The organism is Pseudomonas sp. LAMO17WK12:I10, assembly GCF_900215185.1.
GTDB classification, from domain to species: domain Bacteria; phylum Pseudomonadota; class Gammaproteobacteria; order Pseudomonadales; family Pseudomonadaceae; genus Aquipseudomonas; species Aquipseudomonas chlororaphis.
Map to the genome: position 1 here is coordinate 56,023 of NZ_OBDX01000024.1, position 56,174 is coordinate 112,196.

The 56,174-nt window shown below is 55.0% G+C and carries 61 protein-coding genes, 4 tRNA genes and 2 pseudogenes (2 of these 67 only partly in view); 7 read left to right on the plus strand and 60 right to left on the minus strand.

The features are described from left to right. From CRO75_RS23540 to CRO75_RS23550, 3 genes and pseudogenes are all read right to left on the minus strand, one after another. A pseudogene (locus tag CRO75_RS23540) lies at positions 1–263 on the minus strand (integrase core domain-containing protein) (its annotated part extends 42 nt beyond the left edge of the window); the annotation flags it as partial. Positions 264–645: 382 nt separating this feature from the next. Further along, on the minus strand, positions 646–2,274 hold the full coding sequence (locus tag CRO75_RS23545) for an ATP-dependent helicase (RefSeq protein ID WP_097138587.1): 1,629 nt from the start codon (positions 2,272–2,274) through the stop codon (positions 646–648). Positions 2,275–2,276: 2 nt separating this feature from the next. Continuing rightward, positions 2,277–3,995 carry an AAA family ATPase gene (locus CRO75_RS23550; RefSeq protein ID WP_097138589.1) on the minus strand — a complete coding sequence of 573 codons (1,719 nt, stop codon included), beginning with the start codon at positions 3,993–3,995 and terminating at the stop codon, positions 2,277–2,279. A gap of 346 nt (positions 3,996–4,341) precedes the next feature. On the opposite strand from CRO75_RS23550, the gene CRO75_RS23555 reads away from it, so the two are divergent. The 3 genes from CRO75_RS23555 to CRO75_RS23560 all read left to right on the plus strand — a co-directional run bounded on the left by CRO75_RS23555 (position 4,342) and on the right by CRO75_RS23560 (position 6,599). Next, complete coding sequence (locus CRO75_RS23555; RefSeq protein ID WP_097138591.1) at positions 4,342–4,977, plus strand: hypothetical protein; 636 nt, start codon at positions 4,342–4,344, stop codon at positions 4,975–4,977. A gap of 334 nt (positions 4,978–5,311) precedes the next feature. Next, positions 5,312–5,473, plus strand: a complete 162-nt coding sequence (locus CRO75_RS32895) for a hypothetical protein (protein WP_158539507.1) — start codon at positions 5,312–5,314, stop codon at positions 5,471–5,473. A 103-nt stretch (positions 5,474–5,576) separates the two neighbouring features. Continuing rightward, positions 5,577–6,599 carry an MBL fold metallo-hydrolase gene (locus CRO75_RS23560; protein WP_097138593.1) on the plus strand — a complete coding sequence of 341 codons (1,023 nt, stop codon included), beginning with the start codon at positions 5,577–5,579 and terminating at the stop codon, positions 6,597–6,599. A gap of 363 nt (positions 6,600–6,962) precedes the next feature. Here the strand turns inward: CRO75_RS23560 and CRO75_RS23565 are convergent, their stop codons facing one another. Further along, positions 6,963–8,297, minus strand: a complete 1,335-nt coding sequence (locus CRO75_RS23565; protein ID WP_097138595.1) for an alkaline phosphatase D family protein — start codon at positions 8,295–8,297, stop codon at positions 6,963–6,965. 581 nt (positions 8,298–8,878) lie between these two features. On the opposite strand from CRO75_RS23565, the pseudogene CRO75_RS23570 reads away from it, so the two are divergent. Together CRO75_RS23570 and CRO75_RS23575 are read left to right on the plus strand one after the other, a co-directional pair. Continuing rightward, a pseudogene (locus CRO75_RS23570) lies at positions 8,879–9,171 on the plus strand (type VI secretion system tip protein VgrG); the annotation flags it as partial. A gap of 323 nt (positions 9,172–9,494) precedes the next feature. After that, positions 9,495–9,854, plus strand: coding sequence for a helix-turn-helix transcriptional regulator (locus tag CRO75_RS23575; RefSeq protein WP_097138597.1), 360 nt, complete (start codon positions 9,495–9,497; stop codon positions 9,852–9,854). 125 nt (positions 9,855–9,979) lie between these two features. Here CRO75_RS23575 and CRO75_RS32640 read toward each other — a convergent pair whose 3' ends face one another. Further along, the gene (locus CRO75_RS32640; protein WP_143504028.1) at positions 9,980–10,420 is read right to left on the minus strand and encodes a hypothetical protein; all 441 of its coding nucleotides are present in this window, start codon (positions 10,418–10,420) and stop codon (positions 9,980–9,982) included. An 84-nt stretch (positions 10,421–10,504) separates the two neighbouring features. Here CRO75_RS32640 and CRO75_RS23580 point away from each other — a divergent pair, with 84 nt between their 5' ends. Beyond that, positions 10,505–10,780 (plus strand): helix-turn-helix transcriptional regulator, encoded by a 276-nt coding sequence (locus CRO75_RS23580; protein WP_097138599.1) that lies wholly within the window; start codon positions 10,505–10,507, stop codon positions 10,778–10,780. Positions 10,781–10,815: 35 nt separating this feature from the next. Here CRO75_RS23580 and CRO75_RS23585 read toward each other — a convergent pair whose 3' ends face one another. From CRO75_RS23585 to CRO75_RS23610, 6 genes are all read right to left on the minus strand, one after another. Continuing rightward, positions 10,816–11,208 carry a hypothetical protein gene (locus CRO75_RS23585; RefSeq protein WP_097138601.1) on the minus strand — a complete coding sequence of 131 codons (393 nt, stop codon included), beginning with the start codon at positions 11,206–11,208 and terminating at the stop codon, positions 10,816–10,818. Further along, positions 11,201–13,210: an integrase gene (locus CRO75_RS23590; protein ID WP_097138603.1), complete on the minus strand. Its 2,010-nt coding sequence runs from the start codon at positions 13,208–13,210 to the stop codon at positions 11,201–11,203. Before CRO75_RS23590 ends, CRO75_RS23585 begins: the two co-directional genes overlap by 8 nt. Then, the gene (locus tag CRO75_RS23595; protein ID WP_097138604.1) at positions 13,203–14,717 is read right to left on the minus strand and encodes a site-specific integrase; all 1,515 of its coding nucleotides are present in this window, start codon (positions 14,715–14,717) and stop codon (positions 13,203–13,205) included. The genes CRO75_RS23590 and CRO75_RS23595 overlap by 8 nt, the downstream gene beginning before the upstream one ends. After that, complete coding sequence (locus CRO75_RS23600) at positions 14,714–15,931, minus strand: site-specific integrase (RefSeq protein ID WP_097138606.1); 1,218 nt, start codon at positions 15,929–15,931, stop codon at positions 14,714–14,716. Before CRO75_RS23600 ends, CRO75_RS23595 begins: the two co-directional genes overlap by 4 nt. Positions 15,932–16,073: 142 nt before the next feature. Then, positions 16,074–16,586 (minus strand): single-stranded DNA-binding protein, encoded by a 513-nt coding sequence (locus CRO75_RS23605; protein ID WP_009045846.1) that lies wholly within the window; start codon positions 16,584–16,586, stop codon positions 16,074–16,076. 9 nt (positions 16,587–16,595) lie between these two features. Further along, entirely contained in the window at positions 16,596–17,990 is a 1,395-nt protein-coding gene (locus tag CRO75_RS23610) for an MFS transporter (protein ID WP_038575385.1), read from the minus strand. A gap of 180 nt (positions 17,991–18,170) precedes the next feature. On the opposite strand from CRO75_RS23610, the gene uvrA reads away from it, so the two are divergent. Continuing rightward, complete coding sequence (gene uvrA, locus CRO75_RS23615) at positions 18,171–21,005, plus strand: excinuclease ABC subunit UvrA (protein WP_007924172.1); 2,835 nt, start codon at positions 18,171–18,173, stop codon at positions 21,003–21,005. 91 nt (positions 21,006–21,096) lie between these two features. Here uvrA and bfr read toward each other — a convergent pair whose 3' ends face one another. The 49 genes from bfr to CRO75_RS23860 all read right to left on the minus strand — a co-directional run. Beyond that, entirely contained in the window at positions 21,097–21,561 is a 465-nt protein-coding gene (gene bfr, locus CRO75_RS23620; RefSeq protein WP_007924173.1) for a bacterioferritin, read from the minus strand. A 155-nt stretch (positions 21,562–21,716) separates the two neighbouring features. After that, positions 21,717–23,165 (minus strand): catalase, encoded by a 1,449-nt coding sequence (locus CRO75_RS23625; RefSeq protein ID WP_053262849.1) that lies wholly within the window; start codon positions 23,163–23,165, stop codon positions 21,717–21,719. A 171-nt stretch (positions 23,166–23,336) separates the two neighbouring features. Further along, the gene (rplQ, locus tag CRO75_RS23630) at positions 23,337–23,723 is read right to left on the minus strand and encodes a 50S ribosomal protein L17 (protein ID WP_007924175.1); all 387 of its coding nucleotides are present in this window, start codon (positions 23,721–23,723) and stop codon (positions 23,337–23,339) included. Positions 23,724–23,765: 42 nt separating this feature from the next. Beyond that, complete coding sequence (gene rpoA / locus CRO75_RS23635) at positions 23,766–24,767, minus strand: DNA-directed RNA polymerase subunit alpha (protein WP_007924176.1); 1,002 nt, start codon at positions 24,765–24,767, stop codon at positions 23,766–23,768. Positions 24,768–24,789: 22 nt separating this feature from the next. Continuing rightward, positions 24,790–25,410: a 30S ribosomal protein S4 gene (gene rpsD / locus CRO75_RS23640; protein ID WP_003176404.1), complete on the minus strand. Its 621-nt coding sequence runs from the start codon at positions 25,408–25,410 to the stop codon at positions 24,790–24,792. An 18-nt stretch (positions 25,411–25,428) separates the two neighbouring features. Further along, on the minus strand, positions 25,429–25,818 hold the full coding sequence (rpsK, locus tag CRO75_RS23645) for a 30S ribosomal protein S11 (protein ID WP_007924177.1): 390 nt from the start codon (positions 25,816–25,818) through the stop codon (positions 25,429–25,431). 30 nt (positions 25,819–25,848) lie between these two features. Next, on the minus strand, positions 25,849–26,205 hold the full coding sequence (gene rpsM / locus CRO75_RS23650; protein WP_009045849.1) for a 30S ribosomal protein S13: 357 nt from the start codon (positions 26,203–26,205) through the stop codon (positions 25,849–25,851). A 130-nt stretch (positions 26,206–26,335) separates the two neighbouring features. After that, the gene (gene rpmJ, locus CRO75_RS23655) at positions 26,336–26,452 is read right to left on the minus strand and encodes a 50S ribosomal protein L36 (RefSeq protein ID WP_002555468.1); all 117 of its coding nucleotides are present in this window, start codon (positions 26,450–26,452) and stop codon (positions 26,336–26,338) included. A 24-nt stretch (positions 26,453–26,476) separates the two neighbouring features. Continuing rightward, entirely contained in the window at positions 26,477–27,805 is a 1,329-nt protein-coding gene (secY, locus tag CRO75_RS23660) for a preprotein translocase subunit SecY (RefSeq protein WP_007924182.1), read from the minus strand. Then, positions 27,806–28,240, minus strand: coding sequence for a 50S ribosomal protein L15 (gene rplO, locus CRO75_RS23665; protein WP_007924183.1), 435 nt, complete (start codon positions 28,238–28,240; stop codon positions 27,806–27,808). It lies immediately after the preceding gene. A 3-nt stretch (positions 28,241–28,243) separates the two neighbouring features. Beyond that, complete coding sequence (gene rpmD, locus CRO75_RS23670) at positions 28,244–28,420, minus strand: 50S ribosomal protein L30 (RefSeq protein ID WP_003176408.1); 177 nt, start codon at positions 28,418–28,420, stop codon at positions 28,244–28,246. Positions 28,421–28,422: 2 nt separating this feature from the next. Then, on the minus strand, positions 28,423–28,923 hold the full coding sequence (gene rpsE / locus CRO75_RS23675) for a 30S ribosomal protein S5 (protein ID WP_007924184.1): 501 nt from the start codon (positions 28,921–28,923) through the stop codon (positions 28,423–28,425). Positions 28,924–28,926: 3 nt separating this feature from the next. Further along, on the minus strand, positions 28,927–29,277 hold the full coding sequence (rplR, locus tag CRO75_RS23680; protein WP_003186037.1) for a 50S ribosomal protein L18: 351 nt from the start codon (positions 29,275–29,277) through the stop codon (positions 28,927–28,929). Between the two features lie 10 nt (positions 29,278–29,287). Next, positions 29,288–29,821: a 50S ribosomal protein L6 gene (gene rplF / locus CRO75_RS23685; RefSeq protein ID WP_007924185.1), complete on the minus strand. Its 534-nt coding sequence runs from the start codon at positions 29,819–29,821 to the stop codon at positions 29,288–29,290. A 12-nt stretch (positions 29,822–29,833) separates the two neighbouring features. Further along, the gene (gene rpsH / locus CRO75_RS23690; RefSeq protein ID WP_003228724.1) at positions 29,834–30,226 is read right to left on the minus strand and encodes a 30S ribosomal protein S8; all 393 of its coding nucleotides are present in this window, start codon (positions 30,224–30,226) and stop codon (positions 29,834–29,836) included. Between the two features lie 208 nt (positions 30,227–30,434). After that, a complete protein-coding gene (gene rpsN, locus CRO75_RS23695; protein ID WP_097138608.1) occupies positions 30,435–30,740 on the minus strand; it encodes a 30S ribosomal protein S14 in 306 nt (101 codons plus the stop codon). A 13-nt stretch (positions 30,741–30,753) separates the two neighbouring features. Further along, positions 30,754–31,293 carry a 50S ribosomal protein L5 gene (gene rplE, locus CRO75_RS23700; protein WP_007924186.1) on the minus strand — a complete coding sequence of 180 codons (540 nt, stop codon included), beginning with the start codon at positions 31,291–31,293 and terminating at the stop codon, positions 30,754–30,756. A 20-nt stretch (positions 31,294–31,313) separates the two neighbouring features. After that, on the minus strand, positions 31,314–31,628 hold the full coding sequence (gene rplX / locus CRO75_RS23705) for a 50S ribosomal protein L24 (protein WP_003186046.1): 315 nt from the start codon (positions 31,626–31,628) through the stop codon (positions 31,314–31,316). A gap of 11 nt (positions 31,629–31,639) precedes the next feature. Next, positions 31,640–32,008, minus strand: coding sequence for a 50S ribosomal protein L14 (rplN, locus tag CRO75_RS23710; protein ID WP_002555479.1), 369 nt, complete (start codon positions 32,006–32,008; stop codon positions 31,640–31,642). 23 nt (positions 32,009–32,031) lie between these two features. Then, the gene (gene rpsQ / locus CRO75_RS23715) at positions 32,032–32,298 is read right to left on the minus strand and encodes a 30S ribosomal protein S17 (protein WP_003194644.1); all 267 of its coding nucleotides are present in this window, start codon (positions 32,296–32,298) and stop codon (positions 32,032–32,034) included. Positions 32,299–32,300: 2 nt separating this feature from the next. Continuing rightward, a complete protein-coding gene (gene rpmC / locus CRO75_RS23720) occupies positions 32,301–32,492 on the minus strand; it encodes a 50S ribosomal protein L29 (RefSeq protein WP_002555481.1) in 192 nt (63 codons plus the stop codon). Continuing rightward, positions 32,492–32,905, minus strand: coding sequence for a 50S ribosomal protein L16 (rplP, locus tag CRO75_RS23725; protein ID WP_003228729.1), 414 nt, complete (start codon positions 32,903–32,905; stop codon positions 32,492–32,494). The genes rpmC and rplP overlap by 1 nt, the downstream gene beginning before the upstream one ends. Before the next feature lie 12 nt (positions 32,906–32,917). Then, positions 32,918–33,604, minus strand: coding sequence for a 30S ribosomal protein S3 (gene rpsC, locus CRO75_RS23730; RefSeq protein WP_007924192.1), 687 nt, complete (start codon positions 33,602–33,604; stop codon positions 32,918–32,920). 13 nt (positions 33,605–33,617) lie between these two features. Continuing rightward, positions 33,618–33,950: a 50S ribosomal protein L22 gene (rplV, locus tag CRO75_RS23735; RefSeq protein ID WP_003103908.1), complete on the minus strand. Its 333-nt coding sequence runs from the start codon at positions 33,948–33,950 to the stop codon at positions 33,618–33,620. Positions 33,951–33,963: 13 nt separating this feature from the next. Further along, positions 33,964–34,239, minus strand: coding sequence for a 30S ribosomal protein S19 (rpsS, locus tag CRO75_RS23740; protein ID WP_002555486.1), 276 nt, complete (start codon positions 34,237–34,239; stop codon positions 33,964–33,966). Between the two features lie 16 nt (positions 34,240–34,255). Then, positions 34,256–35,080, minus strand: a complete 825-nt coding sequence (gene rplB, locus CRO75_RS23745) for a 50S ribosomal protein L2 (RefSeq protein WP_097138610.1) — start codon at positions 35,078–35,080, stop codon at positions 34,256–34,258. 14 nt (positions 35,081–35,094) lie between these two features. Then, a complete protein-coding gene (rplW, locus tag CRO75_RS23750) occupies positions 35,095–35,394 on the minus strand; it encodes a 50S ribosomal protein L23 (protein ID WP_002555488.1) in 300 nt (99 codons plus the stop codon). Next, positions 35,391–35,993 carry a 50S ribosomal protein L4 gene (gene rplD, locus CRO75_RS23755; protein WP_007924200.1) on the minus strand — a complete coding sequence of 201 codons (603 nt, stop codon included), beginning with the start codon at positions 35,991–35,993 and terminating at the stop codon, positions 35,391–35,393. The genes rplW and rplD overlap by 4 nt, the downstream gene beginning before the upstream one ends. Positions 35,994–36,005: 12 nt before the next feature. After that, complete coding sequence (gene rplC / locus CRO75_RS23760) at positions 36,006–36,641, minus strand: 50S ribosomal protein L3 (RefSeq protein WP_007924205.1); 636 nt, start codon at positions 36,639–36,641, stop codon at positions 36,006–36,008. An 80-nt stretch (positions 36,642–36,721) separates the two neighbouring features. Next, a complete protein-coding gene (gene rpsJ, locus CRO75_RS23765) occupies positions 36,722–37,033 on the minus strand; it encodes a 30S ribosomal protein S10 (protein WP_003186070.1) in 312 nt (103 codons plus the stop codon). Positions 37,034–37,173: 140 nt separating this feature from the next. Then, positions 37,174–38,367 carry an elongation factor Tu gene (gene tuf, locus CRO75_RS23770; RefSeq protein WP_007924207.1) on the minus strand — a complete coding sequence of 398 codons (1,194 nt, stop codon included), beginning with the start codon at positions 38,365–38,367 and terminating at the stop codon, positions 37,174–37,176. Between the two features lie 30 nt (positions 38,368–38,397). Further along, on the minus strand, positions 38,398–40,527 hold the full coding sequence (gene fusA, locus CRO75_RS23775) for an elongation factor G (RefSeq protein WP_007925960.1): 2,130 nt from the start codon (positions 40,525–40,527) through the stop codon (positions 38,398–38,400). A 30-nt stretch (positions 40,528–40,557) separates the two neighbouring features. Beyond that, the gene (gene rpsG, locus CRO75_RS23780; protein WP_007925959.1) at positions 40,558–41,028 is read right to left on the minus strand and encodes a 30S ribosomal protein S7; all 471 of its coding nucleotides are present in this window, start codon (positions 41,026–41,028) and stop codon (positions 40,558–40,560) included. 110 nt (positions 41,029–41,138) lie between these two features. Next, positions 41,139–41,510 carry a 30S ribosomal protein S12 gene (gene rpsL, locus CRO75_RS23785; RefSeq protein ID WP_003186084.1) on the minus strand — a complete coding sequence of 124 codons (372 nt, stop codon included), beginning with the start codon at positions 41,508–41,510 and terminating at the stop codon, positions 41,139–41,141. A 200-nt stretch (positions 41,511–41,710) separates the two neighbouring features. Further along, positions 41,711–45,910: a DNA-directed RNA polymerase subunit beta' gene (gene rpoC, locus CRO75_RS23790; RefSeq protein WP_097138612.1), complete on the minus strand. Its 4,200-nt coding sequence runs from the start codon at positions 45,908–45,910 to the stop codon at positions 41,711–41,713. 64 nt (positions 45,911–45,974) lie between these two features. Continuing rightward, positions 45,975–50,048, minus strand: a complete 4,074-nt coding sequence (rpoB, locus tag CRO75_RS23795; protein ID WP_007925957.1) for a DNA-directed RNA polymerase subunit beta — start codon at positions 50,046–50,048, stop codon at positions 45,975–45,977. 219 nt (positions 50,049–50,267) lie between these two features. Next, positions 50,268–50,633: a 50S ribosomal protein L7/L12 gene (gene rplL / locus CRO75_RS23800; RefSeq protein ID WP_007925956.1), complete on the minus strand. Its 366-nt coding sequence runs from the start codon at positions 50,631–50,633 to the stop codon at positions 50,268–50,270. A gap of 80 nt (positions 50,634–50,713) precedes the next feature. Continuing rightward, positions 50,714–51,214 carry a 50S ribosomal protein L10 gene (gene rplJ / locus CRO75_RS23805; protein ID WP_007925954.1) on the minus strand — a complete coding sequence of 167 codons (501 nt, stop codon included), beginning with the start codon at positions 51,212–51,214 and terminating at the stop codon, positions 50,714–50,716. A 198-nt stretch (positions 51,215–51,412) separates the two neighbouring features. After that, on the minus strand, positions 51,413–52,108 hold the full coding sequence (rplA, locus tag CRO75_RS23810) for a 50S ribosomal protein L1 (protein ID WP_007925952.1): 696 nt from the start codon (positions 52,106–52,108) through the stop codon (positions 51,413–51,415). Continuing rightward, complete coding sequence (gene rplK / locus CRO75_RS23815; RefSeq protein WP_003176435.1) at positions 52,108–52,539, minus strand: 50S ribosomal protein L11; 432 nt, start codon at positions 52,537–52,539, stop codon at positions 52,108–52,110. Before rplK ends, rplA begins: the two co-directional genes overlap by 1 nt. Positions 52,540–52,657: 118 nt before the next feature. Further along, positions 52,658–53,191 carry a transcription termination/antitermination protein NusG gene (gene nusG, locus CRO75_RS23820; protein ID WP_002555501.1) on the minus strand — a complete coding sequence of 178 codons (534 nt, stop codon included), beginning with the start codon at positions 53,189–53,191 and terminating at the stop codon, positions 52,658–52,660. Between the two features lie 9 nt (positions 53,192–53,200). Then, entirely contained in the window at positions 53,201–53,569 is a 369-nt protein-coding gene (gene secE, locus CRO75_RS23825; RefSeq protein ID WP_009045851.1) for a preprotein translocase subunit SecE, read from the minus strand. A 45-nt stretch (positions 53,570–53,614) separates the two neighbouring features. Then, positions 53,615–53,690 (minus strand) — tRNA-Trp (locus CRO75_RS23830). 54 nt (positions 53,691–53,744) lie between these two features. Then, positions 53,745–54,938, minus strand: coding sequence for an elongation factor Tu (gene tuf / locus CRO75_RS23835; RefSeq protein WP_007924207.1), 1,194 nt, complete (start codon positions 54,936–54,938; stop codon positions 53,745–53,747). A gap of 84 nt (positions 54,939–55,022) precedes the next feature. Beyond that, a tRNA-Thr gene (locus tag CRO75_RS23840) sits at positions 55,023–55,098 on the minus strand. Between the two features lie 26 nt (positions 55,099–55,124). Continuing rightward, a tRNA-Gly gene (locus tag CRO75_RS23845) sits at positions 55,125–55,198 on the minus strand. 24 nt (positions 55,199–55,222) lie between these two features. Then, positions 55,223–55,307: transfer RNA gene (locus CRO75_RS23850), tRNA-Tyr, on the minus strand. Positions 55,308–55,451: 144 nt separating this feature from the next. After that, positions 55,452–55,892, minus strand: a complete 441-nt coding sequence (locus CRO75_RS23855) for a hypothetical protein (protein WP_097138614.1) — start codon at positions 55,890–55,892, stop codon at positions 55,452–55,454. A gap of 7 nt (positions 55,893–55,899) precedes the next feature. Further along, positions 55,900–56,174, minus strand: partial view of a pantothenate kinase gene (locus tag CRO75_RS23860; protein ID WP_097138616.1) — the final stretch only. The gene runs 475 nt beyond the window's last position; 275 of the gene's 750 nt are visible here — the last part of the coding sequence; its start codon lies beyond the right edge, outside the window; the stop codon is at positions 55,900–55,902.

A 56,174-nucleotide genomic window follows, 5' to 3' on the forward strand; every position in this document is an offset into this window, starting at 1 on the left:
TGCGGGCGCCAGCCCGCTATTGAATTGATGTGGCCCTTGCCAGTTGTACCTCTGCATCAAAAACCGACCGATATCCTGCTGTGCCAGCGATGCACTCATGCAACCCACGCTCGGTATCTATTCTGTTTTCAGGCTGCGAAACAACCGTTCCATCGGTGCATTGTCGTAGCAGTTTCCGCGTCGGCTCATGCTTTGCGTGAAGCGATAACGCCGCGAAAGCTTCGGCTACCGTATTAGCTTTCTTGGTCACTGTGAAACAGCACATTCTGGGGGCGGCCACTCGTTAGGACTGAACCATCAAAAGAGCCAGTCATTTGCTTCCTCAGTCTGTTTGGAGGCGTTTATAGGAGAGCGCATCAGCCATTGATCAAGGCAAGCTGGAACACTGCTAAAACGACTTCCAGTACTAGTGAGAAGCTCAGCACCCTTTCTCTCAAGCCCCAAAGGGTAGACGACAGATGCGCTTTCATCGACCGTCGTTCGAGAATATCTGCCAACTCTCCTTCACGACTTTCGACATTTCAGTCGCAACTGGCTATTCGGCATACGAGACATGCTCGCCTCCTGATCACACCGAAGTGGGCAAGAGAATGACTGAGCTATGCAGCTCGACAGCACCTTGGGAGCGTTGTCGGGCCATCCTGCTTACCAAGGGAGAGGCACAGCGTTCGCGCCATTCCTGCCAATGAACTGAGACAGTGCGCCGTTCTTAACAGCTCCCTGCCCGTTAATACGAAAGTTCGATGTCATCAGCACGCAAGCCTTGACTGCGCGGGTGACCCCTACGTAATGCAGATTTAGGCATTGGATTTCATTCTCGAAAATAACCTGACCGTATGTTCCCGGCGGATAACGGCGTGTCGGGATCACGTGATCGTAGAGATCGGCATGAAAAACCAGATCGAACTCCAGCCCTTTGGCCTTATGCAGCGTCATGATCTGAATGGCATTGTGATCAGGGCTTTGAAACCACCGGAGTTTGTCGGCATCCCCGCAAACAACCCCAAGCTCTATCGCGCCGTCCGCTGACGGCTGATGTCCTAGCAGGCATGTGGCGGCATTCAACACGGTCTGAACCAGATCGCAATCCAAACAAGATTTACAACTCAGTACCGCTCTACGAAGCGCGTGCCGTTCGTGGGGGGCGGGCTTTAGCAAACTAGCTCGATCAATCAGCGCTTCGGCAGTCATCTGAGGGTCGTAACGCAGTCTCAGCAAATCCGAGAAAAGGCTTGCCTCGGCCCCCGGAGTAGTCTCGAAAGGGCTCTCCTCGACAAGATGGTGTACAAGCCCCAAGTTGTCAGCAATCAACCGCGCAGAATGCTGATGCCGACACAAAATAGCGACCTTGTCGGCCGAGGCCACTTGATAGTGCTGCATGAGATGAGGAATGGCGGTCTTCAACCAAGTGCCTATCGCACGTTGGTCACCCTCGACCGCCTTGATGAACACCCGCACATCGTTTGTCGGAGCGATTGGATGGTTCGGGTTGAGCAGACGAAGTGCAAAATCGTTGATGGACGAATGGCTGCGGAAGTTCGTGGTAATGGCAAAGCGCGCAAAGCCGCTACCTTCCGCCGTTAGTGCCAGCAGATACCTGGGGTCCTTGTGCGCGAATCCGTAAATGGACTGATCACTGTCGCCGACCGCAACAGCCATTAACCCCAGAGCTTGGAGCTTTAAAAACAACTGATGCTGGAAATGTCCGCTGTCCTGATACTCATCGATATACACAGCCCGATACCGTGCCACGAGATATTTCTGACAGGCCGGGGACTGTTCGACGATGTGGCGGGCAAGCATGCCAACAGCTTCCAGCGGGACGAACCCCTGTGCCAGAGCCCGACGCAAGAAAGGCAGGAAATCCACTGTGTTGGCGACGGTCGCGTCTTGGATAGGCATTGCTGGCAGCATGCGCGTCACCGACTCAGGCAGCTCCCTGAGCTTGGTCGTTTTTGCATCAGCGGAGACAACCATCAACTGCCGCACGAACGGAAAAACGATCTCGCGAAGGCAGAAGTCATCGATCGTGCCGAAAAAAGAGCTTTTCACATCAAACGCGTCAGCTCTGCAGCGGCGCTCCAGCTCATCGCTTGCCTTGTTCGTGAAAGAAATGGCGATAATGCCTTGATAGGGACGCAACTCAGATACAAAGTTGCGAACCTTGCGTGACAGGACGCTAGTTTTCCCACTGCCGGGACGTGCGACGACAACCATGTTGCCCTCAAACTGAATGGCCTGTTCTTGTTCCGCACTGGGCGTAAAGGTGGTCATCGCTAGGCTTGCTCAGCTGCGTTCAGACAATAAGCCAGCGGTTTTAACAAGTTCCCCTGTAATGGTGCTTGGAGCCGCGGCCCGCAGTGCTCAAGGAACTGCTGCATGCGGATAGCTTTCTTGCCTTGAAGGTATTCGATAGCTTGAGGCAATGCATGGCCATTGAACCCAGCCAGCAGATCTGGGAGCTCGATTGCAATGTCGTTCTCAAGATCGATTTGCGAGAGGTATATGCCAAAAGGGGCGACAGCAGCACTCACCGTTTGCCAAGTGCCATCGGCCAAACAGGTGGCATGGTCATATGGCAAAGGGCGATGTGTCTGGGGAGGCATACCTGCTAGCGACAGAGCACGGTTGATACCCGCCACATGGCGATGCGTCACTTGTGCTCCCTGAGGACCAAGCAAGATGCTGGAGATGTCATTGTCGGTTCGCATGGCCCATGGGATCTCCAGGGCGTCCAACACGCGTTTATAGACCTGAAATGCAACTCCGTCGACAGACAAAAGCGATATGTTGCTGTGATCAAGATCGAAGTTGTGAGCTCGTGCCAGTGCGGCGTAGAACAGCATTTCGGACGGCCCCTCGACCAGCATGACTGCCGACGCAAAAAATGCTTCCGCGGGAAGGATACTGATTCGGTAACCAAGCCCCTCCCATGCACTGTCGATGCAGGCAGAGCACCCTCGACTGGCGGCGTAAGACGCCCCGTTGTCTCGCAACAGCCGGACAATAGAGTCGGGTCGGTAACTTGCGGCGATCTGAGGCGAGTGCGAGGTAACAATGGTCTGGCCGGGCAGCGCACTGATGAGATAGCTTGCCAGTTTGCGCTGCTGGTGAGGGTGTAGGTGGGCTTCAGGTTCTTCGACGCAATAGATCACCACCTCGCTGTTTTGATCGTGTTCAAGCACGCTCTTGGCCTTCCACAGGGCGAGCAGGATTTGGTTATTACGACCGTCTCCTCCAAGCATCACGCGCGAACCGTTGGTGCTTGCCCCCAGCTCCAATTGTTCGATGAACTGTTCGATGCCTATTGCGCCGGTATCTAGTGACACGTTGTACCCAGCGTGATGATGGGAAAGCGCCCTCAGTTCGTCGTTGAGGTCTTTCGTCGCTTCAGCTACGTAGTGCAGGCTCCTAACCCCGTCGTTTACAGACTTCAGTAACTCATTAAGCGCCTGCAATTGCTCAGTATCGGCCTCCGTCTCTGGCTGGCTGCGCGCGCTCTGCGCGAGGCGCAGCAAGTGCCGCTTTTCCGAACGGATATATCGCACAAGGTCACGCTGGGAATGGATGTACTTCAGATGCAGGTACTTCAGATAGAAGCGGCTAGGAATAACCTCTAGCGCATCAGCAGAATGGCCAGCAGCAATCTCATAGCGGTAATCCGGGCTGTAGCCGCGAAACTCAAGGAAAAAATGACCATCGGCACTGACAAGACCCTTGAGCTGAGAAAGGACGGCGTCCTGAGTCACTTCGGAGAATGCTATTTGGATGGAAAACGAGTCAGCCTGAGTACCGTCTTGCACGCAATGGAAGTCATGAGTCGACGGTTCGATATCCGCGTCTGACAAGCTCTTGTCTAGCAGAAGTCGCAACGCATGGACCATGTTGGTTTTGCCGACGTCATTGCTCCCAATCACCAAGCTGTTTTTTGCCAGATTGATGTGCGCATCAGCAAAATTTCGATACCGCTTCAGTTCGACGTAGTCAATTTTCATAGGGGCCGGAGAGCTGCCTGCTGTCGTTATTATGGGGTGTCGACGATGGAGCCCAGTTATTTGGACGGCCATAATCTTGGGCATATAGTTCGCAGAATCATGCTAGTCCGCGATGTATCAAAGAGCCAGCAGTGCGCCCCTGAAAAGGCAACCTCCATTTTGTCCAAGCCCAATTCGGGGGCAGAACAGATTGAAGTGAGTCACGGTGGAAACTAGGGACAATGGGTATCTGCGTCCAGTTGGATTGCAAAATGCCATCCGTCCTAAGAGCATACATAGTCATACCCGGCGACGGCCTAACCGCTCGTCTTCCACCGATTTCCTTCAGTCTCATACGGAGCAAGAAATGTACTGCACCCATTGCAGCGCATCCCACGAAGAGCTTGATCGCTTCTGCCGTCAGTGTGGAAAAAGCCTGGCTGCCTCGCCGCAGCACAATTTAGCCAATTCTGGGGACCATAGCTTCAACGCTGGTCAACACAACGTGTTCACCGGGAATACGATCAATCTGGAAACAGATCGAATTAATTCTGAGCCGCAGGCTTACATTGATCGAATCAAAACTCGTCCTCTGACGGTTGCAGGGCATCCGGTTAAGGCCGCTTGGCTCACTTTCTTAGGCGCTCTTGGAATAGTGGGAAGTATCGCTAGTATTTGGAGCGTCTGGCAGTCGACAACTCAGTACTTCTGGATATTCATGATGGGGTTCAGCATGGTGACGCTACTGGTGGGCATGTGCCTGAGTCGCCAGCGCTTCACACGTCTGTCTCAATTTCTCACTATCGAGTCGAACAAAGCCGGCGATGTGTTTCTCACCAAAATTGAAGGCAAATGCCCTAAATGCGACGGTATATTGAAGCTGCGGGATATTGGCGAAAAAGAGCAAAGAACTACGATTGTGAGATGCACCCGCAATCCTGCTCATTCTTGGCTGTTTGACCCGACAATACTGGGCGAGCCTGGTGTCGAAGATTCTAATTAGCCGCAATTGGAGGGGCTGCAACCATCAACAGCTCGAGAGCGGATCAAGTGTTTTGGGGTGGCACATCAACAGGAAGCAAACTGAGCAAGCCATACAAGGTCACCACTGAATATTGGAGTGGAGATGGCGAGATTCAAATTCCTGACGAAGCTCCTCCGAAAGCTCGGTGTTGACGTAGGAGCCTCCGTCTACCTGAATCCCCCAATTTTATAGACATCTCCCAATGATGGGTAATCGCACAGACTTGCCCCCCCATTTGTATTCGACCTGACCAGTCATTTGCCTCGTATTTGACCAGCACGCTGCGTGGCCATGACCGGCAGAGAACGACCCATTGCAGCCCCTCACGCTGCAATGGTCGGCCACTCGGCCCATCATTAGGGTTCGCTTTGGGCCGATATGCGAGCGGCAGCTTCTCTGCGGCATGGGCGGCGAGTCGATCCGCGACAAGGAAAACCGCTTCGACTACGAATATATGACCGACGACAAAGTATGACCTGTTACATGATCATGGAAGTTGAGGGAACCACCTGATAGGTTGACGCGGTTTTCTGCTGGCGTTGCGCTAGTCTTCTAGGGGAATCCAGAGAGAGATAGCGATGCGTCTGGTCATGTTGCTTGTGGTGTTGTGCTTGGGTGGCTGTGCCAAGGATCTCACTGGGAAGGAGCCAACCACACATGAAAGTTTCGCCGAACCGAAAATAACCTACCTCGGCGTCGGTGGCTGGCTGCTGAAGTGGAAAGGCGAGGAACTGCTTTTCGCACCGTCTTTCAGCAATCCAAGTTTTCCCCCAATCCTCGTGGCAGCCAATCACAAGCGAATCGATGATTACATGCCGAAGACGAAGAACGTAACCGTTCTGCTGATTGGTCATTCGCATTACGATCATCTACTCGATGTCCCTGTGATCATGCAGAAGTACACACCCAATGCCACCGCCTACGGACCGGTCACCGCTGGCCACATCCTTGCTGCGGAGTCACTGACGAGTCGGTTCGTGGACATGGAAGCGAAGATGATCCCGGTCGAGCGGGATGGCCATGCCGTACCTGTCGTTGTGAGGTCGAATGATGAGCGCTGGGAACCTAACGGGCACTTCCGATTCCTCGCCATCCAGTCTCAGCACGCACCGCACTTTGCTGGTATCGATTTCCTGCCTGGAGACTATGACCACGAGGTACTGAGAACACTCCCCAAAACGGTGTTCGGCTGGCGCGAAGGCACCACCATGGCCTGGCTGGTCGATCTGCTGGACGATGATTACAAGACCGTAATCTACCGCATCCACTACCAGGACTCAGCCAGCAATCCACCGTACGGTTTTCCACCTATCCTGCCGGACAACAAGGGCGTCGATGTGGAGATCATCTGCGCGGCGTCGACAGACCAGGTCGAGTTGTACCCCGAGGCTCTGCTGAAGATCACTAAGCCCCAGAAGCTGCTTATCGGGCACTGGGAAGATTTTTTCGGGAACGATCCGCACCACCCACAATTGCTGCGCGCACAGAAAGGGGAAACCCCTCTGTTCGATCGCCTGAAAAAGCAATATCCCGAAGGCCAAGTCGTCGCACCCTATCCGCTTACCGACGTTGCTCTGCCACCTCTGCCAAAGCAGGAATAATATCCGCGCCGGCGGTAACCCGAAACTCTACTCGCGCCAGCGGATGACTGTACGGCTTTCCTGCTGCTGGCTGCTTTCTGGTATTGGCCTATGTCATCGGCATACCATCGTCGAAATCGGGGCTGAGTCCGATCTGGCAAACAGCATTGGCACTCCCTCGTGTTTGCCATTCGGAAGCCCGACTGCCCAATCTCGAACCAAACCACTGGGGAGCAGTCGGCGGCGATTCTGGCCGGCCAGGACAGCACACAGCATGCCGCCCTAACAGGTAGGGTTCTGCAGCTTGGGGCAGCGAGTCACCGGTGGCCCTTACGTTGCGGGATACCTCGTCGCTGCGGTACATCAAGCCACCCTGAGTTCGGCTCAGAGCTTTCCTTTGATCGCAGGTTTTATCGAAGTCGCCGGCTTAAACAAATCCTTTGTGGTTCTGTAAATGCCGAATTCGATGGGCTGCCCGCTGGTTACAGTGATGCTCATGACGTTCGAGTGAGCCCCGTAGTAGGAGTTTTTCCTGATCGTGGATTTGTACTGAAGTCCACCGTTGGATTCTGGCTTGGGGGGTTCGTAGTAGAACTCCAAGGGCCAGTCGGGTGTAAATTGGTTGATAGGACTGGACATGAGTTCCTGGATAACGACCCGGTTACCGTTGTTATCAGATATTTCCATGTCGGCGCAGTACGAGGTGTGCATGTCGCCGGTTAGGAATACAACATTGCTGATGCCATTCTTCAGTATGTGCCCTAGGATTTTTTCTCGTTGAGTCGTATAGGCTGGGGAGCACCATTTATCCTGCCCCGGATTCTTCACAACACCCACGAAGGGCACGCTGGTAACAATAAACTTAGTGTTGTTTTTGTACTGGGTCATCCAGGCGAGCAAGCTTTTGAGCTGCTTGTCATCGATCATCTGGTTTAGGCTGGATATGCGTGCGGTACGGGTATCCAGTACGAAGAATTGAACGTCGCCATAGTTGAAACTGTAGTAATACTGGTCCGGGGCGCCAAGTGTCAACGGGTTGTGGGAGTGCTGGAACTCCCAATAGGCTTTGAGTGCGATGCGCGGCAGGGTACTGCCGCTCCCCCCTCGATCATTTTCGAAGTCATTAATGATCTCGTGGTCGTCCAAGATCATGTAATGCGGTAACTCCGTTAGTACCCGCTTGGCGGGGACGCAGTCATCCCAAGCGTCCAGATACTTGTCCCGGTAATGCTCCAGACTGGCCTCAGGCTTGAGCGGAATATCGGCATATATCTGATCTCCGGCATGAATCATAAAACGCGCTTGGGTTTTTGCCGCGACTCTGGAGATGGTTACCCAGGACTCGTCTGGCTTTTCCAGGACGCCGAGTGAGTGCAGGTTGCAGGAGCCGAGCAGAAAGGTGAAAGGCTGCTTGTTCGTTTTCGGGAATGTCTTAAACCGGCCTTCGGTATAGGCTTCCCTAATGCGTGCTTCTGGCGGGTCTTTAAGTGATTTTGCAAAGGCAACTTTGATCTTGTAATCAGTATCAGCGGTCAATCCGTTGAATTCATGAACCGCGGTAAAAAACTCAGGCTCCTGGGTCTGGATAGAAATCTCATCCAGCTTCTTGTCGTTGGTAGGGTTGATTAACTGAACGAAAGCGACTGGCCAGCGTTGTGATGCTCTAATCCAGATTTTGGTGGTCGTGTCCGTAGTGTGTCCCAGAATAAGTCTCGACATTCGAATGTTCCTTTTGTAGGCGGTTCCATAGCGTGCCAAGACATTGCTAGCTTGGCCGAGATGCGCTGAGGACGCTACGAATCGAACAGCTTGTTCTGGTGAGCAAATAGCTTCGTTACATTGTCAAAAGCGCTCGTGAGGGAATTGTAGATTCCAAAATGGCGTATGCCAGTTTTCTCGGCGGATTCCTCGGAGCACCAGGGCTGGGGCACATTCAAGGCTGATTGATTCTCTGGTATGCCTGGCCGTTCGAGAACCGAGGGGGGGTTGCTATTTACCCCCTGCGGCGAAGGCGATGATTGAGCTACTTAAGCACAACTGTAGCCGCTTCTTCAGTGAAGTATGAGTCAAGAGAAGGCGTTTTCGAAGGGAACGGACGATCTTAGGAGACTCAGATTCGCCCAGATTCGTCGTGTTAGTTGAGCGCGCGCTTCTGGCCGTTCTCTGTCGATCATGGTAAAGCGTGCTGGTCAAATCCGATGCAATCGGTGGTCAGAACGAATGCAAATAACTGGTCAGGTCGAATGCAAACAGGTGGTCAAGTGGATTGCAATTTCGCAAATGACCGCTTTTCTGGCAGATACAACGAACTGCGCATCGAGACAAGAAAGGTCAGGAGCAGATCTACCTGCACGCCCAGCGCGACTGGGACGAGAACATCGAGCACGACCAGAAGATCCGCGTCGGCAATGAACGCCACGACACCGTCGAGCAAAACAGCTACACGGAATTCAAAGCCGAAGCCCGCGCCAACGACCACCTGACCGTGGGCGTCAACCAGCACATCAAGATCGGCACCGGCCAGTTCATCGACGCAGGCCAGGAAATCCACCTGAGCAGCGGCATGAAAGTGGTGATGGAAGCCGGCGCCGATAGCTTTATTAAGCCAAACTAAATACTCAATATTAAATCGTGCGCAGTTTTTATCCCCCATCGCAGACGGTAACAGGCATGAGCTTGTCTGGGGTAGGCTTCCAGTCGCATCCACTCAGCACGTAAACGAGTTTCTCTCAACACCTAGCAGACGGGGCCCGGCCTTAGCGATCACAAAGCAGTGCAGCTTGCCTCCATAACGACTATGGTGTGGGAGGTCGTCTGGCGATTCGCCCCATTGCTTGTATCCTAGATCGGAATAACGTCAACAATAGCTTACGAAAACCCTAAAATACCCGCTTACTGGCTAGAATTGCTGACACTATGAGACTACAAGCAAACACGGACCAAGTAATTGCGCAAACCATTGGCGAAAGAATTCAGGCACTCCGCTTGAAGAGGAATATCAGCCTAGAGGAGGTCGCTAAAAACGCAGCTATAAGCCGACAAACACTAAACCTCCTGCTCAATCACGGAAAAGGTACGGTAGCTAATTTGATTAGCGTGCTTCGAACGATTGATGCGCTTGAGCGCCTCAGTTCGTTGGTCGAGGAAGTCAGACCTAGCCCGCTACAGGTCATTCGCATGGAAGGTAAAAGAAGACAGCGCGCATCGGGCCGTCGACTTGCAGCTGACGGAAAAAAACTCAATTCCTTAATATCAAAAAAAGATACAGATTGGTGAGGTAAGGAGCAGTTCGCGAGTATTCTCTTCGCAAACTACCGGGACATAGGCAGAACTGCAACCCCATGCGCCGAAGCAAAAAATCAACTCACTAACCCTCGTAACTTACCGCCAAGCGCAACAAGCTAGTCATTACCTCCCCCTTCAAAAACCGCAACTTCACTTCCCTCTATACGATCCGAAATACAGCCACCTCCGCTAGAAATATAGCATCCTCCCCCTGAAACTCTATAAACATAGTAGTAACCACCGACCCCAAACTTACCCTTGGAGATACTTAGTAAGGGCTCCATCAACCAAGACCCGCTTTTATTAAAATATCCAGGACTAACTAACTGAACCCCCTCAATTTTCACCAACTCAGACTGAGAAGAAACCAAGCGTTCAAGACCAACAACATCAGACAGCATCAGCATATCTCGATATTTACCGTGTTTAGTCAGCTTAGCCAGTGTCACATAAAACCAGGGCTGATGAAGCCCATGCTCAATATAGCGCCACAGATGACAATCTGATCCGAAAGCCTCGCCAATCTGAATTTCAGCATCTGCGTAGGTACGAAACATATTATCACTCCAATTTATACTCTATCGAGTATAGCACTTTCATTCCTGTAAAGGCCTTATCGTTCCTTTTGCGAGTAATGCACATTGGAACTGAAATACGCATTTGGGCAGGCCCTGCGAGAACTCAGAATGAGCAAGGATCTGTCGCAGGAAAGCATAGGTGCAAGTCAGAGCTACGTGAGCGACGTTGAACGCGGCCTTAAGACCCCCTCTATCGAGAAGCTGGATGAATTCGCCTCGACCATCGGCATTCATCCCGTGACGATTCTTGCAAAAAGCTACCTAGTTAAAGATAGATCCCTGTCACCAGAAGACCTGATGGCACTGGTACGCAAAGAGCTCGGCATGGGTGATGTCTGAGCTGCAAACCGATAGGAAGGGCATCGCTCTCGCTTTCATCTATCAATATCGGGTAATGGCGCATCAAGCTTGTCTTTCGACATCCCATGCTTATAAGCATTGTATTGCCAACGAAGAAACTGCTCGAGCAATCTTGAGCTCTCAGCCCGAAGTCGATCATTTTCATTTTCGAGACGCTTAATTCGTTGCTCGGCAATACTCAGGCTTGCAGGCCTTTTACTCGCAACAAAACCGTTCTTTTGCTGCTCTTTTTTATGCACGAACGCAGCCTTTACTTGGCCATGCGAGCTAAGCGTCTGTCGAGTCGGCCGCCCACCAATGAGAGGTACCGCAGCATCACACAGCGCGTCCCAACTCAGCTTTCCTTCCCAGACATCGACGATGTTGACCAGGATTTCGATATCCCTGCGGGTCAAATGCTTAGCCATGATTCCCCCTAAATAGCGATCGTATTTCATCAAGAGCTGGCTCGCTTGACGATACTGGCGCAACAAGCTCTGAGGCATATGCGCGGGCAGCCAGTTCACGCTTCAGCGGGCTGAACTCCTGATCATTGCTCAAGCAAATCACCGATCCTATTGGAGTTTCTGGCGATTCAAGTATCTCGATGAGCTGACTGACCCGCTCCAAAGTTTTTTGTTGATGCTGGCTCCACCGATCTGCGCCGTACAAGCCGTCCTCACTTGCCTCTCGCGCCTTCTGTAACTGCTGGTGAATTCCATCGCGTTGCTGCATCAAGCGCTCTAATCTTTCATCATCCCCCTTGATACAAACCTGCTCAGTGCAGTTCAAGCAATCGCGGTGCTTCTGACATGGCAACATGGAGAAATCATGCACACAGAACCCATACTCGGTTACGTGAGCAATACCGTCGCCAATAGTATTCAGCTCAGTAAACGTCACCGGCATGTTCGCTTTGATTTTAGCGAGAACGCCCCCTACTCCAGCCTGCCGAGCCAGATCAACGTGTTCATCGTCGCTCATGTGGTTGTAGGTAGCGTTCTGATGGATGTTCGCGCGACCAGACCACTTGGCGAGATCTAGCTGGCCGAGATCCCCCCTTTGAGCAACCGTGTTCAAGAAGTGTCGCAACTGATGCGAAGTCATGGAAATTTCATTGCCACCTAGATTGGCGTAGCCATGGCGACGCCAGATATTGCTCTCTTGACCTGGGATATAATTCAGATCGGTCGTGAAGGTGCTTTTACCCGGCGTCCAAAGCAGCAAAGGACTGGTAGCACGATCAAGGTGCAACTCATGAAGGCGGAAGCAGCAAAGTGCTTGCGAATACCTGATATGCCGATCCTTGCTCTTCCAAGGCCAGCCTTCCGGTAGTTGGCTATGAGCAAACTTGTTCAGGAATGCCAAGGTCAAAGGCTCTCCCTTCGCCTTGAGCTCCTGATAGGGCTCATAACCTTTGAAGTACGGACCGACATTCAGGTGCTGTAGGGACAACCCAAGCGCCATTGCTGCCTGCTCATCCGTTAGGGGATCGAGCTCGCCAACATTTGGACAGCCCGCATGGCGATAGAACCTATCTGGCTGTGTTTCATACCAGGTGGCCAGCCTTCGACCTTCTTCAGACATCTCGGTCAGACGCCGCACAGCTTCGACGGCTATATCCTTTGTCACGGTTGAAATCCACTTGATGTCAGCGCCGTAACCTTTACCAGCATAGAAACGCAGACCAAGGCGCTCTACCCCTTTGCTGTCGACCTCTAGGTGCAAGCAGTTAATCGGTAAGTCCTGAACCTCACTGACACGTGATGGAGCGCACATCAATAACGCGAATATCGAAGTCGTGAAGCGATCTCTAGGAGCCTGAAGATTGTTTGCGAACATCTCCCCCATATACTCGAGCAAGCGCTGTTCGGGCATCTTTTCAGCTCGCTTCTTTTTCCCCTCAACGTCTGTTCGGTCTATTTCCTTGGGCTTAGAGATTGGGTTTCTCCAATTGATAGGCCTTGGAATGATTTTGCTTTCGTTGAGAAAATTAACGAGGTGAACCAGGCTACTGCCCGCTTGATATGCCGCCGACTTATACTCTCGGGCAACTTCAGCGGCCACATCCATAACTTGAATATCTGTTAGCGTGATATCCGCTCGCCCTTTGACTTGTAAAAGCGCTCTCTCGATGCAGCGAATCGCTTTAAACTCATTCTTGAGCTTGTTGGGTTTATGCCCCTGCTGGTAACGCACATACGCCTTGGCGAAAGGGACGATTTCGGAATTTAGTAGCTGGCTTTCGGTAAATCCACGAGCCGGGGCCCCTATAACGGTGAAATTACCAACCCTTGGCCAGGTGTCGCGCTCCCACTCGAGATCAGCCCCGAATACCGTAAGCCTGTCACGACACATCTCAATGAAATCACTGAGATTGGTTTTGGCATCGATTACATGCTTCGGTTTGAACAGGAGGAGTTCAGCCACGAGCGACCTCCTTTTTCATCGAAATACAGCGGTTAACCACATCGCTTACGGCAAGAATCAATCGGTCGTTTACGGAAGCGATTTTCCTGTCTTCCGTCCGCTCCATGACCTTGTCGCGCTCATTGATCAAGCCCTCCAGGACAGCTTCATGTGGACCGTCCAACCACGGCTGGAAGTGACTGCAGGTGTAACAAGCAACGGGGGCAAGGGCGCCGCAAAAACCATAACTACCGCAGGTGCCAAGGTTTACAGCACCATTGGAAATTCTGCTGTTTGGGTCATCTCCGCGCTTCGCGTCTCTCTCAGACACAACAAGCACGCCTTGAAAGGCTTGTGCGATGGGCGCCAGTTGCAACGCAACCGCTTTATCAATTCGCTCGACAATCTCAGGAATGTTCCGGACGTACACTCCAACGTTTTGAGTATCGGAATGATCAAGTGCTTCTGCAATGACGAACTCGCCCCTGCCTTCTCTGGCTAAATTAGAACCCAGCGTATAACGAAAGCGGGTCGGATTCAGGCGCAGCAATCCCCCTGTGCGCTCACTGAAAACGCCCGTCGTTTTTGCCACCAGATCCATCGACTCCTTCACTGAGGCGCTGGGTGCGTGCAAACGATCTCCAACCAATTGGCTTCTGAGATCGGATCGCGCGTCTAACGCACCCATTGCTGGAAATAGCGGCAGCTCCCCCACCAAGTCCAGCGGAACCTCTCTTCCCAGCCTACGGGCAAATGCATGCTGAACCTGTATGGCTTGCTGCTGCAGAAGTAGCCAGAGGTCTTCGACTATCGCGAACTCTTTGAAAGATGTACGCCAGGACTGATTACGCTGCTTGGCACGGGGAAAACTGATGAAGTATCTGTCTGATCGACAAATAAGATCACACAATCTCAATCCAGTAATCTGGCTAGGTCGCCGCCCAGTCATCGTTAGTATCAGTGCATAACACGCATCAAGCAGCGACAAGCGATTTCCCACATAGTCCCTAATGGTTGCGGCTGTAATGCCTTCCATTTCGATATCAGTCAGCGGTCCGTTGTCGGGACACATTGATTGAACCGCATAGCCCTTTTCATTCCCTTTGAGCGTCCATTTGTCCAGTAGGATTAGTGCGTCTTTAGGAATACCTGAATATCCGAGTCTGTCCCACTGCCTGATGAGTCCACGCAGTGTCCCCAAATACCATTCCAATTTCGCGTCCAGCGAAGAGCGGTACGAAATCAAAGACTCGACACTGAAAATGGGATGCCCCAGCGTCGACTCAACATAGTGTTTGTATCGCTCAAATAGGTTCCGCGCGTGCGACGGCGCACTAGTCTGCGCATAAAACGCTAGCACATGCCGGAAGGAGAGAAACATCTCAGTACTCAGAAGTTTCGCCAGAGCAAACATTGGGATGTCTATATCCCGGTTCAGCTTCCATCGCTCACCATCAAGCCTTACTAAATAACCGTCCCTTGAGTAAAACTCTCCATTGGCACGTGCGTACGATGTGAGCACGTTCATATGGCACCGTCCCTAAAAGTCTTACCAAGATGCTTATATTGAAGTTCAAGAACTGCCTTACCTGCCTGTTCTTTGACATGCCTACGGTTGTAGGTTGCCGCGGTACCAGAAGTCTCACTCCAACCCATTAGATATGAACGAATCTTTTCTTCGCGCTGAGGCGTGATGCCTTGAATTTCGCAGATTTTCGAGAAAGAATGGTTCCAATGATGGCGTAGCGAATGAGCGTGAATATCGCTATTACCTTCGACGATATTTTTCAGCGCCCCCATGAATTTACCAAACCCGGCGTTCGATAACGGTAGCCCCTGCGAACTTCCCGATTTATGCGTTACGAAGAGATAGCCGTGCTTTTTGGCGCCAGGTACCTTACTTCTGTGACTGAGTACATAGCTATAAATCTGATCTGCAAGTTCAGGCATTAACGGGAAGACCCGCTCCCGCGTCTTTGCGACTGGCTGATAGGCCCTCGCATCCCCCTTTGAATCTGGGCGCCTGACGACCTTCATTGTGTTCATTCCAAAGTCGATGTCTTCAACTTTTAGATTTAACAACTCACCACGGCGTAGTCCTGTGATACGGAGAATGGAGAACATCAACGCGTTACGTACCTGGACGGCATATTCTCGTACCGGGTTGTTGTCTGCCCCTGGCCTCAACGTAATTTCGAGCCTATCAAGCACCGAGTCATCCAGATATTTGTCTTCTCGACTAACATTGGATTTATTCGACGTCTTCGGTCGGTTGGCCTTGATCTGCGACACCATTCGCTCAACACCATCATGGCTCGAAATAGAGGCCGGTAGATTCTGGTCTGCGAGAAAACCCAGATAGTCCGCAATTACTGACATCCGCGCGTACTGATTGCCCTTACTTACGGTTCGCACCCTGCGGGAAATTGAAACGACACTCCCCCCATCCTCATCGGCCAAGGGCTTCTGCATGAAATCACGCAACGAATGGATTTCGTGACTCAGCAGCAGCTCACCACATGAAAAACGCGATTCGACATCAATGCTGTAATACCTCTGCCATGCATACATGGCTTTGAGGGCACTAAGTGCGCTTTGAATTGTATTCAGAGCTAATGAGCGTCCGCGCATGTGCACGGTTATGTAGAGCGCTGGGTAAAACAGAGGCATACCGAGTTCATCGACAAGAACGATGAGGCGCTCACCATTTGAGGACTTAACCCTGCGGAGAGACAGGTTCATAGCAGACACCTATTCTTTACATTTTTACAGGGTAGTACCTCCTCAGAAATTGCTCAGAATATTTTTAACACCCATAAAACACGAAGCCCCCGCATGGCGGGGGCTTCGAGGCTAAACCTTACAAAAAAGTCTAAGGTATGCGCTAGAACGGAATATCGTCATCGAAGCTGTCGTCGAAGTTCTGCGCCGGCTGTGGCGAGGACTGCTGAGGCGCTGGACGCGATTCGCGTTGTGGCGCCTGCGAAGGCTGTGGACGCGACTGCTGCGGACGTGGCGCGGAGTTGCCCATGCCCTGGCCCTGGTCGCCCTGAGGACGGCCGCCCAGCAGCTGCATGGTGCCCTGCATGTCGACGATGATTTCAGTGGTGTAACGCTTGATGCCGTCTTTTTCCCACTCGCGGGTCTGCAGCTTGCCTTCGATGTAGACCTGCGAACCTTTGCGCAGGTACTCGCCGGCGATTTCCGCGACCTTGCCGAACATCGATACACGGTGCCACTCGGTCTTCTCGACCTTCTGGCCGGTCTGCTTGTCGGTCCATTGTTCGCTGGTGGCCAGACTCAGGTTGGTCACGGCGTTACCGTTAGGCAGGTAGCGAACTTCAGGATCCTGGCCGCAAGTGCCGACCAATATGACTTTGTTAACCCCACGGGCCATAACGTTCTCCTAGGCTTCGCACGCCGATCGGGCTGGGTTGACCAGCTGCTCGAGGGTCGCGCGATCCAATAATTCGGTGTCCAATTTGATGTAAATGGCGGCCTCTTCGGCCACCATCACTGCATCTGTTACCCCAACAACGGCCTTCAGGCGCTCGACCAGACCGGCTTCGCGGATCGCTTCGGGCGATAACGGCAAGCGCAGGCTCGTCACGTAAGGTGGTTCGCGCATGGTAACAGCAAAGGCCAGCCAGAGTGCAGCCAACCCTGCGCAACCCAGGAATACAACCGACAAACCGCCATGCTGGAACAACCAGCCGCCGAGAATGCCGCCCAGCGCCGAACCGAGGAACTGGCTGGTGGAATAGACCCCCATGGCCGTGCCCTTGCCGCCGGCCGGTGAAACCTTGCTGATCAGCGACGGCAGCGAAGCTTCCAACAGGTTGAACGCGGTGAAGAACACCACCGTGCCGATCACCAGCGCCTGCAGGCTGTCGCCGAACTCCCAGAAGAATAGCTCGGTGAGCAGCAGCGTACTGACCGCGCCCAGCAGAACTCGTTTCATTTTGCGTTTCTTCTCGCCGTAGATGATGAACGGGATCATGGCGAAGAAGGAGATCAACAGCGCGGTGAGGTAGACCCACCAGTGCTGTTCCTTGGGCAGGCCGGCTTTTTCCACCAGGGCCAGCGGCAAGGCGACGAAGCTCGACATCAGCATTGCGTGCAACACGAAGATACCAAGATCCAGGCGCAGCAGGTCCGGGTGCTTGAGCGTCGGCAACAGCGCCTGGCGCGCGACCCCGGACTCACGGTGCTGCAATGGGCCGGTCGAGCGCGGCACCATGAAGGCAACGATGAAAATGCCCAGCAGCGCCATGCCGCCGGTGGCAAAGAACAACCCGGACAAACCGAAACTGCGGGTCAGCAGTGGGCCGACCACCATGGCCACGGCAAAGGACAGGCCGATGGTCATGCCGATCATGGCCATGGCCTTGGTGCGGTGCTGCTCGCGGGTCAGGTCCGACAACAGCGCCATGACTGCCGCGGAAATAGCCCCGGCGCCCTGCAGGATGCGCCCGGCGATCACGCCCCAGATCGAATCGGCGTTGGCCGCCAGCACACTGCCCAGGGCAAAGACGATCAACCCCAGGTAAATCACCGGACGACGGCCGATACGGTCGGAAATGATCCCGAACGGGATCTGGAAAATCGCCTGGGTCAGGCCGTAAGCGCCGATCGCCAACCCGATCAGGGCCGGGGTCGCTCCCGCCAGGTCCATCCCATAGGTCGCCAGGACCGGCAACACCATGAACATGCCAAGCATACGGAAGGCGAACACCAGGGCCAGACCGCTTGCCGCGCGGGTCTCGGCGCCACTCATGCGCTCGCTGTGGGGATCATGCATGGAAAAACCTCGTGTGAACCGGCGGCGATTCTACCAGTCCGATCGATTGACGGGGTATATGGCGACGCTTTGCCGCGCAGGTTTCATCTACGGCCGCACAGACCTCATTTGATAGTGTGCATCCATCCAGTATTTGCCCTTATACTCCTACGTTTTCGACGCCCGCCGAGCGAGGCCACTTTGGACAAGATCCTGATTCGTGGGGCCCGAACCCACAACCTGAAGAACATCGACCTGACCCTGCCACGGGACAAACTGATCGTCATCACCGGCCTGTCCGGATCCGGCAAATCGTCCCTGGCGTTCGATACGCTGTATGCCGAAGGCCAGCGCCGTTATGTCGAGTCGCTGTCGGCCTATGCCCGGCAATTCCTGTCGATGATGGAAAAACCCGACGTCGACACCATCGAAGGTTTGTCGCCGGCAATTTCCATCGAGCAGAAATCCACCTCGCACAACCCGCGCTCCACCGTGGGCACCATCACCGAGATCTACGACTACCTGCGCCTGCTGTATGCCCGCGTGGGTACGCCACGCTGCCCGGATCACGATATCCCGCTGGAAGCCCAGACCGTCAGCCAGATGGTCGACCTGGTGCTGGCCCAGCCGGAAGGCAGCAAGCTGATGCTGCTGGCGCCGGTGATTCGCGAGCGCAAGGGCGAGCACCTGTCGGTCTTCGAGGAACTGCGCGCCCAGGGCTTCGTCCGCGCCCGGGTCAACGGCAAGCTCTACGAGCTGGATGAGCTGCCGAAGCTGGATAAACAGAAGAAGCACTCGATCGATGTGGTGGTCGACCGCTTCAAAGTCCGCGCCGACCTGCAGCAGCGTCTGGCCGAGTCGTTCGAGACCGCGCTGAAGCTGGCCGACGGTATTGCCCTGGTGGCGCCGATGGACGACGAGCCCGGCGAAGAAATCATCTTCTCCGCGCGCTTCGCCTGCCCGATCTGCGGCCACGCCATCAGCGAACTGGAACCCAAGCTGTTCTCCTTCAACAACCCGGCCGGTGCCTGCCCGACCTGTGACGGCCTGGGGGTCAAGCAGTTCTTCGACATCAAGCGCCTGGTCAATGGCGAGCTGACCCTGGCCGAAGGGGCGATTCGCGGCTGGGACAGGCGCAACGTCTATTACTTCCAGATGCTCGGCTCGCTGGCGTCGCATTACGGTTTCAGCCTGGAAGTACCGTTCAACCAGCTGCCGGCCGACCAGCAGAAGGTCATCCTCAACGGCAGCGGCACGCAGAACGTCGACTTCAAGTACCTCAACGATCGTGGCGATATCGTCAAGCGCTCGCACCCGTTCGAAGGCATAGTGCCGAACCTGGAACGTCGCTACCGCGAGACCGAATCGGCCACCGTGCGCGAGGAGCTGGCCAAGTTCCTCAGCACCCAGCCGTGCCCGGATTGCCGTGGCACCCGCCTGCGTCGCGAAGCGCGCCACGTGTGGGTCGGCGAGAAGACGTTGCCGGCCGTTACCAGCCTGCCGATCGGCGATGCCACCGATTACTTCGGCACTTTGTCTCTGACCGGACGCCGTGGCGAGATCGCCGACAAGATCCTCAAGGAGATCCGCGAGCGCCTGCAGTTCCTGGTCAACGTCGGCCTGGATTACCTGACCCTGGATCGCAGCGCCGATACCCTGTCCGGCGGCGAGGCACAGCGTATTCGTCTGGCCAGCCAGATCGGCGCCGGCCTGGTGGGGGTGATGTACATCCTCGACGAACCCTCCATCGGCCTGCACCAGCGCGACAATGATCGCCTGCTGGGTACCCTGAAACACCTGCGGGATATCGGCAATACGGTGATCGTGGTCGAACACGACGAGGACGCCATTCGCCTGGCCGACTATGTGGTGGACATCGGCCCGGGCGCCGGCGTGCATGGCGGACAGATCGTCGCCGAGGGCACTCCCGACGAGGTGATGTCCCATCCCGACTCGCTGACCGGCAAATACCTGTCAGGGCGCGTGAAAATCGCCGTGCCGGCCAAGCGTACGCCGCGCAACAAGAAGCTTTCACTGTCCCTCAAGGGGGCTCGCGGCAACAACTTGCGCAACGTCGACCTGGAGATTCCGATCGGCCTGCTGACCTGCGTGACCGGTGTCTCCGGCTCGGGCAAGTCGACCCTGATCAACAATACCCTGTTCCCCCTCAGCGCCACGGCGCTGAACGGCGCGACTACGCTGGAAGCCGCTGCGCACGACAGCATCAATGGCCTGCAGCACCTGGATAAGGTGGTGGATATCGATCAGAGTCCGATCGGTCGCACCCCGCGCTCCAACCCAGCGACCTACACCGGGCTGTTCACGCCGATCCGCGAACTGTTTGCCGGGGTACCCGAGTCGCGCTCGCGCGGCTACGGCCCGGGCCGCTTCTCCTTCAACGTCAAGGGCGGACGCTGCGAAGCCTGCCAGGGCGACGGCCTGATCAAGGTGGAAATGCACTTCCTACCGGACATCTACGTACCGTGCGATGTGTGCAAGAGCAAGCGCTACAACCGCGAAACCCTTGAGATCAAATACAAGGGCAAGAGCATCCACGAGGTCCTGGAAATGACCATCGAGGAAGCGCGGGAGTTCTTCGATCCGGTGCCGGCGCTGGCGCGCAAGCTGCAGACGCTGATGGACGTGGGGCTTTCCTACATCAAGCTGGGGCAGTCGGCGACGACCTTGTCCGGCGGAGAGGCGCAGCGGGTCAAGCTGTCTCGCGAGCTGTCCAAGCGTGACACCGGCAAGACCCTCTACATCCTCGACGAGCCAACCACCGGCCTGCACTTTGCCGATATCCAGCAGTTGCTGGACGTTCTGCATCGCCTGCGTGACCACGGCAACACCGTGGTGGTGATCGAGCACAACCTGGACGTGATCAAGACCGCCGACTGGCTGGTGGACCTGGGGCCGGAAGGTGGTTCCAAAGGCGGACAGATCATTGCCGAGGGTACGCCGGAGCAGTTGGCAGAAATGCCGCAATCCCATACCGGCTACTACCTCAAGCCACTGCTGACCCGCGACCGGGCCTGAGCCCAATGAAAAAGCCCCTGCCATTGTGAAATGACAGGGGCTTTTTTGTGCTCGTCAGTCCTGCATTTGCCTGCAGGCGCCGACTAAAGCATCAGAACTGCGACTGCAGATAGTTTTCCAGACCGATCGACTTGATCAGGCCCAACTGCTTTTCCAGCCAGTAGGTATGGTCTTCTTCGGTATCGGCCAACTGCACACGCAGGATGTCGCGGCTGACATAGTCCTTGTGCTTCTCGCACAGTTCGATGCCTTTGCACAGTGCAGCGCGGACCTTGTACTCCAGGCGCAGGTCGGCGGCGAACATGTCTGGCACGGTGGTACCGATATCCAGATCGTCAGGGCGCATGCGTGGCGTGCCCTCGAGCATCAGGATGCGACGCATCAATGCATCGGCGTGTTGAGTCTCTTCTTCCATCTCGTGATTGATGCGCTCGTAGAGCTTGCTGAAGCCCCAGTCTTCATACATGCGCGAATGGATGAAATATTGGTCACGCGCCGCCAGTTCGCCCGTCAGCAACGTGTTGAGGTAATCGATTACGTCCGGGTGACCTTGCATCGCCCTACATCTCCCTGCTTGAAAGTCTGTATTTTGAACCAAGCTGACTTGCAGGTCACTGTAAAAACGCCAACAAAGTGAAGATTTTCAGAGAAAATTAGCCGAAAAAACGCAAAAACCGCCCAAATGAGGGTGGTTCTGCTTCTCGTTTAGACTTAGTTAAGCTGTACGCCCAACGCCTTTGCGATTCCCTCTCCATAAGCCGGGTCAGCCTTGAAGAAATGCTGCAGTTGACGCTGGACCACATCCGAACTGACACCCGCCATTGCACCGGCGATATTGTTGATCAACAGGGCTTGCTGCTGATCATTCATCAGGCGGAACAGAGCGCCCGCATGGCTGTAGTAGTCGGTGTCTTCGCGGTGATCGTAACGATCCGCCGCACCGCTGAGGGCCAGCGCCGGCTCCGCGTAGCGAGGAGCCTGCTTCGGCGCATCGGCGTAGCTGTTCGGCTCGTAGTTCGGTGCCGCGCCACCATTGCTGCCAAAGGCCATGGAGCCATCACGCTGGTAGCTGTTCACCGGGCTGCGTGGGGCGTTGACCGGCAGTTGCTGGTGGTTGGTGCCGACACGATAGCGATGAGCGTCGGCGTAAGCGAATACGCGGCCTTGCAGCATGCGGTCCGGCGACAGGCCGACGCCTGGCACCATGTTGCTAGGACCAAAGGCAGCCTGCTCGACTTCTGCGAAGTAGTTCAGCGGGTTGCGGTTCAATTCCAGCTCACCGACCTCGATCAGCGGGAACTCCTTCTGTGACCAGGTCTTGGTCACGTCGAACGGGTTCTCGTAGTGAGCGGCAGCCTCAGCCTCGGTCATGATCTGAATGCATACGCTCCATTTCGGGAAGTCGCCGCGCTCGATCGCGTTGAACAGGTCACGTTGGGCGTAATCCGGATCAGTACCCGCCAGGCGGGCAGCCTCGGCCGGTGCCAGGTTCTTGATGCCCTGCTGGGTCTTGTAGTGCCATTTCACCCAGTGACGCTCGCCCTTGGCGTTGATCAAGCTGTAGGTGTGGCTACCGAAGCCGTGCATATGACGATAGCCGTCCGGAATCCCGCGATCCGAGAACAGGATGGTGACTTGGTGTAGTGCCTCGGGAGAGTGTGACCAGAAGTCCCACATGGCCTGGCCGCTCTTCAGGTTGCTCTGCGGCAGACGCTTCTGGGTGTGGATAAAGTCGGGAAACTTCAGTGGATCGCGAATGAAGAACACAGGCGTGTTGTTGCCGACGATGTCCCAGTTACCTTCTTCGGTATAGAACTTCAGGGCAAAACCGCGCGGGTCGCGTTCGGTATCAGCCGAACCACGCTCGCCACCTACGGTGGAGAACCGCAGGAAGGTAGGAGTCTGCTTACCCACGGACTCGAAAAGCTTGGCGCTGGTGTATTCGGTGATGTCGCGGGTCACAGTGAAAGTGCCATAGGCACCCGAGCCCTTGGCGTGTACGCGACGCTCAGGAATGTTTTCACGGTTGAAGTGGGCAAGCTTCTCGATCAGGTGAAAATCATCGAGCAGCAGCGGGCCACGAGGGCCAGCAGAACGGGAATTCTGGTTATCGGCGACTGGAGCGCCACTTGCGGTGGTAAGCGTTTTGTTTTGGCTCATGCTCAATCTTCCTCTGTCAGTCTTGGAACTGCCGGCTAATCGGCTGACGAGGAGTATCGACCATCAAGATGACAGCATCAAATGCATTAAATGATTGCTATCGATAGAGATTTTCTAATACAGCAGACACAAAAAACCGGGCACTAGGCCCGGTTCTTTGTATTTGACGTCTTACTCAGCGGATACAGCTTCACCGCCGACAGCACGATCAACCAACTCGACGTACGCCATAGGCGCGTTGTCGCCAGCGCGGAAACCGCACTTGAGGATGCGCAGGTAACCACCCTCACGGGTAGCGTAACGCTTGCCCAGGTCGTTGAAGAGCTTACCAACGATAGCTTTCGAACGAGTACGGTCGAAAGCCAGACGGCGGTTAGCCAGGCTGTCTGTCTTGGCCAAAGTGATCAGCGGCTCAGCAACGCGGCGCAGTTCTTTAGCTTTCGGCAGTGTAGTTTTGATCAGCTCGTGCTCGAACAGCGACACCGCCATGTTTTGGAACATGGCCTTGCGGTGCGAGCTGGTGCGGCTCAGGTGACGACCACTTTTACGATGACGCATGGTTCATTCCTTACCAAACACAACGTTCGGTGATTACGACGATCAGGCAGTCGCCTTGTCGTCCTTCTTAAGACTTGCAGGCGGCCAGTTGTCGAGGCGCATGCCGAGGGACAGACCGCGGGAGGCCAGAACGTCCTTGATTTCGGTCAAGGATTTCTTGCCAAGGTTCGGAGTCTTCAACAGTTCTACTTCGGTACGCTGAATCAGGTCGCCGATGTAGTAAATGTTTTCCGCCTTAAGGCAGTTAGCCGAACGTACAGTCAGTTCCAGATCGTCAACCGGGCGAAGCAGGATCGGATCGATCTCGTCTTCCTGCTCGATTACCACTGGCTCACTGTCACCTTTGAGGTCGACGAACGCAGCCAACTGCTGTTGCAGGATGGTTGCAGCACGACGAATAGCCTCTTCAGGATCCAGAGTACCGTTGGTTTCCAGATCAATAACCAGCTTGTCCAGGTTGGTACGCTGCTCGACACGGGCGTTTTCCACCACGTATGCGATACGGCGAACCGGGCTGAACGAAGAGTCAAGCTGCAAGCGACCGATGCTGCGGCTTTCGTCTTCATCGCTCTGACGCGAGTCTGCCGGTTCATAACCACGACCACGAGCTACTACGAGCTTCATGTTCAGGGCGCCGTTAGACGCCAGGTTAGCGATTACGTGATCGGGGTTAACGATCTCGACATCATGATCCAGCTGAATATCGGCAGCGGTAACCACCCCCGAACCCTTCTTCGACAAGGTCAGCGTAACTTCGTCACGGCCGTGCAGCTTGATAGCCAGACCTTTAAGGTTCAACAGGATTTCAATTACGTCTTCCTGTACACCTTCGATGGCGCTGTACTCGTGGAGCACACCGTCAATCTCGGCCTCGACTACTGCACAGCCGGGCATTGAGGACAACAGGATGCGGCGCAGCGCGTTGCCCAGGGTGTGGCCAAAACCACGCTCGAGAGGCTCGAGGGTGATCTTGGCGCGGGTTGGACTGACAACCTGCACATCAATATGGCGGGGTGTCAGGAACTCATTTACCGAAATCTGCATGGATGCACCTATTTTCTAGCCCTTACTTGGAGTAGAGCTCGACAATCAGGCTTTCGTTGATGTCGGCGGACAGATCACTGCGAGCTGGAACGTTCTTGAAAACGCCCGACTTCTTCTCAGTGTCTACTTCTACCCATTCTACGCGGCCACGTTGGGCACACAGATCGAGAGCTTGGACAATGCGAAGTTGGTTTTTTGCTTTCTCGCGAACAGCAACCACGTCACCAGCACGAACCTGGTAGGACGGAACGTTAACGGTCTGACCGTTTACGCTGATCGACTTGTGCGATACCAGCTGACGGGATTCGGCACGAGTCGAACCGAAGCCCATACGGTATACAACGTTGTCCAGACGGCATTCGAGCAGTTGCAGCAGGTTTTCACCGGTTGCACCCTTCTTGCCAGCAGCTTCTTTGTAGTAGCCGCTGAATTGACGCTCGAGAACGCCGTAGATACGACGGACCTTCTGCTTTTCACGCAGTTGGGTGCCGTAGTCGGACTGGCGACCGCGGCGCTGGCCGTGGATACCAGGTGCTGCTTCGATGTTGCACTTGGATTCGATAGCGCGCACGCCGCTCTTCAGGAAGAGATCGGTGCCTTCGCGACGAGCCAGTTTGCATTTTGGACCAATGTAACGAGCCATTCTTTACAATCTCCTGGATTACACGCGGCGCTTCTTCGGCGGACGGCACCCGTTATGCGGGATTGGCGTCACGTCGGTGATGCTGGCGATCTTGTAGCCACAGCCGTTCAAAGCGCGGACTGCGGATTCACGACCTGGACCTGGGCCCTTGACGTTAACGTCGAGGTTTTTCAGGCCATATTCCAGCGCAGCTTGACCAGCACGCTCAGCAGCTACTTGAGCAGCGAACGGGGTGGACTTGCGGGAACCGCGGAAACCCGAACCACCGGAGGTTGCCCAGGAAAGAGCGTTACCTTGACGGTCGGTGATGGTCACGATGGTGTTGTTGAAAGACGCGTGGATGTGGGCGATGCCATCAACCACTGTCTTTTTAATCTTTTTACGAGGACGAGCAGCAGGTTTTGCCATGACTAAATTCCTGTCGATTCGCTGGTGCGATTACTTGCGGATCGGCTTACGCGGACCTTTGCGAGTACGCGCGTTGGTCTTGGTACGCTGACCGCGCACTGGAAGACCACGACGATGGCGCAGACCGCGGTAGCAGCCCAGATCCATCAAGCGTTTGATTTTCATGTTGATTTCGCGACGCAGGTCACCTTCAGTGGTGAACTTCGCCACTTCGCCACGCAGCTGTTCAATTTGCTCGTCGCTCAGATCCTTGATCTTTGCGGCTGGGTTGACCCCAGTCTCTGCACAGATTTTCTGCGCAGTCGTGCGACCAACACCATAGATGTAGGTCAGCGAGATAACAGTATGCTTGTTATCTGGAATGTTAACGCCTGCAATACGGGCCATTCAGTGGGACTCCAATTGACAGCTACCTACGCCCCGGAAGCCAAGAAATAGGGCGCGAGATAATATCGCTGTAATAACAAATAATCAACCCAGCAGCGCACTAGCTGCTGGGCTTGAAGCACAATCACACTCAGCCTTGGCGCTGTTTGTGACGCGGTTCCGCGCTGCAAATTACTCGAACAACACCTTCGCGGCGAATAATCTTGCAGTTACGGCACAGCTTTTTCACCGATGCACGAACTTTCATCACCAACTCCTCGAACCTTATGGGTCAGCGCAGCATGCCGCTGCCGTAACCCTTCAGGTTGGCTTTCTTCATCAGGGATTCGTACTGGTGCGAAACGAGGTGCGATTGTACTTGCGACATAAAGTCCATAACAACCACGACCACGATCAGCAACGAGGTCCCGCCAAGGTAGAACGGAACGTTTGCTGCAACCACCAGGAACTGGGGCAACAGGCAGACGGCCGTCATATATAGAGCACCGAACATGGTCAAGCGGGTCAGAACGCCATCAATGTAGCGCGCAGACTGCTCACCTGGACGGATGCCCGGAATAAAGGCACCGGACTTCTTCAGGTTTTCCGCTACGTCTTTCGGATTGAACATCAACGCCGTATAGAAGAAGCAGAAGAAAATAATCCCTGCACTAAACAGCAGAATATTCAACGGCTGACCAGGAGCGATCGACTGCGAGATGTCCTGCAACCAGCCCATACCTTCAGACTGACCGAACCAGGCACCCAACGAAGCCGGGAACAGCAAAATGCTGCTCGCGAAAATAGCAGGAATAACGCCTGCCATATTCACTTTCAGCGGCAAGTGGCTAGTCTGCGCAGCAAACACCTTACGGCCCTGCTGACGCTTGGCATAGTGAACAGCAATACGACGCTGGCCACGCTCAATGAACACCACAAAACCGATAATCGCTACTGCCAGCAAACCGATGGCAACCAGGGCAAAAATGTTGATATCACCCTGACGCGCAGACTCGAAAGACTGCCCGATCGCTCTCGGAAGACCGGCGACGATACCTGCGAAAATCAACATCGAGATACCGTTGCCAACACCACGCTCAGTAATCTGCTCACCCAGCCACATCATGAACATCGCACCAGCCACAAAAGTGGATACCGCGACGAAATGGAAGCCAAAGTCACCAGTGAACGCAACGCCCTGCCCCGCCAGGCCAACGGACATGCCGATGGCCTGAACAAGAGCTAGGACGACAGTGCCGTAGCGGGTGTACTGGCTGATCTTGCGACGGCCAGCTTCACCTTCCTTCTTCAACTGCTCCAGCTGCGGGCTGACGGCGGTCATCAGCTGCATGATGATCGATGCCGAGATGTACGGCATGATCCCCAGTGCAAAGATACTCATCCGTTCCAGCGCGCCGCCGGAAAACATGTTGAACAAGCTAAGAATGGTCCCCTCATTCTGTCGAAACAGGTCTGCGAGTCGGTCAGGGTTGATACCTGGAACCGGGATGTGTGCGCCTATTCGGTAGACGATAATCGCCAAGAACAGAAAACGCAGACGAGCCCAGAGTTCAGACATACCGCCTTTGCCGAGCGCAGAGAGAGCACCTTGCTTAGCCATTTATTCCTCGAACTTGCCGCCAGCTGCTTCGATAGCCGCACGCGCACCTTTGGTGGCTGCGATGCCCTTGATAGTCACAGCGCGAGTAACTTCGCCGGACAGCATGATTTTCACACGCTGTACGTTTTGGTTAATCACGTTGGCATCTTTCAGGGACTGCACGGTGACGATGTCGCCTTCCACTTTAGCCAGCTCGGACAGACGCACTTCTGCGCGGTCCATGGCCTTCAGGGATACGAAACCGAACTTTGGCAGGCGACGATGCAGCGGCTGTTGACCGCCTTCAAAGCCTGGAGCAATGGTGCCACCGGAGCGGGAAGTCTGACCTTTGTGACCACGGCCACCAGTCTTACCCAAACCACTACCGATACCACGGCCCGGACGATGCTTTTCGCGACGGGAACCCGGCGCTGGACTCAGATCATTGAGTTTCATCGATTAACCCTCGACACGCAGCATGTAGTAAGCCTTGTTGATCATCCCGCGGTTCTCGGGAGTATCCTGGACTTCTACAGTGTGACCGATGCGACGCAGACCCAGACCCTTAACGCACAGTTTGTGGTTAGGGATACGGCCGGTCATGCTTTTGATCAGCGTTACTTTAACGGTAGCCATGATCAGATGATCTCCTGGACGCTTTTGCCACGCTTAGCGGCAATGGATTCAGGGGACTGCATTGCTTTCAAACCCTTGAAGGTGGCGTGAACCACGTTTACTGGGTTAGTCGAGCCGTAGCACTTGGCCAGAACGTTCTGAACGCCAGCAACTTCGAGGACAGCACGCATAGCGCCGCCAGCGATGATACCGGTACCTTCAGAAGCAGGCTGCATATACACCTTCGAAGCACCGTGAGCGGACTTCATTGCGTACTGCAGGGTAGTGCCGTTCAGATCAACTTGGATCATGTTGCGGCGAGCAGCTTCCATTGCCTTCTGGATCGCAGCAGGCACTTCACGCGACTTGCCACGGCCGAAGCCAACGCGACCTTTACCATCACCAACCACGGTCAACGCGGTGAAAGTGAAGATACGGCCGCCTTTTACGGTTTTGGCTACGCGGTTAACTTGAACCAGCTTCTCAATGTAGCCTTCGTCGCGCTTTTGGTCGTTATTTGACATAACTTAGAACTCCAGCCCAGCTTCACGAGCAGCATCAGCCAGCGCCTTGACGCGGCCGTGGTACTTGAAGCCAGAGCGGTCGAAAGCCACCTGCGAGACGCCAGCGGCTTTTGCACGCGTAGCGACCAGCTGGCCAACCTTAGTGGCCGCGTCGATGTTGCCAGTGGCGCCATCACGCAGTTCTTTATCCAAAGTCGAGGCACTTGCCAGGACCTTGTTGCCGTCGGCCGAAATGACCTGGGCGTAGATGTGCTGCGAAGAGCGGAACACGCAGAGACGCACGACTTCGAGTTCGTGCATTTTCAGGCGTGCTTTGCGAGCGCGACGCAGTCGAGTAACTTTTTTGTCGGTCATTTGCTATGCCCTACTTCTTCTTGGCTTCTTTACGACGGACGACTTCGTCCGCGTAGCGCACACCTTTACCTTTGTAAGGCTCTGGCGGACGGAAGTCGCGGATCTCAGCGGCCACTTGACCTACCAGCTGCTTGTCGATGCCCTTGATCAGGATATCGGTCTGGCTAGGAGTCTCAGCGGTGATGCCTTCCGGCAGCTCGTAGTCCACTGGATGCGAGAAGCCAAGGGCCAAGTTCAGCACTGTGCCTTTTGCTTGTGCCTTGTAACCAACACCGACCAGCTGGAGCTTGCGCTCGAAGCCTTGGCTTACGCCTTGGACCATGTTGTTTACCAACGCACGAGTGGTACCGGCCATTGCGCGAGTTTGTTGGTCGCCATTGCGAGCAGCGAAACGCAGCTCACCAGCTTCCTGAACAATTTCAACGGACGAGTGTACGTTCAGTTCGAGAGTGCCCTTGGCACCCTTCACCGAAAGCTGTTGGCCGGCGAATTTAACTTCAACACCAGCTGGCAGCTTAACGGGGTTCTTAGCGACGCGAGACATGCTTATCCCCCCTTAGAACACAGTGCAAAGAACTTCGCCGCCGACACCGGCAGCGCGCGCAGCACGATCAGTCATCACACCTTTGTTGGTGGAGACGATAGACACGCCGAGACCGCCACGAACTTTCGGCAGATCTTCAACGGACTTGTACTGACGCAGGCCTGGACGGCTAACGCGCTTCACTTCCTCGATGACCGGACGGCCTTCGAAGTATTTCAGCTCGATGGACAGCAGTGGCTTGGTTTCGCTGCTGATCTGATAACCCGCGATGTAACCTTCGTCCTTCAGGACTTTTGCTACAGCCACCTTCAGCGTGGAAGACGGCATGCTTACGACGGACTTTTCAGCCATCTGGGCATTACGGATTCGAGTTAGCATGTCCGCTAACGGGTCCTGCATACTCATGGGCTAGACGCTCCTGATACAAAAAAAATGAGCCTTGCGGCTACAGCTTGTCGCCGAGAAATTCCGGGCAAAAAACACGGGCTCATGCGAGCCGGTCATTCTAGACACACCCCAGAAATGAATCAAGCCCCAAAAGGGGCTTGATTCACGTTCAAGGCCACCGGCGGTCAGGATCTTGCGACCCCGAACACCGAGACTTTGATAGCTATTACCAGCTGGCTTTAACCAGACCTGGTACGTCACCACGCATCGCAGCTTCACGCAGCTTGTTACGGCCGAGGCCGAACTTGCGGTAAACGCCGTGCGGACGACCAGTCAGGCGGCAGCGGTTACGCATGCGCGAAGCGCTTGCGTCACGTGGCTGCTTCTGCAGAGCTACGGTAGCTTCCCAACGCGCTTCTGGACTTGCGTTCAGATCGACGATGATAGCTTTCAGCACTGCACGCTTGGTGGCGTACTTGGCAACGGTGAGCTGACGCTTCAGCTCACGGTTTTTCATGCTCTTCTTGGCCATTTTCCTACTCCAATCAGTTGCGGAACGGGAATTTGAAAGCACGCAGCAGAGCGCGGCCTTCATCATCGTTCTTGGCAGTGGTGGTCAGGGTAATGTCCAGACCGCGGAGAGCATCGATCTTGTCGTAGTCGATTTCCGGGAAGATGATCTGCTCTTTCACGCCCATGCTGTAGTTGCCACGACCGTCGAAGGACTTGGCATTCAGGCCGCGGAAGTCGCGAACTCGAGGCAGGGAGATCGACAGCAGACGATCCAGGAACTCGTACATACGCTCACGACGCAGGGTCACTTTGACGCCGATCGGCCAACCTTCACGGACTTTAAAGCCAGCGATGGATTTCCGAGCGTAGGTCACAACGACTTTCTGGCCGGTGATCTTTTCCAGGTCAGCAACAGCGTGCTCGATGACTTTCTTGTCGCCGATCGCTTCGCCCAGACCCATGTTCAGGGTGATTTTGGTAACGCGCGGAACTTCCATCACGTTCGAAAGCTTAAGTTCATCCTTAAGTTTCGGAGCGATTTCCTTCCGGTAAATCTCTTGTAGTCGTGCCATGGTCTTCTACCTAGCAGTGTTCAAGCATCAACCGCTTTTTGGGTCGACTTGAAGACACGAATTTTTTTGCCGTCTTCTACTTTGAAACCAACGCGGTCAGCCTTGTTGGTTTCGCCGTTGAAAATGGCGACGTTGGAAGCGTGCAGTGGCGCTTCTTTCTCGACGATACCGCCCTGTACGCCCGACATCGGGTTAGGCTTGGTATGGCGCTTAACCAGGTTCAGACCACCAACAACCAGACGGTTGTCAGCGAGAACCTTAAGCACCTTACCGCGCTTACCCTTGTCTTTGCCGGCGATCACGATGATCTCGTCGTCACGACGAATCTTTTGCATGTCGGATCTCCTTACAGCACTTCTGGGGCGAGCGAGACGATCTTCATGAACTTCTCAGTACGAAGTTCACGGGTCACTGGCCCAAAGATACGGGTGCCGATCGGCTCTTGCTTGTTGTTCAACAGAACAGCAGCGTTGCCATCAAAGCGGATGATGGAGCCGTCAGCACGACGGACGCCATGGCGAGTGCGGACTACAACAGCAGTCATCACTTGACCTTTCTTCACCTTACCGCGAGGAATTGCTTCCTTGACGGTAACTTTGATGATGTCACCGATACCAGCGTAACGACGATGGGAGCCACCCAGCACCTTGATGCACATAACGCGGCGAGCGCCGCTGTTATCGGCCACATCGAGCATGGATTGAGTCTGAATCATATAATTTCTCCGACCCTTAGCCCTTAGACTTCCACAGCGCGTTCGAGAACATCAACCAGAGCCCAAGACTTGGTCTTGGCCATCGGACGAGTTTCACGAATAGTGACTTTGTCGCCGATGTGGCACTGGTTGGTTTCGTCGTGCGCGTGCAGCTTAGTCGAACGCTTAACGTATTTACCGTAGATAGGGTGCTTAACGCGACGCTCGATCAGAACGGTGATGGTCTTGTCCATCTTGTCGCTGACAACACGGCCAGTCAGCGTACGGACAGTTTTTTCGGCTTCAGCCATGATTACTTACCTGCCTGCTGGTTGAGCACAGTCTTCACGCGAGCGATGTCACGCTTAACTTGCGAGAGCAGATGAGACTGCCCCAACTGGCCAGTTGCCTTCTGCATACGCAGATTGAACTGGTCGCGCAGCAGGCCGAGCAGTTGCTCGTTCAGCTGCTGTGCGGATTTTTCACGAAGTTCATTCGCTTTCATCACATCACCGTCCGTTTAACAAAGGAGGTGGCGAGCGGCAGCTTTGCAGCAGCCAGGGCGAAAGCCTCACGCGCCAGCTCTTCAGAAACACCCTCGATTTCATACAGGACTTTGCCTGGCTGAATCTGGGCAACCCAGTATTCGACGTTACCCTTACCTTTACCCATCCGAACTTCGAGTGGCTTCTTGGAAATAGGCTTGTCCGGGAATACACGGATCCAGATCTTGCCGCCACGTTTTACGTGACGGGTCAGAGCACGACGCGCTGACTCGATCTGACGAGCGGTGAGACGACCACGAGCAACAGACTTCAGCGCGAACTCGCCGAAGCTGACTTTGCTACCGCGCAATGCCAGACCACGGTTGTGGCCGGTCATTTGCTTGCGGAACTTCGTACGCTTTGGTTGCAACATTTGGCGTACCCCTTACTTAGCAGCTTTTTTACGAGGCGCAGGTGCTTGTGGCTTCAGCTCTTCTTGGCGACCACCAATTACTTCGCCTTTGAAGATCCAAACCTTCACACCGATCACACCGTAAGTGGTGTGAGCTTCGTAGGTGGCATAGTCGATATCGGCACGCAGGGTGTGCAGCGGCACACGACCTTCGCGATACCATTCAGTACGTGCGATTTCAGCACCGCCGAGACGACCGCTCACTTGGATTTTGATGCCTTTGGCACCAATGCGCATGGCGTTCTGTACTGCGCGCTTCATAGCGCGACGGAACATTACGCGACGCTCCAGCTGCTGAGCTACGCTCTGGGCAACCAGCATACCGTCGAGCTCCGGCTTGCGGATCTCTTCGATATTGATGTGCACAGGCACACCCATTTGCTTGGTCAGGTCCTGACGCAGTTTCTCAACATCTTCACCTTTCTTGCCGATCACGATGCCGGGACGAGCGGTGTGGATGGTGATGCGTGCAGTTTGAGCCGGACGATGGATATCGATACGGCTTACGGACGCGCTTTTTAGTTTGTCTTGGAGGTACTCACGCACATTCAGATCTGCGAGCAAATAGTCCGCATAAGTCCGACCGTCTGCGTACCAGACGGAGGTGTGCTCCTTGACGATTCCCAGGCGAATGCCAATGGGATGTACTTTCTGACCCATCTCTTCGACTCCGTTACTTGTCAGCAACCTTGACAGTGATATGGCAAGACCGCTTGACGATGCGATCAGCACGGCCTTTGGCACGTGGCATGATGCGCTTCAGCGAACGCCCTTCGTTGACGAAAACGGTGGAGACCTTCAGGTCATCAACGTCTGCGCCTTCGTTATGCTCGGCGTTGGCTACGGCCGACTCCAGCACTTTCTTCATGATCTCGGCGGCTTTCTTACTGCTGAAAGCCAACAGGTTGAGCGCTTCGCCCACCTTCTTCCCGCGGATCTGGTCGGCGACCAAGCGGGCTTTCTGGGCGGAGATTCGAGCGCCCGACAACTTAGCGGCTACTTCCATCGTTCCTTACCCCTTAACGCTTGGCTTTCTTGTCAGCCACGTGCCCGCGATATGTACGGGTACCGGCGAACTCGCCCAGTTTGTGGCCGACCATGTCTTCGTTCACGAGAACTGGAACATGTTGACGACCGTTATGCACAGCAATGGTCAGACCGACCATTTGTGGCAGGATCATGGAACGGCGCGACCAGGTCTTAACTGGTTTGCGATCGTTCTTTTCCGCCGCCACTTCGATCTTCTTCAGTAGGTGAAGATCAATAAAAGGACCTTTTTTCAGAGAACGTGGCACTGTCGTATCCCTCTATTTACTTGCGACGACGGACGATCATTTTGTCGGTACGCTTATTACCACGAGTCTTCGCGCCCTTAGTCGGGAAGCCCCATGGCGATACCGGATGACGACCACCAGAGGTACGACCTTCACCACCACCATGTGGGTGGTCAACCGGGTTCATGGCAACACCACGAACGGTTGGGCGAACGCCACGCCAGCGTTTGGCACCAGCTTTACCCAGCGAGCGCAGGCTGTGCTCGGAGTTCGAGACTTCGCCCAGGGTCGCACGGCATTCAGCCAGGACTTTACGCATCTCACCAGAACGCAGACGCAGGGTCACGTAGACACCTTCACGAGCGATCAGCTGCGCCGAAGCACCAGCAGAACGAGCGATTTGCGCGCCTTTACCTGGCTTCAGTTCGATGCCGTGTACGGTACTACCAACTGGAATGTTACGCAGTTGCAGAGCGTTACCCGGCTTGATCGGCGCCAGAGCACCTGCGATCAGCTGGTCGCCAGTGCTCACGCCTTTAGGGGCGATGATGTAGCGACGCTCGCCGTCTGCGTACAGCAGCAAAGCGATGTGAGCAGTACGGTTTGGATCGTATTCGATACGCTCGACAGTGGCAGCGATGCCATCTTTGTCGTTGCGACGGAAGTCGACCAGACGGTAGTGCTGCTTATGACCACCACCAACGTGACGAGTGGTAATACGGCCATTGTTGTTACGACCACCAGACTTCGATTTCTTCTCGAGCAGCGGTGCGTGAGGAGCGCCTTTATGCAGCTCCTGGTTGACCACCTTGACCACAAAACGGCGGCCAGGGGAAGTCGGTTTGCATTTAACGATTGCCATGATGCACCCCTTCCTTACTCAGCACTGCTGCTGAAATCGAGATCTTGGCCTGGCTGAAGGGAGATAACTGCCTTCTTCCAGTCATTACGCTTGCCCAGACCGCGAGCGGTACGCTTGCTCTTACCCAGAACGTTCAGGGTAGTAACGCGCTCCACTTTCACGCTGAACAGGCTTTCGACGGCCTTCTTGATTTCCAGCTTGGTTGCATCAGTAGCAACCTTGAAAACGAACTGGCCTTTCTTGTCTGCCAGAACCGTAGCCTTCTCGGAAACGTGCGGGCCAAGCAGAACTTTAAATACGCGTTCCTGGTTCATCCCAGCAGCTCCTCGAATTTCTTCACGGCCGACACAGTGATCAACACTTTGTCGTATGCGATCAGACTAACTGGATCGGAACCTTGCACGTCACGTACATCAACGTGTGGCAGGTTACGAGCAGCCAGGTACAGGTTCTGATCAACAGCGTCAGACACGATCAGAACGTCGGTCAGACTCATGTTGTTCAGCTTGCCCAGCAGATCTTTGGTTTTCGGAGTTTCAACAGCGAAATCCTGAACCACGACCAGACGATCAGTACGCACCAGCTCAGCAAGGATGGAACGCATTGCTGCGCGATACATCTTCTTGTTCAGCTTCTGCGAGTGATCCTGTGGACGAGCTGCGAAAGTGGTACCGCCGCCACGCCAGATTGGGCTACGGATAGTACCGGCACGAGCACGGCCAGTACCTTTCTGACGCCATGGGCGCTTGCCACCACCGGAAACGTCGGAACGGGTCTTTTGCTGCTTGCTACCTTGACGGCCGCCGGCCATGTAGGCCACGACTGCTTGGTGAACCAGCGTCTCGTTGAATTCGCCGCCAAATGTCAGTTCGGAAACTTCGATCGCTTGAGCGTCATTTACATTTAATTGCATGTCAGCTTCCCCTTAACCGCGAGCCTTGGCCGCCGGACGTACAACCAGGTTGCCGCCAGTAGCGCCAGGAACAGCACCCTTGACCAACAACAGATTGCGTTCAGCGTCGACGCGCACTACTTCCAGGGACTGCACGGTCACGCGCTCAGCGCCCATATGACCGGACATTTTTTTGCCCTTGAATACACGACCAGGAGTCTGGCACTGGCCAATAGAGCCCGGGACGCGGTGGGAAACGGAGTTACCGTGGGTGTTATCTTGACCGCGGAAATTCCAACGCTTGATGGTACCGGCGAAGCCTTTACCTTTCGACTGACCGGTAACATCTACCAGTTGGCCTGCTGCGAAGATTTCTGCATTGATCAGATCGCCAGCTTGGTACTCGCCTTCTTCAAGGCGGAATTCCCAAACGCCACGACCGGCAGCAACGTTCGCTTTAGCGAAGTGACCTGCTTGAGCAGCAGTCACGCGCGAAGCACGACGCTCACCTACAGTGACTTGCACTGCACGATAGCCATCGGTTTCTTCAGTTTTGAACTGGGTGACGCGATTCGGCTCGATCTCAATGACCGTGACCGGAATGGAGACACCTTCTTCGGTGAAAATACGGGTCATACCGCATTTACGACCGACTACACCAATAGTCATGTTGTAAACCTCATGAGTGTACGGGGCTTTCACCCGCTATGGCCGCCCATTTCAGAGCGTTACACGACTAAGACCGAGTCTTAGCCGAGGCTGATCTGCACTTCCACACCTGCCGCAAGATCAAGCTTCATAAGAGCATCAACGGTTTTATCCGTTGGCTGGACGATGTCCAGTACGCGCTTATGAGTACGGATCTCGTACTGGTCACGCGCGTCTTTGTTGACGTGCGGGGAGACCAGAACGGTGAACCGCTCTTTACGGGTAGGCAGTGGAATAGGACCACGCACTTGAGCACCAGTACGTTTCGCGGTTTCCACGATTTCCTGGGTGGATTGGTCGATCAGGCGATGGTCAAAAGCCTTCAACCTGATACGGATTTGCTGATTTTGCATTGGATTTCAGACTCCAGGCTGCTATTCCCACCGGGCGCAATACGCCCGTTAAAAGGAGGCGCAATTCTATAGACGGCCCCACAGAGTGTCAACCCAATAAAAAAGCCCCCGCAAGCGGGGGCTTTTTCATGAGTCGTCGATTACTCGATGACTTTGGCTACGACGCCAGCGCCGACGGTACGACCGCCTTCACGGATAGCGAAACGCAGACCATCTTCCATCGCGATGGTTTTGATCAGAGTGACAGTCATCTGGATGTTGTCACCCGGCATTACCATTTCAACACCTTCTGGCAGCTCGCAGTTACCAGTCACGTCAGTAGTACGGAAGTAGAACTGTGGACGGTAGCCTTTGAAGAACGGAGTATGACGACCGCCTTCTTCTTTGCTCAGAACGTACACTTCAGCAGTGAACTTGGTGTGCGGCTTAACGGTACCTGGCTTAACCAGAACCTGGCCACGCTCAACGTCGTCACGCTTGGTGCCACGCAGCAGAACGCCGCAGTTCTCACCAGCACGACCTTCGTCCAGCAGCTTGCGGAACATCTCAACACCGGTGCAGGTGGTTTTCTGAGTGTCGCGCAGACCAACGATCTCAACTTCTTCCTGGATGCGAACGATACCACGCTCAACACGACCAGTTACCACGGTACCGCGGCCGGAGATCGAGAATACGTCTTCGATTGGCATCAGGAACGGCTTGTCGATAGCACGCTCTGGCTCTGGGATGTAGGTATCCAGAGTTTCTACCAGCTTCTTAACAGCGGTAGTGCCCATTTCGTTGTCGTCTTGGCCGTTCAGAGCCATCAGAGCCGAACCGATGATGATTGGAGTGTCATCACCTGGGAAGTCGTAAGTGCTCAGCAGGTCGCGCACTTCCATCTCAACCAGTTCCAGCAGCTCAGCGTCGTCCACCATGTCAGCCTTGTTCAGGAAGACAACGATGTACGGAACGCCTACCTGACGGGACAGCAGGATGTGCTCGCGAGTTTGTGGCATCGGACCATCGGCAGCCGAGCAAACCAGGATCGCGCCGTCCATCTGGGCAGCACCAGTGATCATGTTTTTGACGTAGTCGGCGTGACCTGGGCAGTCAACGTGCGCGTAGTGACGAATGTTCGAATCGTACTCTACGTGCGCAGTGTTGATGGTGATACCACGAGCTTTTTCTTCCGGAGCGCTGTCGATCTTGTCGAAGTCAACGCGAGCCGAACCGAAAACCTCGGAGCAAACACGAGTCAGTGCAGCGGTCAGAGTGGTTTTACCGTGGTCAACGTGACCGATGGTGCCAACGTTGACGTGCGGTTTGTTACGTTCAAATTTTTCTTTAGCCACGACAGTGAACCTCTTGCCTAAAGGGCTGGATTAGCCTTGTTTTTTAACGAGTGCTTCGACGATATTCGACGGAGCTTCGGCGTACTTGGAGAACTCCATGGAGTAGCTCGCGCGACCCTGGGACATGGAACGAACGTCGGTCGCATAACCGAACATTTCACCCAGCGGCACTTCAGCACGGATAACCTTGCCAGAGACCGAGTCTTCCATACCCTGGATCAGACCACGACGACGGTTCAGGTCACCCATCACGTCACCCATGTAGTCCTCAGGGGTTACTACTTCAACCTTCATGATCGGCTCAAGAACTACGCCCTTGCCCTTCTCACGCAGCTGCTTGGTCGCCATGGAGGCCGCTACCTTAAACGCCATCTCGTTAGAGTCGACGTCGTGGTAAGAACCATCAAACACGGTAGCCTTCAGGCCGATCAGCGGATAGCCGGCGACAACGCCGTTCTTCATCTGCTCTTCGATACCCTTCTGGATTGCCGGGATGTATTCCTTCGGAACCACACCACCAACGACCTCGTTGGCAAACACCAGACCTTCAGTGATATTGCCTTTTTCGTCGACGTCTGCCGGAGCAAAACGGATCCAGCAATGACCGAACTGGCCACGACCGCCGGATTGACGAACGAACTTACCTTCAACTTCACAGCCGACGGTGATCTTCTCGCGGTAGGAAACCTGCGGCTTACCGATGTTGGCTTCGACATTGAACTCGCGCTTCATGCGGTCAACGAGGATGTCCAGGTGAAGCTCACCCATACCCGAGATGATGGTTTGACCAGTTTCTTCGTCAGTCTTGACGCGGAACGACGGATCTTCCTGAGCCAGCTTGCCCAGTGCAATACCCATCTTCTCCTGGTCTTGCTTGGTTTTCGGCTCAACAGCTACCGAAATCACCGGCTCAGGGAAGTCCATACGCTCGAGGATAACCGGACTGGCAGCATCACACAGGGTGTCACCAGTGGTGACGTCCTTCATGCCGATCAGCGCAGCGATGTCGCCCGCGAGCACTTCCTTGATTTCTTCACGCTGGTTGGCGTGCATCTGCACCATACGACCAACGCGCTCTTTCTTGCCCTTGACCGAGTTGATCACGGAGTCGCCAGACTGCAGCATGCCCGAGTAAACGCGCACGAAAGTCAGGGTACCCACGAACGGGTCAGTAGCAATCTTGAACGCCAGAGCCGAGAACGGCTCGCTGTCGTCGGCGTGGCGCTCGATTTTCGGAGCGTTTTCGTCGTCGATGTTGTCCGGATGGATACCCTGGATTGCAGGGATCTCGGTCGGAGCAGGCAGGTAGTCGATGACAGCATCGAGAACCAGCGGAACGCCCTTGTTCTTGAACGAGGAACCGCAGACAGCCGGAACGATCTCGCTGGCCAGGGTGCGCGCGCGCAGACCTGCCTTGATCTCTTCGACAGTCAACTCACCTTCTTCAAGGTACTTGTTCATCAGCTCTTCGTTGGCTTCGGCGGCAGCTTCAACCATGTTGGAGCGCCACTCGTTAGCCAGGTCCAGCATATCGGCAGGAATTTCTTCCTCGCGATAGGTAGTACCCTTGTCGTCGTCGTTCCAGTAGATAGCCTTCATCTTGATCAGATCGATCTGACCTTCGAAGTTATCTTCTGCACCGATAGCCAGTTGAACTGGAACCGGAGTGTGACCCAGACGGTTTTTGATCTGAGCAACAACGCGCAGGAAGTTGGCACCGGCACGGTCCATCTTGTTCACGTAAACAACACGTGGAACGCCGTATTTGTTGGCTTGACGCCATACGGTTTCGGACTGAGGCTCAACACCGGAAGTACCGCAGAACACAACGACCGCGCCGTCGAGTACGCGCAGCGAACGCTCTACTTCAATAGTGAAGTCTACGTGACCCGGGGTATCGATAACGTTTACACGATAGTTATCGTATTGGCCGCGCGAACCTTTCCAGAAGGTAGTTACAGCAGCAGAGGTAATGGTGATACCACGCTCCTGCTCCTGCACCATCCAGTCGGTGGTAGCAGCACCGTCATGCACCTCACCCATCTTGTGGCTGAGACCTGTGTAGAACAGGATCCGCTCGGTAGTGGTAGTCTTGCCCGCGTCAACGTGGGCACAGATACCGATGTTACGGTAGCGGTTGATTGCTGTAGTACGAGCCATAAAGCCCTCGCAAAATGAATGATGCCGATATTAGAAGCGGTAGTGCGAGAAAGCCTTGTTGGCTTCAGCCATACGGTGTACGTCTTCACGCTTCTTAACTGCAGCACCCTTGCCTTCGGCAGCATCCAGCAGTTCGCCAGCCAAGCGCAGAGCCATAGACTTCTCGCCGCGCTTACGGGCGAAGTCTACCAACCAGCGCATTGCCAGAGCGTTACGACGGGACGGGCGAACTTCGACCGGAACCTGGTAAGTAGCACCGCCAACACGGCGCGACTTCACTTCGACCAGCGGAGCGATGGCGTCGAGAGCTTTCTCGAAGATTTCCAGGGGATCGCTGTTCTTGCGTTCTTTAACTTTTTCCAGCGCGCCATAAACGATACGCTCGGCAACGGCTTTCTTGCCGCTTTCCATTACGTGGTTCATGAACTTGGCGAGGATCTGGCTTCCGTATTTCGGATCGTCCAGAATCTCACGTTTGGCTGCTACGCGACGTCTTGGCATGATAAGCCCTCAAACGGTCTTCAGGTTAGCTCGGGACAGTTGATCCAAAGGACTCGTGCCCGACCTTACTCTTATCGACTCAATAAAATAATTAACTGCAAAACGGCCGATTACTTCGGACGCTTGGTACCGTACTTCGAACGACCTTGGTTACGACCTTTAACGCCGGAGGTATCCAGGGAGCCGCGAACGGTGTGGTAACGAACACCTGGCAAGTCTTTTACACGACCGCCGCGGATCAGTACCACGCTGTGCTCTTGCAGGTTGTGGCCTTCACCACCGATGTACGAGGAAACCTCGAAACCGTTGGTCAGACGCACACGGCATACTTTACGCAGTGCCGAGTTAGGTTTTTTCGGCGTAGTGGTATACACGCGAGTGCACACGCCACGACGTTGCGGGCAGTTCTGCAGCGCAGGCACGTCGGATTTCTCGACGATACGCTTACGCGGCTGACGTACCAGCTGGTTGATAGTTGCCATCTACTAGCTCCACTGTTGTCTTTCGACATAAACAAAATGGCAGGGCGCAAGCCCCACCAAATTTAGGGGTACAAGAGTCTAAAGAGGATCTTGCCCCCAGTCAAGGCAAGGCCCCGACCTCCCCTATCAGCGAACCCCGACAAAATCGTCTTGATTCGTGAGCGGAAAAGCCGGGGCCCTATCTCAATCTACTGCAGACCTCAGTTACCGCTGGAGTTCAGCGCTTCGGTCAGTGCAGCTTCAACTTCACTTGCGCTTACGCGCAGAGGCCTGTCTGCATCACGGCGACGCTTACGCTCACTGTGATAGGCCAGGCCAGTACCAGCCGGGATCAGGCGACCCACGACCACGTTTTCTTTCAGGCCGCGCAGGTAATCGCGCTTGCCGGTTACCGCTGCTTCGGTCAGTACGCGAGTGGTCTCTTGGAAAGAGGCCGCCGAGATGAACGATTCGGTCGACAGCGACGCCTTGGTGATACCCAGCAGAACGCGGGTGAACTTGGCGACAAACTTGTCTTCGGTGTTCAGACGCTCGTTCTCTACCAGTACGTGAGTCAGTTCCATCTGGTCGCCCTTGATGAAGCTGGAATCGCCGGATTCAGCGATCTCAACCTTACGCAGCATCTGACGCAGAATGGTCTCGATGTGCTTGTCGTTGATCTTCACGCCCTGCAGGCGGTAAACGTCCTGGATCTCGTTCACGATGTACTTGGCCAGCGCACTCACACCCAGCAGACGCAGGATGTCGTGTGGATCGCTTGGACCGTCGGAGATAACTTCGCCGCGGTTTACCTGTTCGCCTTCGAAGACGTTCAGGTGACGCCACTTCGGAATCAGCTCTTCGTACGGATCGCTACCGTCGTTCGGGGTAATGACCAGACGGCGCTTGCCCTTAGTCTCTTTACCGAACGCGATGGTGCCGCTGACTTCAGCCAGAATCGATGCTTCTTTCGGACGACGAGCTTCGAACAAGTCGGCAACACGCGGCAGACCACCGGTGATGTCGCGGGTCTTCGAAGTTTCTTGCGGGATACGAGCGATAACATCACCGATCGCGATCTTCGCGCCGTCCGCTACACCGACCAGGGCGTTGGCTGGCAGGAAGTACTGAGCAATTACGTCAGTGCCTGGCAGCAACAGATCCTTGCCGTTGTCGTCGACCATCTTCACGGCAGGACGGATGTCTTTGCCGGCAGCTGGACGATCTTTCGCGTCAAGTACTTCAATGTTGGTCATACCGGTCAATTCGTCAGTCTGACGCTTGATCGTGATGCCTTCTTCCATGCCCACGTAGGTCACGGTACCTTTCATTTCGGTAACGATCGGGTGAGTGTGCGGATCCCACTTGGCCACGATAGAGCCAGCGTCGACCTTGTCACCCTCTTTAACCGAAATCACAGCACCGTACGGCAGCTTGTAACGCTCACGCTCACGACCGAAGTCGTCAGCGATCGCCAGCTCGCCGGAGCGGGACACAGCAACCAGGTGACCATCCACTCGCTCAACGTGCTTCAGGTTGTGCAGACGGACGGTACCGCCATTCTTCACCTGAACGCTGTCGGCCGCGGAGGTCCGACTTGCCGCACCACCGATGTGGAACGTACGCATCGTCAGCTGGGTACCCGGCTCACCGATGGACTGAGCAGCGATAACGCCGACAGCTTCACCGATGTTCACCTGATGACCACGAGCCAAGTCGCGGCCGTAGCACTTGGCGCAAATGCCGTAGCGGGTTTCGCAGCTGATCGGCGAACGCACGATCACTTCGTCGATGCTGTTCAGCTCGATGAACTCGACCCACTTCTCGTCGACCAGAGTGCCGGCAGGAACGATGACGTCCTCGGTACCTGGCTTGAATACGTCACGGGCAATAACACGACCCAACACGCGCTCACCCAACGGCTCTACAACGTCACCGCCTTCAATGTGCGGAGTCATTACCAGGCCATGCTCGGTGCCACAGTCGATCTCGGTTACAACCAGATCCTGCGCCACGTCTACCAGACGACGAGTCAGGTAACCGGAGTTCGCAGTTTTCAACGCGGTATCCGCCAGACCTTTACGAGCACCGTGAGTCGAGATGAAGTACTGGAGTACGCTCAGACCCTCACGGAAGTTCGCAGTAATCGGCGTTTCGATGATGGAACCGTCCGGCTTGGCCATCAGACCACGCATACCGGCCAGCTGACGAATCTGTGCTGCGGAACCCCGCGCACCCGAGTCGGCCATCATGTACATCGAGTTGAAGGATTCTTGCTCGACTTCGTCGCCGTGACGGTCAATGACTTTCTCTTTCGAGAGGTTGGCCATCATCGCCTTGGATACTTCGTCGTTCGCTTTCGACCAAAGGTCGATCACTTTGTTGTACTTCTCGCCCTGGGTTACCAGGCCGGAGGCGTACTGGCTCTCGATCTCTTTCACTTCGTCGGTGGCGGCACCGATGATGCGGGCTTTTTCATCCGGGATAACGAAGTCGTTAACACCGATGGAAACGCCGGAAATAGTCGAGTAGGCAAAACCGGTGTACATCAACTGGTCAGCGAAGATCACAGTCTCTTTCAGACCAACCACGCGGTAGCACTGGTTGATGAGCTTAGAGATTGCCTTTTTCTTCATCGGCAGGTTGACGACGTCGTACGACAGACCTTTTGGCACAACCTGGAACAACAGCGCACGGCCGACAGTGGTGTCGACGATACGAGTGTTGGTCACGCTGCCGCCATCACGGTCATTGACGGTTTCGGTGATCCGCACCTTGACCTTGGCATGCAACGCGGCTTCGCCGGCACGGAATACACGGTCAACTTCCTGCAGATCCGCGAACACACGACCTTCGCCCTTGGCGTTGATCGCCTCACGAGTCATGTAGTACAGACCCAATACAACGTCCTGCGACGGAACGATGATTGGCTCACCGTTGGCTGGCGACAGGATGTTGTTGGTCGACATCATCAACGCACGCGCTTCCAGCTGGGCTTCCAGTGTCAGCGGTACGTGCACGGCCATTTGGTCGCCGTCGAAGTCGGCGTTGTACGCAGCACAGACCAGAGGGTGCAGCTGGATAGCCTTACCTTCGATCAGTACTGGCTCAAACGCCTGGATACCCAGACGGTGAAGGGTCGGTGCACGGTTGAGGAGCACTGGGTGTTCGCGAATCACTTCGGCGAGAACGTCCCAGACCTCTGGCAGCTCGCGCTCGACCATTTTCTTCGCGGCTTTGATGGTGGTGGCCAGGCCACGCATTTCCAATTTGCCGAAAATGAACGGTTTGAACAGCTCGAGAGCCATTTTCTTAGGCAGACCGCACTGGTGCAGACGCAGGGTCGGACCTACGGTAATTACCGAACGACCGGAGTAGTCAACACGCTTACCGAGCAAGTTCTGACGGAAACGACCTTGCTTACCCTTGATCATGTCGGCCAGGGATTTCAGAGGACGCTTGTTGGAACCGGTGATAGCGCGGCCACGACGACCGTTGTCGAGCAGTGCGTCGACGGCTTCCTGCAACATACGCTTTTCGTTGCGCACGATGATGTCCGGAGCGGACAGATCCAGCAGGCGCTTCAAACGGTTGTTACGGTTGATCACTCGACGATACAGATCGTTGAGGTCGGAAGTCGCGAAACGACCGCCATCCAGCGGGACCAACGGGCGCAGATCTGGTGGCAGAACCGGCAGAACGGTCAGCACCATCCACTCTGGCAGGTTGCCGGAACCCTGGAAGGCTTCCATCAACTTCAGACGCTTGGACAGCTTCTTGATCTTGGTTTCCGAGTTGGTTTGCGGAATCTCTTCGCGCAGACGGCCAATCTCGTGTTCCAAGTCGATAGCGTGCAGCAGCTCGCGGACAGCCTCGGCACCCATGCGGGCGTCGAAGTCGTCACCGAACTCCTCCAGCGCTTCGAAATACTGCTCGTCGTTCAGCAGTTGACCTTTTTCCAGGGTGGTCATGCCCGGGTCGATAACGACGTAGCTCTCGAAGTAGAGAACACGCTCGATATCACGCAGGGTCATGTCCATCAGCAGGCCGATACGGGACGGCAGCGATTTCAGGAACCAGATGTGGGCAACCGGCGAAGCCAGTTCGATGTGCGCCATGCGCTCACGACGAACCTTGGCCAGTGCAACTTCAACGCCGCACTTCTCGCAGATCACGCCACGATGCTTCAAGCGCTTGTACTTACCGCACAGGCACTCGTAATCCTTTACCGGGCCAAAGATCTTGGCGCAGAACAGGCCGTCACGCTCAGGCTTGAACGTACGGTAGTTGATGGTTTCCGGCTTTTTAACTTCACCGAACGACCACGAACGGATCATCTCAGGCGAGGCCAATCCGATACGGATGGCGTCGAACTCTTCGACTTGACCCTGGTTTTTCAGCAAATTCAGTAGGTCTTTCAAGGCCTTTCCTCCTGGCGGAGCAGAGAGCGGGCAATCCTGCCCCGCTCTCGATTCGCGTCACGTGTTATTCGGTTTCCAGATCGATATCGATGCCGAGGGAACGAATTTCTTTGATCAACACGTTGAAGGACTCGGGCATGCCCGGCTCCATACGGTGATCGCCGTCCACGATGTTTTTGTACATCTTGGTCCGACCGTTCACATCGTCCGACTTCACTGTGAGCATTTCTTGCAGAGTGTATGCAGCACCGTATGCTTCCAGTGCCCAGACCTCCATCTCCCCGAAACGCTGACCACCGAACTGCGCCTTACCACCCAGCGGCTGCTGGGTAACCAGGCTGTACGAACCGGTAGAACGAGCGTGCATCTTGTCGTCTACCAAGTGGTTCAGCTTCAGCATGTACATGTAGCCAACAGTAACCGGGCGCTCGAACTTGTTACCGGTACGGCCGTCGGTCAGCTGCATCTGGCCGCTTTCTGGCAGGTCCGCCAGTTTCAGCATGGCCTTGATTTCGCTTTCCTTGGCACCGTCGAACACCGGAGTGGCCATCGGCACGCCGCCGCGCAGGTTCTTCGCCAGATCAAGGATTTCCTGATCGGAGAAGCTATCCAGATCTTCGTTACGACCGCCGATCTGGTTGTAGATCTCGTCCAGGAACTTACGCAGTTCCGCGACCTTGCGCTGCTCTTCGACCATGCGGTTGATCTTCTCGCCCAGACCTTTGGCCGCGAGGCCCAGGTGGGTTTCGAGAATCTGACCAACGTTCATACGCGAAGGTACGCCCAACGGGTTGAGGACGACGTCGACCGGGGTGCCATTGGCATCGTGCGGCATGTCTTCAACCGGCATGATCACGGAGACCACACCCTTGTTACCGTGACGACCGGCCATCTTGTCGCCCGGCTGGATGCGGCGGCGGATTGCCAGGTAAACCTTGACGATTTTCAGCACGCCTGGAGCCAGGTCATCGCCCTGCTGCAGTTTGCGCTTCTTGTCTTCGAACTTGTCGTCCAGCAGACGGCGGCGATCAACGATGTAGGCCTGGGCCTTCTCGAGCTGCTCGTTCAGAGCATCTTCAGCCATGCGCAGTTTGAACCACTGACCATGCTCAAGACCGTCGAGTACTTCGTCGGTGATCTCCTGACCTTTCTTCAGACCGGCGCCGCCTTCGGCTTTGTGGCCGACCAGAGCGGAACGCAGACGTTCGAAAGTGGCGCCTTCAACGATACGGAACTCTTCGTTCAGATCCTTACGGATCTCGTCGAGCTGGCTCTTCTCGATCGACAAGGCACGAGCGTCACGCTCCACGCCGTCGCGAGTGAAGACCTGTACGTCGATGACAGTACCCTTGGTACCGGTAGGTACACGCAGGGAAGTGTCTTTAACGTCGCTGGCTTTTTCACCGAAGATTGCACGCAGCAGTTTCTCTTCCGGAGTCAGCTGGGTCTCGCCTTTCGGAGTGACCTTACCGACCAGGATGTCGCCTGCGCCAACTTCAGCACCCACATAAACGATACCGGCTTCGTCCAGCTTGTTCAGTGCAGCCTCGCCCACGTTCGGGATGTCTGCAGTGATTTCCTCTGGGCCAAGCTTGGTGTCACGGGCCACACAGGTCAGTTCCTGGATGTGGATCGTGGTGAAGCGGTCTTCCTGAACCACACGCTCGGACAGGCAGATGGAGTCTTCGAAGTTGAAGCCGTTCCATGCCATGAACGCGATGCGCATGTTCTGACCCAGAGCCAGCTCACCCATGTCGGTGGACGGACCGTCGGCCATGATGTCGCTACGCTGAACCCGATCGCCCTTGCTCACCAGCGGACGCTGGTTGATGCAGGTGTTCTGGTTGGAGCGGGTGTATTTGGTCAGGTTGTAGATGTCGACACCGGCTTCGCCTGGTTCAACTTCGTCATCCGCAACACGAACCACGATACGGCTGGCGTCAACCGAGTCGATCACGCCACCACGGCGAGCCACGACACAAACGCCGGAGTCACGGGCAACGTTACGCTCCATCCCGGTACCTACCAGCGGCTTGTCGGCACGCAGGGTTGGTACAGCCTGACGCTGCATGTTCGAACCCATCAACGCACGGTTGGCGTCGTCGTGCTCGAGGAACGGAATCAGCGACGCCGCAACCGAAACTACCTGCTTCGGCGAAACGTCCATCAAGGTGACGTCTTCTGGCGCCTTGACGGTGAATTCGTTCAAGTGACGAACAGCTACCAGCTCATCGATCAGCTGACCTTTGTCGTTCATGGTCGCCGAAGCCTGGGCGATCACGTGATCGGCCTCTTCGATAGCGGACAGGAACACGATCTCGTCGGTCACCAGACCTTCTTTCACCACGCGGTACGGGCTCTCGAGGAAGCCGTACTGGTTGGTGCGAGCATAGGCAGCCAAGGAGTTGATCAGACCGATGTTCGGACCTTCCGGCGTTTCAATCGGGCACACACGACCATAGTGAGTCGGGTGTACGTCACGAACTTCGAAGCCTGCGCGCTCACGGGTCAGACCGCCCGGGCCGAGTGCGGAGACACGACGCTTGTGGGTGATCTCGGACAGCGGGTTGTTCTGGTCCATGAACTGGGACAGCTGGCTGGAACCGAAGAACTCTTTCACCGCCGCAGCCACAGGCTTGGCATTGATCAGGTCTTGCGGCATCAGGCCTTCGCTTTCAGCCATCGACAGACGCTCTTTGACCGCACGCTCAACACGTACCAGGCCAACGCGGAACTGGTTCTCGGCCATTTCGCCTACGCAGCGAACACGACGGTTACCCAGGTGGTCGATGTCATCGACGATGCCTTTGCCGTTACGGATGTCGACCAGAGTCTTCAGAACAGCAACGATGTCTTCCTTGCACAACACGCCCGAACCTTCGATCTCGGTACGACCGATACGACGGTTGAACTTCATCCGGCCGACCGCAGACAGGTCATAGCGCTCAGGGCTGAAGAACAGGTTGTTGAACAGGGTCTCGGCCGCATCCTTGGTTGGAGGCTCGCCAGGACGCATCATGCGATAGATCTCGACCAACGCTTCCAGCTGGTTGGTGGTGGAGTCGATCTTCAGAGTGTCGGAAACGAACGGACCGCAATCGATATCGTTGGTGTACAACGTTTCGATACGCACGACCTGAGCCTTGGCGATCTTCGCCAGGATCTCGGTGTTCAGCTCGGTGTTGCACTCTGCCAGGATTTCGCCGGTGGCCGGATGCACGATGACCTTGGCGGTAGTACGACCCAGGACGTAGTCCAGAGGCACTTCCAGCTCTTTGATCCCGGCTTTTTCCAGCTGGTTGATATGACGAGCGGTAATACGACGACCCTGCTCGACAATAACCTTGCCTTTGTCATCCTGAATATCGAGGACTGCAATTTCACCGCGCAGGCGCTGAGGCACCAGCTCCAGGCTCAGGCTTTCGCCGCGCACATGGAATACGTTGGTGGTGTAGAAAGCATCCAGCACCTCTTCAGTGGTGTAGCCCAGCGCACGCAGCAGTACCGATGCAGGCAGCTTGCGACGACGGTCGATACGCACGAACACGCAGTCTTTCGGGTCAAACTCGAAGTCCAACCAGGAGCCGCGGTAAGGAATGATACGTGCGGAGTACAGCAGCTTACCGGAGCTGTGCGTCTTGCCACGGTCGTGGTCGAAGAATACGCCAGGGGAACGGTGCAGCTGGGAAACGATTACACGCTCGGTACCGTTGATTACGAAGGTACCATTCTCAGTCATCAGGGGGATTTCACCCATGTAGACTTCTTGCTCTTTGATGTCCTTGATCGCTTTGTTCGACGATTCTTTGTCGAAAATGATCAGACGAACTTTTACCCGCAAAGGTACGGCGTAAGTTACACCGCGCAGCACGCATTCTTTGACATCAAATGCCGGTTCGCCCAGGCGATAACCGACATACTCCAACGCAGCATTGCCGGAGTAGCTGATGATCGGGAAAACGGATTTGAAGGCCGCATGCAGGCCCACGTCGCGGAACTGATCTTTAGTCGCTCCCGCTTGCAAGAATTCACGATACGAATCCAGCTGGATGGCCAGGAGGTACGGCACATCCATGACGTCCGGCAACTTGCTAAAGTCCTTGCGGATACGTTTTTTCTCAGTATATGAGTAAGCCATCAGCGTTCCCCAGCTTGGTCACCTGCTTATTTGGCCCCTCCCGACGGGAGCAGCCAGAAAATCGTGCAAACCCTTTGGTTTGCGCCACCGCACAGGGTGGTTACAGCACGTTAAAGGCACCGACCCAGTCGGCTGCCAATAACGGAAAAAGGCCGGTGGCAAGAGCCACCAGCCATCAGCCTCAGCTTAACGCTTGGGCTGGAGACACAAAGTCGATGCTTACTTCAGCTCGACTTTAGCGCCTGCTTCTTCCAGAGCTGCTTTGGCTTTGTCAGCGGCTTCTTTAGCAACGCCTTCCAGAACCATGGCAGGAGCACCGTCAACTACAGCCTTGGCTTCTTTCAGGCCCAGACCGGTCAGTTCACGTACAGCCTTGATCACGTTAACTTTCTTCTCGCCAGCTTCGGTCAGCATGACGTTGAATTCAGTTTGCTCTTCAACAACAGCGGCAGCAGCAGCTGGACCAGCAGCGGCAACAGCAGCGGTAACGCCGAAGGTTTCTTCCATTGCTTTGATCAGCTCAACAACTTCCAGAACGGTTTTCTGGCCGATTGCTTCGATGATTTGCTCGTTAGTCAGAGACATGACTATAAATTCCTGTATTGGGGTGACAGCCTACGCAGCCATCAAATTAAACATATGATTTTGAAAGGGCTTGCAGTGCCTTAGGCAGCAGCAGCTTCTTTCTGGTCGCGAATGGCCGCCAGAGTACGAGCCAGCTTGCTGGTAGCGCCTTGGATCACGCTCATCAGCTTCGCAATAGCTTCGTCGCGAGTTGGCAGCGAAGCCAACACGTCGATCTCGTTTGCTGCGAGGTACTTGCCCTCGAACGCAGCTGCCTTGATCTCGAACTTTTCCTGACCCTTTGCGAACTCTTTGAAAATACGAGCAGCAGCGCCCGGATGTTCCTTGGAGAATGCAATCAGGGTCGGGCCGACGAACGCGTCGTTGAGCACATCATATTGAGTGCCTTCAACAGCGCGCTTGAGCAGGGTGTTACGTACAACACGTACATACACGCCAGCTTCGCGGGCCTCTTTACGGAGTCCGGTCATAGCGCCTACTGTCACACCACGGGCATCAGCCACGACAGCGGACAGAGCGCCTTTGGCAGCCTCGTTGACTTCAGCGACGATGGCCTTCTTGTCTTCGAGTTTAATTGCCACGGGTTTAACTCCTGCTTGTTACCGTTTCATCCAACCGAGGCCGGATGTCGTTTTGGTGTCTGATTCGGTAAGGAACCGGGAGCACCATCTGCGTAGGCTTGTGGTTTAAGACTTGCGTCGCCTACGGTCTTGGATAGCCCCCGCCAGGCAGGGACCCCAATCTTTCAATTGACGCAATCTCTTGCGTCAACCTGTGTCTTATACGTCCAGCGAACCTTGGTCGATGACCAGACCTGGGCCCATAGTGGTGCTCAGGGTAACGCGCTTGACGTAGATACCTTTCGAGGAAGCCGGCTTGATACGCTTCAGATCAGCGATCAGGGCTTCAACGTTTTCCTTCAGCTTGACGGCGTCGAAGCCGACCTTGCCAACGGAGGTGTGGATAATGCCGTTTTTGTCGGTGCGATAACGAACTTGACCGGCCTTGGCGTTTTTAACAGCGCCAGCTACGTCTGGAGTTACGGTACCAACCTTAGGGTTAGGCATCAGACCGCGCGGACCGAGGATCTGGCCCAATTGACCGACAACGCGCATTGCATCCGGGGAAGCAATAACTACGTCATAGTTCAGGTCGCCGCCTTTCATTTCGGCAGCCAGGTCGTCCATACCTACGCGATCAGCACCGGCAGCCAGGGCAGCTTCAGCGGCTGGGCCCTGGGTGAACACAGCTACACGTACAGTCTTGCCAGTGCCGTGTGGCAGCACGGTAGCGCTACGAACAACCTGGTCGGATTTACGTGGGTCAACACCCAAGTTTACAGCGACGTCAACAGACTCGCTGAACTTGACGGTCGACAGCTCGGTCAGGAGAGCAGCTGCGTCTACGAAGCTGTAGGCCTTGCCCGCTTCAATCTTGCCGGCGATAGCCTTTTGGCGCTTGGTCAGCTTAGCCATTACACACCCTCCACGTTAAGGCCCATGCTACGAGCAGAACCGGCGATAGTACGCACGGCTGCATCCATATCAGCTGCAGTCAGATCCGCGTTTTTGGTTTTCGCGATTTCTTCCAGCTGAGCACGGGTAACGGTGCCAACCTTAACGGTGTTCGGACGAGCGGAACCGCTGGTCAGGCCAGCAGCTTTCTTCAGCAGAACCGAAGCAGGGGTGCTCTTAGTTTCGAAAGTGAAGCTGCGGTCACTGTAGACAGTGATGATCACAGGAGTCGGCAGACCTGGCTCAAGACCCTGGGTACGGGCGTTGAAGGCCTTGCAGAACTCCATGATGTTCACGCCGTGCTGACCCAGAGCTGGACCGACGGGTGGACTTGGGTTGGCCTGTGCGGCCTTCACTTGCAGCTTGATGTAAGCAGTAATCTTCTTAGCCATGAGGCACTCCAATTACGGGTTCAAACGCCTGGAAAGGCTCCCCGGTTACTTGCGCGTTTATCCCAGTGACGACAAAACCCCACAGCCTTGGGCTGCGGGGTATGGGATTCTCGTTCAGTTATGCCTTTTCGACCTGACTGAACTCTAGCTCTACCGGAGTAGAGCGACCGAAAATGAGCACAGCCACTTGGATCCGGCTCTTTTCGTAGTTAACCTCTTCGACAGTGCCGTTAAAGTCAGCGAACGGACCATCGGTAACACGAACAACCTCACCCGGCTCGAACAGAGTCTTAGGCTTAGGCTTGTCACTACCATCAGCAACACGACGCAGAATGGCTTCTGCCTCTTTATCCGTGATTGGTGCAGGCTTGTCGGCAGTACCACCGATAAAACCCATCACCCGAGGAGTATCCTTGACCAAGTGCCAAGTACCCTCGTTCATGTCCATCTGAACCAGCACATAACCTGGGAAGAACTTGCGCTCGCTTTTGCGTTTCTGGCCATTACGCATCTCAACCACTTCTTCAGTGGGAACCAGAATTTCACCAAAGCCATCTTCCATGCCAGCCAGCTTTACGCGCTCGATCAACGAACGCATTACATGCTTCTCGTAACCCGAGTAAGCATGCACAACGTACCAACGCTTAGCCACGGGACACCCTTAGCCAACAATCAAGGAAACGAGCCAGCCGAGCAGGGAATCAAGCCCCCACAACAGCAACGCCATAACCAGAACAACAGCCACTACGATCAACGTGGTCTGCGTGGTTTCTTGGCGAGTTGGCCATACGACTTTACGAATCTCGGTGCGAGCTTCCTTAACCAGTACAAAGAAAGACTTGCCCTTGGCAGTCTGCAGGCCTACAAAGGCAGCTACAGCAGCGATAGCAAGCAAAGCGAGTACACGATACAGGATCGGCGAAGCGGAGTAATACTGATTACCGACAACGCCAACGACCACCAAAGCAACTACTACAAGCCACTTGAGCAGATCGAAGCGAGAGCCTTGAGCTTCAGCTTTAGGAGTCATCTATGAAGATCCTGTGAAAAGAAAGCCAGACACACCGAGTGAATCTGGCAGGTCAGGAGGGAATCGAACCCCCAACCTACGGTTTTGGAGACCGTCGCTCTGCCAATTGAGCTACTGACCTAAAAACAAAATCAGGCCGACCATTATGCCGGCCCGATGGAGATATATCAAGAACTTACTCGATGACTTTGGCTACGACGCCAGCGCCGACGGTACGACCGCCTTCACGGATAGCGAAACGCAGACCATCTTCCATCGCGATGGTTTTGATCAGAGTGACAGTCATCTGGATGTTGTCACCTGGCATTACCATTTCAACGCCTTCTGGCAGCTCGCAGTTACCAGTCACGTCAGTAGTACGGAAGTAGAACTGTGGACGGTAGCCTTTGAAGAACGGAGTATGACGGCCGCCTTCTTCCTTGCTCAGAACGTACACTTCAGCAGTGAACTTGGTGTGCGGCTTAACGGTACCCGGCTTAACCAGAACCTGGCCACGCTCAACGTCGTCACGCTTGGTGCCACGCAGCAGAACGCCGCAGTTCTCACCAGCACGACCTTCGTCCAGCAGCTTGCGGAACATCTCAACACCGGTGCAGGTGGTTTTCTGAGTGTCGCGCAGACCAACGATCTCAACCTCCTCCTGGATGCGAACGATACCACGCTCAACACGACCAGTTACCACGGTACCACGGCCGGAGATCGAGAATACGTCTTCGATTGGCATCAGGAACGGCTTGTCGATAGCACGCTCTGGCTCTGGGATGTAGGTATCCAGAGTTTCTACCAGCTTCTTAACAGCGGTAGTGCCCATTTCGTTGTCGTCTTGGCCGTTCAGAGCCATCAGAGCCGAACCGATGATGATTGGAGTGTCATCACCTGGGAAGTCGTAAGTGCTCAGCAGGTCGCGCACCTCCATCTCAACCAGCTCCAGCAGCTCAGCGTCGTCTACCATGTCAGCCTTGTTCAGGAAGACAACGATGTACGGAACGCCTACCTGACGGGACAGCAGGATGTGCTCGCGAGTTTGCGGCATCGGACCATCGGCAGCCGAGCAAACCAGGATCGCGCCGTCCATCTGGGCAGCACCAGTGATCATGTTTTTGACGTAGTCGGCGTGACCTGGGCAGTCAACGTGCGCGTAGTGACGAATGTTCGAGTCGTACTCTACGTGCGCGGTATTGATGGTAATACCACGAGCCTTTTCTTCCGGGGCGCTGTCGATCTTGTCGAAGTCAACACGAGCCGAACCGAAAACCTCGGAACAGACGCGAGTCAGAGCAGCAGTCAGAGTGGTTTTACCGTGGTCAACGTGACCAATGGTACCAACGTTGACGTGCGGCTTATTACGTTCGAACTTTTCCTTAGCCATCGAAATCACCCCTAGGAGAAGAATTGAGCAAGTCACACAAGCCATTAAAACAAAGGCAGATATTTTCATATCTGCCTTGTTATATGGAGCTCTTGAGCGGATTTGAACCGCTGACCTCACCCTTACCAAGGGTGTGCTCTACCAACTGAGCTACAAGAGCGAAACACTTTTCACAACCTGCAAACTTGGAGCGGGTAGCGGGAATCGAACCCGCATCATCAGCTTGGAAGGCTGAGGTTCTACCACTAAACTATACCCGCGGAGCCTGCAGCTCACGCTAAATCTGGTGGAGGGGGAAGGATTCGAACCTTCGAAGTCGTAGACGTCAGATTTACAGTCTGATCCCTTTGGCCGCTCGGGAACCCCTCCTAAGCGAGGCAGCATTCTACATCATGCCACCCTTCTGTCAAGCATTTTCTCATTAAAAAACCTGAGGTTAGCTGCGTTGACCTTGCTTCGCTGCGTCTACCTCTTAGAGGTCTTCACTGCGGAGCGGGCGCCATTCTATGCAAACTATTCGGCAGTTGCAATGCCTTCGCATGACATTATTTTATGTTTTAACTCATTGAATTCTTTAGCAAGATTCTGCAGCAGCGAATCATCCAGCAAATGCTTGCTTTCAGGAGCTACCCGCAACCAGTAACCAGAAGCATCAGGCAACCCCAAGGACTTCAACCGGACCTCCACCCCCAATGCCGACAGACGCTGCTCGAGCATTTGAGCCTGATCACGACGAGCAAAACCACCTATATAGAGGCAATCGGCTTGAGCACTCTCCCCTTTGTCACGCCTAGAGAGAGCGTCAGACGACTCACTCAACAAGCGGATATCCTGCTGGGACCCTTTATAAAGCGTCAGAGGTGTTACCTCTTTGGCACGCAAAGGCGCTTCCTGCTGATGCCAGACGTAATAGAACACATTGAGAACCAGGAGCAGCAGGAACAACCAGCGCATAGAAACCTCAGGACAATGGGCATGCCATAGCCAATCCGACAAAAACCAGATCCGGAACCACTTGCCCTTGCGGCACAACCCCAGAAACCAGATCAGCATCACCACCGGTGAGAAATACTACGAAATCATCTCCCCAGTAACCACGCGCCAACTCCAACTGAGTTAGAACGAACCCCCTCAACATCAATGAGCAGCCGCGCTCTACCGCCTCAACCGTCGTACGACCCGGCAACAGGCTCACCAGCGCGCGTTCGGCAGACAAATCATCGTACCGAATTCGAC

What these genes read in the sequence shown, in the direction of transcription:
- rplL (WP_007925956.1), bottom strand. Translation starts at nt 50,633, where the DNA reads ATGTCTCTGACTAACGAGCAAATCATCGAAGCAATCGGCCAGAAAACC.
- fusA (WP_007925960.1), bottom strand. Translation starts at nt 40,527, where the DNA reads ATGGCTCGTACTACAGCAATCAACCGCTACCGTAACATCGGTATCTGT.
- rpsK (WP_007924177.1), bottom strand. Translation starts at nt 25,818, where the DNA reads ATGGCAAAACCTGCTGCTCGTCCTCGTAAAAAGATTAAAAAGACAGTG.
- CRO75_RS23555 (WP_097138591.1), top strand. Translation starts at nt 4,342, where the DNA reads ATGTACTGCACCCATTGCAGCGCATCCCACGAAGAGCTTGATCGCTTC.
- CRO75_RS23600 (WP_097138606.1), bottom strand. Translation starts at nt 15,931, where the DNA reads ATGAACCTGTCTCTCCGCAGGGTTAAGTCCTCAAATGGTGAGCGCCTC.
- rpoA (WP_007924176.1), bottom strand. Translation starts at nt 24,767, where the DNA reads ATGCAGATTTCGGTAAATGAGTTCCTGACACCCCGCCATATTGATGTG.
- CRO75_RS23560 (WP_097138593.1), top strand. Translation starts at nt 5,577, where the DNA reads ATGCGTCTGGTCATGTTGCTTGTGGTGTTGTGCTTGGGTGGCTGTGCC.
- rpsQ (WP_003194644.1), bottom strand. Translation starts at nt 32,298, where the DNA reads ATGGCTGAAGCCGAAAAAACTGTCCGTACGCTGACTGGCCGTGTTGTC.
- rplA (WP_007925952.1), bottom strand. Translation starts at nt 52,108, where the DNA reads ATGGCTAAGCTGACCAAGCGCCAAAAGGCTATCGCCGGCAAGATTGAA.
- CRO75_RS23575 (WP_097138597.1), top strand. Translation starts at nt 9,495, where the DNA reads ATGAGACTACAAGCAAACACGGACCAAGTAATTGCGCAAACCATTGGC.
- CRO75_RS23605 (WP_009045846.1), bottom strand. Translation starts at nt 16,586, where the DNA reads ATGGCCCGTGGGGTTAACAAAGTCATATTGGTCGGCACTTGCGGCCAG.
- rplV (WP_003103908.1), bottom strand. Translation starts at nt 33,950, where the DNA reads ATGGAAGTAGCCGCTAAGTTGTCGGGCGCTCGAATCTCCGCCCAGAAA.
- CRO75_RS23550 (WP_097138589.1), bottom strand. Translation starts at nt 3,995, where the DNA reads ATGAAAATTGACTACGTCGAACTGAAGCGGTATCGAAATTTTGCTGAT.
- rpsM (WP_009045849.1), bottom strand. Translation starts at nt 26,205, where the DNA reads ATGGCCCGTATTGCAGGCGTTAACATTCCAGATAACAAGCATACTGTT.
- rplX (WP_003186046.1), bottom strand. Translation starts at nt 31,628, where the DNA reads ATGCAAAAGATTCGTCGTGACGACGAGATCATCGTGATCGCCGGCAAA.
- rplD (WP_007924200.1), bottom strand. Translation starts at nt 35,993, where the DNA reads ATGCAATTAAATGTAAATGACGCTCAAGCGATCGAAGTTTCCGAACTG.
- CRO75_RS23565 (WP_097138595.1), bottom strand. Translation starts at nt 8,297, where the DNA reads ATGTCGAGACTTATTCTGGGACACACTACGGACACGACCACCAAAATC.
- rpoB (WP_007925957.1), bottom strand. Translation starts at nt 50,048, where the DNA reads ATGGCTTACTCATATACTGAGAAAAAACGTATCCGCAAGGACTTTAGC.
- CRO75_RS23855 (WP_097138614.1), bottom strand. Translation starts at nt 55,892, where the DNA reads ATGCGCTGGTTGTTCCTGCTGCTCCTGGTTCTCAATGTGTTCTATTAC.
- rplQ (WP_007924175.1), bottom strand. Translation starts at nt 23,723, where the DNA reads ATGCGTCATCGTAAAAGTGGTCGTCACCTGAGCCGCACCAGCTCGCAC.
- CRO75_RS23625 (WP_053262849.1), bottom strand. Translation starts at nt 23,165, where the DNA reads ATGAGCCAAAACAAAACGCTTACCACCGCAAGTGGCGCTCCAGTCGCC.
- rpsC (WP_007924192.1), bottom strand. Translation starts at nt 33,604, where the DNA reads ATGGGTCAGAAAGTACATCCCATTGGCATTCGCCTGGGAATCGTCAAG.
- rplB (WP_097138610.1), bottom strand. Translation starts at nt 35,080, where the DNA reads ATGGCAATCGTTAAATGCAAACCGACTTCCCCTGGCCGCCGTTTTGTG.
- rplC (WP_007924205.1), bottom strand. Translation starts at nt 36,641, where the DNA reads ATGACTATTGGTGTAGTCGGTCGTAAATGCGGTATGACCCGTATTTTC.
- bfr (WP_007924173.1), bottom strand. Translation starts at nt 21,561, where the DNA reads ATGCAAGGTCACCCGGACGTAATCGATTACCTCAACACGTTGCTGACG.
- CRO75_RS23545 (WP_097138587.1), bottom strand. Translation starts at nt 2,274, where the DNA reads ATGACCACCTTTACGCCCAGTGCGGAACAAGAACAGGCCATTCAGTTT.
- rplE (WP_007924186.1), bottom strand. Translation starts at nt 31,293, where the DNA reads ATGGCACGACTACAAGAGATTTACCGGAAGGAAATCGCTCCGAAACTT.
- rplP (WP_003228729.1), bottom strand. Translation starts at nt 32,905, where the DNA reads ATGTTGCAACCAAAGCGTACGAAGTTCCGCAAGCAAATGACCGGCCAC.
- rplO (WP_007924183.1), bottom strand. Translation starts at nt 28,240, where the DNA reads ATGAAACTCAATGATCTGAGTCCAGCGCCGGGTTCCCGTCGCGAAAAG.
- CRO75_RS32640 (WP_143504028.1), bottom strand. Translation starts at nt 10,420, where the DNA reads ATGTTTCGTACCTACGCAGATGCTGAAATTCAGATTGGCGAGGCTTTC.
- rpmJ (WP_002555468.1), bottom strand. Translation starts at nt 26,452, where the DNA reads ATGAAAGTTCGTGCATCGGTGAAAAAGCTGTGCCGTAACTGCAAGATT.
- rplW (WP_002555488.1), bottom strand. Translation starts at nt 35,394, where the DNA reads ATGAACCAGGAACGCGTATTTAAAGTTCTGCTTGGCCCGCACGTTTCC.
- rplN (WP_002555479.1), bottom strand. Translation starts at nt 32,008, where the DNA reads ATGATTCAGACTCAATCCATGCTCGATGTGGCCGATAACAGCGGCGCT.
- tuf (WP_007924207.1), bottom strand. Translation starts at nt 54,938, where the DNA reads ATGGCTAAGGAAAAGTTCGAACGTAATAAGCCGCACGTCAACGTTGGT.
- rplF (WP_007924185.1), bottom strand. Translation starts at nt 29,821, where the DNA reads ATGTCTCGCGTCGCTAAGAACCCCGTTAAGCTGCCAGCTGGTGTTGAA.
- CRO75_RS23610 (WP_038575385.1), bottom strand. Translation starts at nt 17,990, where the DNA reads ATGCATGATCCCCACAGCGAGCGCATGAGTGGCGCCGAGACCCGCGCG.
- CRO75_RS23585 (WP_097138601.1), bottom strand. Translation starts at nt 11,208, where the DNA reads ATGGCTAAGCATTTGACCCGCAGGGATATCGAAATCCTGGTCAACATC.
- rpsL (WP_003186084.1), bottom strand. Translation starts at nt 41,510, where the DNA reads ATGGCAACTATCAACCAGCTGGTACGTCAGCCGCGTAAGCGTATCGTC.
- secE (WP_009045851.1), bottom strand. Translation starts at nt 53,569, where the DNA reads ATGACTCCTAAAGCTGAAGCTCAAGGCTCTCGCTTCGATCTGCTCAAG.
- rpsH (WP_003228724.1), bottom strand. Translation starts at nt 30,226, where the DNA reads ATGAGTATGCAGGACCCGTTAGCGGACATGCTAACTCGAATCCGTAAT.
- rplR (WP_003186037.1), bottom strand. Translation starts at nt 29,277, where the DNA reads ATGACCGACAAAAAAGTTACTCGACTGCGTCGCGCTCGCAAAGCACGC.
- rpsJ (WP_003186070.1), bottom strand. Translation starts at nt 37,033, where the DNA reads ATGCAAAATCAGCAAATCCGTATCAGGTTGAAGGCTTTTGACCATCGC.
- rpsG (WP_007925959.1), bottom strand. Translation starts at nt 41,028, where the DNA reads ATGCCAAGACGTCGCGTAGCAGCCAAACGTGAGATTCTGGACGATCCG.
- CRO75_RS23595 (WP_097138604.1), bottom strand. Translation starts at nt 14,717, where the DNA reads ATGAACGTGCTCACATCGTACGCACGTGCCAATGGAGAGTTTTACTCA.
- rplK (WP_003176435.1), bottom strand. Translation starts at nt 52,539, where the DNA reads ATGGCTAAGAAGATTACTGCTTACATCAAGCTGCAAGTGAAGGCCGCA.
- rpsN (WP_097138608.1), bottom strand. Translation starts at nt 30,740, where the DNA reads ATGGCCAAGAAGAGCATGAAAAACCGTGAGCTGAAGCGTCAGCTCACC.
- rpmC (WP_002555481.1), bottom strand. Translation starts at nt 32,492, where the DNA reads ATGAAAGCGAATGAACTTCGTGAAAAATCCGCACAGCAGCTGAACGAG.
- secY (WP_007924182.1), bottom strand. Translation starts at nt 27,805, where the DNA reads ATGGCTAAGCAAGGTGCTCTCTCTGCGCTCGGCAAAGGCGGTATGTCT.
- rpmD (WP_003176408.1), bottom strand. Translation starts at nt 28,420, where the DNA reads ATGGCTACCGTTAAAGTAACGCTGATCAAAAGCATGACCGGCCGTATC.
- rpsD (WP_003176404.1), bottom strand. Translation starts at nt 25,410, where the DNA reads ATGGCTCGTTACATTGGTCCAAAATGCAAACTGGCTCGTCGCGAAGGC.
- rpsE (WP_007924184.1), bottom strand. Translation starts at nt 28,923, where the DNA reads ATGTCAAATAACGACCAAAAGCGCGACGAAGGCTACATTGAGAAGCTG.